The sequence below is a fragment of the Streptomyces sp. CNQ329 genome (assembly GCF_000482585.1).
The window spans coordinates 1-57,671 of sequence record NZ_AXVU01000019.1; the positions used below are offsets into that span (position 1 = coordinate 1).

At 74.4% G+C, this 57,671-nt stretch carries 46 protein-coding genes (1 of these 46 running past the window's edge); 35 read left to right on the plus strand and 11 right to left on the minus strand.

Going from position 1 to position 57,671, the window contains the following annotated elements:
- The first annotated feature begins 250 nt into the window (after positions 1–250).
- Positions 251–2,146 carry a Na+/H+ antiporter NhaA gene (gene nhaA, locus I003_RS0114775; RefSeq protein WP_027772230.1) on the plus strand — a complete coding sequence of 632 codons (1,896 nt, stop codon included), beginning with the start codon at positions 251–253 and terminating at the stop codon, positions 2,144–2,146.
- Between the two features lie 118 nt (positions 2,147–2,264).
- On the opposite strand, the gene I003_RS0114780 is transcribed toward nhaA, so the two are convergent.
- From I003_RS0114780 to I003_RS0114795, 4 genes are all read right to left on the minus strand, one after another.
- Positions 2,265–4,505: a glycogen debranching N-terminal domain-containing protein gene (locus tag I003_RS0114780; RefSeq protein ID WP_027772231.1), complete on the minus strand. Its 2,241-nt coding sequence runs from the start codon at positions 4,503–4,505 to the stop codon at positions 2,265–2,267.
- Entirely contained in the window at positions 4,502–5,938 is a 1,437-nt protein-coding gene (locus I003_RS32265) for an MGH1-like glycoside hydrolase domain-containing protein (protein ID WP_051368255.1), read from the minus strand. Before I003_RS32265 ends, I003_RS0114780 begins: the two co-directional genes overlap by 4 nt.
- Positions 5,935–6,735, minus strand: coding sequence for a sugar phosphate isomerase/epimerase family protein (locus tag I003_RS0114790; RefSeq protein ID WP_027772232.1), 801 nt, complete (start codon positions 6,733–6,735; stop codon positions 5,935–5,937). The genes I003_RS32265 and I003_RS0114790 overlap by 4 nt, the downstream gene beginning before the upstream one ends.
- A gap of 76 nt (positions 6,736–6,811) precedes the next feature.
- Positions 6,812–7,858 carry a zinc-dependent alcohol dehydrogenase gene (locus I003_RS0114795; RefSeq protein WP_027772233.1) on the minus strand — a complete coding sequence of 349 codons (1,047 nt, stop codon included), beginning with the start codon at positions 7,856–7,858 and terminating at the stop codon, positions 6,812–6,814.
- Positions 7,859–8,014: 156 nt separating this feature from the next.
- Here I003_RS0114795 and I003_RS0114800 point away from each other — a divergent pair, with 156 nt between their 5' ends.
- The 8 genes from I003_RS0114800 to I003_RS0114835 all read left to right on the plus strand — a co-directional run bounded on the left by I003_RS0114800 (position 8,015) and on the right by I003_RS0114835 (position 17,218).
- A complete protein-coding gene (locus I003_RS0114800; RefSeq protein ID WP_027772234.1) occupies positions 8,015–9,418 on the plus strand; it encodes an extracellular solute-binding protein in 1,404 nt (467 codons plus the stop codon).
- A gap of 48 nt (positions 9,419–9,466) precedes the next feature.
- Positions 9,467–10,483: a carbohydrate ABC transporter permease gene (locus I003_RS0114805; protein WP_027772235.1), complete on the plus strand. Its 1,017-nt coding sequence runs from the start codon at positions 9,467–9,469 to the stop codon at positions 10,481–10,483.
- Positions 10,483–11,349, plus strand: coding sequence for a carbohydrate ABC transporter permease (locus I003_RS0114810; RefSeq protein WP_027772236.1), 867 nt, complete (start codon positions 10,483–10,485; stop codon positions 11,347–11,349). The genes I003_RS0114805 and I003_RS0114810 overlap by 1 nt, the downstream gene beginning before the upstream one ends.
- 13 nt (positions 11,350–11,362) lie before the next feature.
- Complete coding sequence (locus I003_RS0114815; protein ID WP_027772237.1) at positions 11,363–12,562, plus strand: ROK family transcriptional regulator; 1,200 nt, start codon at positions 11,363–11,365, stop codon at positions 12,560–12,562.
- A complete protein-coding gene (locus I003_RS0114820; protein WP_027772238.1) occupies positions 12,559–13,455 on the plus strand; it encodes a Gfo/Idh/MocA family oxidoreductase in 897 nt (298 codons plus the stop codon). Before I003_RS0114815 ends, I003_RS0114820 begins: the two co-directional genes overlap by 4 nt.
- A 104-nt stretch (positions 13,456–13,559) precedes the next feature.
- Complete coding sequence (locus tag I003_RS0114825; RefSeq protein ID WP_027772239.1) at positions 13,560–14,330, plus strand: FHA domain-containing protein; 771 nt, start codon at positions 13,560–13,562, stop codon at positions 14,328–14,330.
- A 112-nt stretch (positions 14,331–14,442) separates the two neighbouring features.
- Positions 14,443–16,317 (plus strand): serine/threonine-protein kinase, encoded by a 1,875-nt coding sequence (locus tag I003_RS0114830; protein ID WP_027772240.1) that lies wholly within the window; start codon positions 14,443–14,445, stop codon positions 16,315–16,317.
- Positions 16,318–16,450: 133 nt separating this feature from the next.
- A complete protein-coding gene (locus I003_RS0114835) occupies positions 16,451–17,218 on the plus strand; it encodes a hypothetical protein (protein ID WP_027772241.1) in 768 nt (255 codons plus the stop codon).
- A gap of 184 nt (positions 17,219–17,402) precedes the next feature.
- On the opposite strand, the gene I003_RS0114840 is transcribed toward I003_RS0114835, so the two are convergent.
- On the minus strand, positions 17,403–18,905 hold the full coding sequence (locus I003_RS0114840; protein ID WP_486584223.1) for an arylsulfotransferase family protein: 1,503 nt from the start codon (positions 18,903–18,905) through the stop codon (positions 17,403–17,405).
- Positions 18,906–19,295: 390 nt separating this feature from the next.
- On the opposite strand from I003_RS0114840, the gene I003_RS0114845 reads away from it, so the two are divergent.
- On the plus strand, positions 19,296–23,105 hold the full coding sequence (locus I003_RS0114845; protein ID WP_051368256.1) for a S8 family serine peptidase: 3,810 nt from the start codon (positions 19,296–19,298) through the stop codon (positions 23,103–23,105).
- A 187-nt stretch (positions 23,106–23,292) separates the two neighbouring features.
- On the opposite strand, the gene I003_RS0114850 is transcribed toward I003_RS0114845, so the two are convergent.
- Positions 23,293–24,309: a helix-turn-helix domain-containing protein gene (locus tag I003_RS0114850; RefSeq protein ID WP_027772244.1), complete on the minus strand. Its 1,017-nt coding sequence runs from the start codon at positions 24,307–24,309 to the stop codon at positions 23,293–23,295.
- 363 nt (positions 24,310–24,672) lie between these two features.
- On the opposite strand from I003_RS0114850, the gene I003_RS0114855 reads away from it, so the two are divergent.
- From I003_RS0114855 to I003_RS0114865, 3 genes are all read left to right on the plus strand, one after another.
- Positions 24,673–27,879: a S8 family peptidase gene (locus I003_RS0114855; protein WP_486584224.1), complete on the plus strand. Its 3,207-nt coding sequence runs from the start codon at positions 24,673–24,675 to the stop codon at positions 27,877–27,879.
- A 529-nt stretch (positions 27,880–28,408) separates the two neighbouring features.
- Positions 28,409–29,170 carry an SDR family oxidoreductase gene (locus tag I003_RS0114860; RefSeq protein ID WP_027772246.1) on the plus strand — a complete coding sequence of 254 codons (762 nt, stop codon included), beginning with the start codon at positions 28,409–28,411 and terminating at the stop codon, positions 29,168–29,170.
- Positions 29,167–29,478, plus strand: a complete 312-nt coding sequence (locus I003_RS0114865) for an L-rhamnose mutarotase (RefSeq protein ID WP_027772247.1) — start codon at positions 29,167–29,169, stop codon at positions 29,476–29,478. Before I003_RS0114860 ends, I003_RS0114865 begins: the two co-directional genes overlap by 4 nt.
- Before the next feature lie 83 nt (positions 29,479–29,561).
- On the opposite strand, the gene I003_RS0114870 is transcribed toward I003_RS0114865, so the two are convergent.
- Complete coding sequence (locus I003_RS0114870; protein ID WP_027772248.1) at positions 29,562–29,810, minus strand: hypothetical protein; 249 nt, start codon at positions 29,808–29,810, stop codon at positions 29,562–29,564.
- Positions 29,811–30,134: 324 nt separating this feature from the next.
- Here I003_RS0114870 and I003_RS0114875 point away from each other — a divergent pair, with 324 nt between their 5' ends.
- The 11 genes from I003_RS0114875 (at position 30,135) to I003_RS0114925 (ending at position 41,365) form a co-directional block, all read left to right on the plus strand.
- Positions 30,135–30,956 (plus strand): Scr1 family TA system antitoxin-like transcriptional regulator, encoded by an 822-nt coding sequence (locus I003_RS0114875; protein WP_037720914.1) that lies wholly within the window; start codon positions 30,135–30,137, stop codon positions 30,954–30,956.
- A 2-nt stretch (positions 30,957–30,958) separates the two neighbouring features.
- Positions 30,959–31,207, plus strand: a complete 249-nt coding sequence (locus I003_RS0114880) for a DUF397 domain-containing protein (RefSeq protein ID WP_027772250.1) — start codon at positions 30,959–30,961, stop codon at positions 31,205–31,207.
- A 176-nt stretch (positions 31,208–31,383) separates the two neighbouring features.
- Entirely contained in the window at positions 31,384–32,193 is an 810-nt protein-coding gene (locus I003_RS0114885) for an SAM-dependent methyltransferase (protein WP_027772251.1), read from the plus strand.
- Positions 32,194–32,353: 160 nt separating this feature from the next.
- Positions 32,354–32,866 carry a GNAT family N-acetyltransferase gene (locus I003_RS0114890; protein WP_027772252.1) on the plus strand — a complete coding sequence of 171 codons (513 nt, stop codon included), beginning with the start codon at positions 32,354–32,356 and terminating at the stop codon, positions 32,864–32,866.
- A gap of 392 nt (positions 32,867–33,258) precedes the next feature.
- On the plus strand, positions 33,259–34,260 hold the full coding sequence (locus I003_RS0114895; RefSeq protein ID WP_027772253.1) for a hypothetical protein: 1,002 nt from the start codon (positions 33,259–33,261) through the stop codon (positions 34,258–34,260).
- A 63-nt stretch (positions 34,261–34,323) separates the two neighbouring features.
- The gene (locus I003_RS0114900; RefSeq protein ID WP_027772254.1) at positions 34,324–35,847 is read left to right on the plus strand and encodes an amino acid permease; all 1,524 of its coding nucleotides are present in this window, start codon (positions 34,324–34,326) and stop codon (positions 35,845–35,847) included.
- 83 nt (positions 35,848–35,930) lie between these two features.
- On the plus strand, positions 35,931–38,504 hold the full coding sequence (locus tag I003_RS0114905; RefSeq protein ID WP_486584225.1) for a nitrate- and nitrite sensing domain-containing protein: 2,574 nt from the start codon (positions 35,931–35,933) through the stop codon (positions 38,502–38,504).
- A complete protein-coding gene (locus I003_RS0114910) occupies positions 38,501–38,941 on the plus strand; it encodes a roadblock/LC7 domain-containing protein (protein WP_027772256.1) in 441 nt (146 codons plus the stop codon). The genes I003_RS0114905 and I003_RS0114910 overlap by 4 nt, the downstream gene beginning before the upstream one ends.
- Positions 38,941–39,297, plus strand: a complete 357-nt coding sequence (locus tag I003_RS0114915; RefSeq protein WP_027772257.1) for a DUF742 domain-containing protein — start codon at positions 38,941–38,943, stop codon at positions 39,295–39,297. The genes I003_RS0114910 and I003_RS0114915 overlap by 1 nt, the downstream gene beginning before the upstream one ends.
- A complete protein-coding gene (locus I003_RS0114920; RefSeq protein ID WP_027772258.1) occupies positions 39,284–39,886 on the plus strand; it encodes an ATP/GTP-binding protein in 603 nt (200 codons plus the stop codon). Before I003_RS0114915 ends, I003_RS0114920 begins: the two co-directional genes overlap by 14 nt.
- Before the next feature lie 21 nt (positions 39,887–39,907).
- Entirely contained in the window at positions 39,908–41,365 is a 1,458-nt protein-coding gene (locus I003_RS0114925) for an FGGY family carbohydrate kinase (RefSeq protein ID WP_027772259.1), read from the plus strand.
- A gap of 117 nt (positions 41,366–41,482) precedes the next feature.
- Here the strand turns inward: I003_RS0114925 and I003_RS0114930 are convergent, their stop codons facing one another.
- A complete protein-coding gene (locus I003_RS0114930) occupies positions 41,483–42,661 on the minus strand; it encodes an endonuclease/exonuclease/phosphatase family protein (RefSeq protein ID WP_486584226.1) in 1,179 nt (392 codons plus the stop codon).
- A 191-nt stretch (positions 42,662–42,852) separates the two neighbouring features.
- Here I003_RS0114930 and I003_RS0114935 point away from each other — a divergent pair, with 191 nt between their 5' ends.
- Entirely contained in the window at positions 42,853–43,701 is an 849-nt protein-coding gene (locus I003_RS0114935) for a glycerophosphodiester phosphodiesterase family protein (protein ID WP_027772261.1), read from the plus strand.
- 155 nt (positions 43,702–43,856) lie between these two features.
- Positions 43,857–44,807, plus strand: a complete 951-nt coding sequence (locus I003_RS0114940) for a beta-ketoacyl-ACP synthase III (RefSeq protein WP_027772262.1) — start codon at positions 43,857–43,859, stop codon at positions 44,805–44,807.
- 24 nt (positions 44,808–44,831) lie between these two features.
- Here I003_RS0114940 and I003_RS0114945 read toward each other — a convergent pair whose 3' ends face one another.
- The 3 genes from I003_RS0114945 to I003_RS34255 are packed head-to-tail and all read right to left on the minus strand — an operon-like array spanning position 44,832 to position 47,252.
- On the minus strand, positions 44,832–45,734 hold the full coding sequence (locus I003_RS0114945; protein ID WP_027772263.1) for an aldo/keto reductase: 903 nt from the start codon (positions 45,732–45,734) through the stop codon (positions 44,832–44,834).
- A 58-nt stretch (positions 45,735–45,792) separates the two neighbouring features.
- Complete coding sequence (locus I003_RS0114950) at positions 45,793–46,557, minus strand: bestrophin-like domain (protein WP_027772264.1); 765 nt, start codon at positions 46,555–46,557, stop codon at positions 45,793–45,795.
- Positions 46,558–46,589: 32 nt separating this feature from the next.
- Positions 46,590–47,252, minus strand: a complete 663-nt coding sequence (locus I003_RS34255) for a hypothetical protein (protein ID WP_051368257.1) — start codon at positions 47,250–47,252, stop codon at positions 46,590–46,592.
- Positions 47,253–47,466: 214 nt separating this feature from the next.
- On the opposite strand from I003_RS34255, the gene I003_RS0114960 reads away from it, so the two are divergent.
- From I003_RS0114960 to I003_RS32280, 9 genes are all read left to right on the plus strand, one after another.
- Complete coding sequence (locus I003_RS0114960) at positions 47,467–48,738, plus strand: sulfite oxidase (RefSeq protein WP_199784303.1); 1,272 nt, start codon at positions 47,467–47,469, stop codon at positions 48,736–48,738.
- A 76-nt stretch (positions 48,739–48,814) separates the two neighbouring features.
- Positions 48,815–50,032: a cysteine desulfurase-like protein gene (locus tag I003_RS0114965; protein ID WP_027772266.1), complete on the plus strand. Its 1,218-nt coding sequence runs from the start codon at positions 48,815–48,817 to the stop codon at positions 50,030–50,032.
- Positions 50,033–50,107: 75 nt separating this feature from the next.
- Positions 50,108–50,605, plus strand: a complete 498-nt coding sequence (locus tag I003_RS0114970; RefSeq protein WP_027772267.1) for a (2Fe-2S)-binding protein — start codon at positions 50,108–50,110, stop codon at positions 50,603–50,605.
- Positions 50,602–53,004, plus strand: coding sequence for a xanthine dehydrogenase family protein molybdopterin-binding subunit (locus I003_RS32275; RefSeq protein ID WP_037720902.1), 2,403 nt, complete (start codon positions 50,602–50,604; stop codon positions 53,002–53,004). The genes I003_RS0114970 and I003_RS32275 overlap by 4 nt, the downstream gene beginning before the upstream one ends.
- Positions 53,001–53,867 (plus strand): FAD binding domain-containing protein, encoded by an 867-nt coding sequence (locus tag I003_RS0114980; RefSeq protein ID WP_027772268.1) that lies wholly within the window; start codon positions 53,001–53,003, stop codon positions 53,865–53,867. Before I003_RS32275 ends, I003_RS0114980 begins: the two co-directional genes overlap by 4 nt.
- A 45-nt stretch (positions 53,868–53,912) precedes the next feature.
- The gene (locus I003_RS0114985; RefSeq protein WP_027772269.1) at positions 53,913–54,899 is read left to right on the plus strand and encodes an AAA family ATPase; all 987 of its coding nucleotides are present in this window, start codon (positions 53,913–53,915) and stop codon (positions 54,897–54,899) included.
- A gap of 5 nt (positions 54,900–54,904) precedes the next feature.
- Positions 54,905–56,170 carry a VWA domain-containing protein gene (locus I003_RS0114990; RefSeq protein WP_078564034.1) on the plus strand — a complete coding sequence of 422 codons (1,266 nt, stop codon included), beginning with the start codon at positions 54,905–54,907 and terminating at the stop codon, positions 56,168–56,170.
- A 28-nt stretch (positions 56,171–56,198) separates the two neighbouring features.
- Complete coding sequence (locus tag I003_RS0114995; protein WP_027772271.1) at positions 56,199–56,876, plus strand: SRPBCC family protein; 678 nt, start codon at positions 56,199–56,201, stop codon at positions 56,874–56,876.
- Positions 56,877–57,046: 170 nt separating this feature from the next.
- Positions 57,047–57,671, plus strand: the 5' portion of a protein-coding gene (locus tag I003_RS32280) for an ROK family transcriptional regulator (protein ID WP_486584227.1). The gene runs 617 nt beyond the window's last position; the window shows 625 of its 1,242 coding nt (coding positions 1–625); the start codon lies at positions 57,047–57,049; its stop codon lies off the right edge, out of view.

The following is a 57,671-nucleotide window of genomic DNA, read 5'->3' on the forward strand; positions in this document are numbered from 1 at the left end:
GCCGCGCCGCCGAATGGACCCCCCGCATGGACGCCGAAACCCGCGAACGCGAATACAAAGACTGGCTCAAAGCAGTCCAGCGCACCATGGGCTGGATCGAGAACGGGGCCGCTGACCTGCGGTGACCCCGGCGCCGTGCCGCAGCGCCGCGCAACCCGGGCAGGGCATGCGCGGCGCGTAACATCGGTCCACGGCGGCGCCCCACGTCCTCGCGTCGACCACGGTTCGCGAGACGAGAGAGACACCGAGCATGCCGCAGCCGGACGCCGCCCCGCCCGCCGACCGGACGACGGAGGGCCGTCCGGCCGCCTCGGCCCGGTGGACGTTCATCCGCACCGAGAGCGGCAGCGCCACCTTCCTCGTCGCCGCCGCTGTCGCCGCCCTCGTCTGGGCGAACGCCGCCCCCGGCAGCTATGCCGACTTCTGGCACACCCACCTGTCCGTCGAGCTGGGCGACTGGGGCCTTGCCATGGACCTGCGCGAGTGGGTCAACACCGGCCTGATGACGGTGTTCTTCCTGGTCGTCGGGCTGGAGGCGCGGCGCGAGTTCGACCTGGGGGAGCTGCGGGAGCGGCACCGGCTGACGCTGCCGTTCGTCGCCGGCATCGCCGGGATGCTCGTACCGGTGCTCATCTATCTGAGCCTCAACGCCGGCGAATCCTCCGTCTCCGGCTGGGGAGTGGCGATGTCCACCGACACCGCCTTCGCGCTCGGCATCCTGGCCCTGCTCGGCAAACGGTTCCCCCGGCGGCTGTACACCTTCGTCCTCACCATCACCGTGGTCGACGACTTCGTCGCCCTGGCGGTCATCGCCCTCGTCTACAGCGACTCCGTGCGGTGGCCCGCCCTGCTCGCCGGCATCGTGTTCTTCGCGGCGATGCTGGTCCTGCGCAGCACGGGCAGCCGCCGCGGTCCCCTCTACGCCCTGCTCGCCGTGGCCATGTGGATCGCCTTCGTGAAGTCCGGTATCGACCCGGTCGTCGTCGGGCTGGCCATCGGGCTCGCCACGTTCGCCTACCCCGCGCCGCGCAGCGAACTGGAGCGGGCCAGCGGGCTGTTCCGCTCGTTCCGCGAGCAGCCCACCTCGGAACTGGAGCGGGAAGCACGGCGGGGCATCGCCTCGGCCATCTCCCCGAACGAGCGGTTGCAGCGGATCTACCACCCGTGGAGCAGCTATCTGATCGTACCTTTGTTCGCCCTGGCCAACACCGGCATGCACCTCGACGGCGAACTGCTGTCCGTCGCGTTCACCTCGCCCGTGACGCTGGGCATCCTGACGGGATACGTGCTGGGCAAGCCGGTGGGCATCATCGGGGCCACCGCGCTGACGGCGTGGCTGAGCCGCGGCCGGACGCGCCCGCCGGTCGGCTGGGCGGCGGTCGCCGGCGGGGGCACCATCGCCGGCGTGGGCTTCACCGTCGCGCTGCTGATCGCCACAAAGGCGTTCGAGGACGAGCAGCTCGCGCAGGCGAAGATCGGGATCCTCGCCGCCGTCCTCTGCTCGGGCGCCGTGACCGCACTCGTCGCCTTCGCCACCGCCCGGCTGCCGAAGCCGCGGCGGATCCGCGCCCTCCTGGGCACCGCGCCCGTCGTCGTGGACCTCGCCGTCCCCGTGGACGAGGAGCGAGACCACCTCCGCGGTCCGCTTGAGGCGCCCGTCACCGTCGTCGAGTACGGCGACTTCGAGTGCCCGTTCTGCGGCAGGGCCGAGCCCGTCGTACGCGACCTCCTCGCCGACTTCGGCGACGTCCGCTACGTCTGGCGCCACCTGCCGCTCACCGACGTGCACCCCCGGGCCCAGCTCGCCGCCGAGGCCGCGGAGGCCGCGGCCGAGCAGGGCGCGTTCTGGCTCATGCACGACCGGCTGCTCGCCGCCCAGGACCGGCTGTCGCCGCGGGACCTGCTGGAGCACGCGGAGGACCTGGGACTCGACGTCGAGTGGTTCCGCCAGTCGCTTCAGGCCGGCAACGGCAAGGGCCGGGTCACCGCGGACACCGAGTCCGCGGACCTCAGCGGGGTCGCGGGCACGCCGACGTTCTTCGTCAACGGGCGCCGCCACCAGGGCGCGTACGACATCGACAGCCTGTCGGCCGCCGTGCGGGCCGCACGGGCGCGGGCGATGCTGCTGGAGGACGAGGAGGAGTGACCGCCGTACCCGGACGCGGCGCCGGCAGGCCGGTGTCCGGCGGTGCGCCGGGCTTCGCCGGGGGCGTGCGGGGTCCGTCGCGGGCGGGCGCGGAAGCGGGGACCGGGGGCGGCGGGCGTCAGGTTCCGCCGCCCCCGGAGACTGCGGTGAGCAGCGCCAGCGGCGTGGCTGCCGCCCACGCCTGCGGGGAGCAGGCGTGGGGATACGGTACGGGTGCCGGGTGGTCACCGCGTGCGTAACCGGCCAGCACCTCCGGCAGCCGCCAGCCGTGCGCCTCCGCGGTGTCCAGGAGCCCTCCGGTCAGCGTGCGGACCTCGGCGCCGAGGCCGTAGCGGGCCAGACCGAGGGCGATGACGGCGTTGTCGTGCGGCCAACAGCTCCCGCGATGGTACGACAGCGGGTGGTAGGGCCGTTGTCCGGCCGCCAGCGTGCGCACCGCCCAGCCGGAGAAGAAGTCGTCCGCGAGCAGCCGCCGCCCGGTGCGCTCCGCGCGTTCGCGGTCCAGGATCCCGGACCACAGCAGATGGCCGGCGTCCGAGGCGAGCGCGTCGACCTGCCGTCCCCGGCCGTCCAGCGCCAGCGCCGGGAAGTCCTTCCCGGACAGCCAGAAGTCGCGGTGGAAGCGGTCGCGCAGTCCGGCGGCGAGGCCGTCGAGGCGGTCGGCGTACCGGGCGTCGCCCCAGACGCGGCGGGCGAGCCGCGCGGTGCGGACGAGGGCGTCGTACGCATAGCCCTGCGCCTCGGCGACGGCGAGGGGGCCCTCGGCCCGGGCGCCGTCCGCGAAGCAGACCGCGTCCGCGGAGTCCTTCCAGTTCTGGTTGACCAGCCCGCCGGGGTCGGGGGTGTAGACCAGCCAGCCGTGCTCCGCCAGCCCGCCGTCGCCCAGCAGCCACCCCACGGCGGCCCGCGCCTGCGGCTCCAGCCGCACGGCGAGCCCGGTGTCGGCGGTGGCCTCGGCGTACGCCTGGAGCAGCACGAGGAAGAGGGGGGTGACGTCGACGGATCCGTAGTACCGCCCGTACGGCACCTGCCGGAAGGCCGCCAGTTCGCCGTGGCGTACTTCGTGCGCGATGCGGCCGGGCTGCTCGGCGGAGAAGGCGTCGTGCCGGGTGCCCTGGGTCGCCGCGAGCGCGAGGAGGGTGTCGCGGGCGAGGGCGGGGCGGTAGGGGAGCGCGAAGAGCGAGGTGAGCACGGAGTCCCGCCCGAACAGCGTGAGGAACCACGGGATCCCGGCTCCCGGCACGGTGAGCGGTTCGGCGTCCGGCCCGGCGGCGGGCACCCGCAGCAGCGCGAGATCGGCGAGCCCGTGAGCGCACGCGCGCTCCAGCGCGGAGCGCTCGGCGGGGGAGAGGGGGACGGCGGTGCGGACCGGGGGGTGGGGCGTGGGGCCGGCCGGGTCACCGCCGGGCGGCCCGGACGTGGCGGAGGCGGCGCGGTGGACAGGGCGGTCGGTTTCCGGTGCGCCCGGGCCGGGAGTACCCGTGCCCGGCGGGCCCGCGTCCGGCGTGGACCCGGCCGGCGGGTGCGTGAAAGCCGCGATATCGGCGCGGAGTTCGGCGGCGGCCTGCGCGGGGGTCGCGGCGGTCGCGACGTCCTGCGCGCCCTGCGGGCGCGCCTCGACCCGGAGCGTCAGCTCCGCGGCGCCGTGCGGGGGCAGCGTCAGCGTCCACGCCAGCCGCCGCGCCGTACCGGCGCCGGGAGCCGGGTCGCACCCGTCCGCGCGCGACCCACCCGGGTCTCCGCCCGCGCCCGCCCTGCCCGCACCCGCGCCACCGCCGTCGGCCCCGCCTCCGTCCCGCTCCGCCCGGTCCCCCTCCGGCGCCGTCGTGACCTCATGCGGGGCCGGGTGGCACCTGACCGCCGTACGGGACAGCCACCCCGCGCCGCGGCGGTAGCTGAACTCCACGCCGTCCGCCCGCTCCCGGATTTCCCGGACCGCCTCAGGCGGACGCGGATACGTGCGCCCGTCCGACCGCAGCTCGAACTGGTCGGCGAAGTCCGCGTCCGCCAGGATCTCCAGACGGGCAGAAACCGGCTCCGGGCGGTTGCTGACCAGGCGGAGGCGTTCCACCAGCAGGCCCGGGGCGACGGCCTGTTCGCGGAAGACCGCGTACGGGGCCGGGGCGTCGCGGACGCCCGGCGGGGTGAGGACGCCGGTGGCCGGGAGGGCGCCGTCGCGGGCGGGGGCGAGGACCACGGGTTCCGCGCCGTCGACCGTCAGGTGCCAGCGGCTCAGGTGCCGGGTGTCGCGGCGGAACAGCCCGTCGGGGGACGTGCCGCCCCGGCCCGTGATGCCGCCGCCGGGGGTGAGCGCCGCGAACGTGCCGTCGCGCGCGAGGAGGACGCGCCCGTCGCTCATCGCGCCCCCGCCCCCGGCCCGGCCGACAGGTCGAGCGCCAGCGCGGCCGTCCAGCTGAAGCCCCGCGCCCCCCGGCCCGCACCCGTCAGCGGGTCCACGTACTCCGCGAAGCCCGACCCGCCGGCCCCGTCGAGCACCGCCCGCCGCAGCGCGTCCGCGGTCCCGGCCGCCCCGTGCCGCCGCAGGCCGCGCTCCAGCAGCCAGGCGGTGTTGAACCACGCCGGGCCGCGCCAGTACCGGGTGCGGTCGAAGGCCCGCCCCTTCAGGTCGTACGACGCGACCAGCGGGACTTCCCCGAGGCGGAAGTGCTCGCCCGCCAGGGTGTCCCGCAGCGCCCGTACCACCGCCGGCGGCAGGCCGGAGGCGAGCAGCGGGGTCAGCCCGGCGACGCCGTACTCCTCGATCGGCCGGTCCGTGTGCAGGTCACGGCCGCGGAAGATGCCCGCCCCGGCGTCCCACAACCGGGCCACCAGCGCCTCCGTCAGCCGCGCCGCCCGCTCCCGGTGCGCTCCCGGGTCCGCTCCCAGCTCCGCCGCGATCTCCGCCATCGCCTCCTCGGAGGCGATGAGCAGCGCGTTCACGCACGGGTCCTCGACGGCGAAGGCGTGCCTCACCCCCGCGTCCGCGTAGCCGGTGTCGCGGTAGTCGGCGGCGAGCCGCACGTAGCGCCCGTAGTCGAGGTCCGTCGGCCGGTCCGCCGGGTCGCCGTGGTCGAGGTCCGCCCGCCGGAACGACGCCGCCGGGGCCGGCTCGATCCGGGCCAGCGGACCGTCCCAGCAGGGGCTGTTGTCCATTCCGGACTCCCAGGGGTGGACGATCGCGGCCAGCCCCGCGCCGCCGAGGTCGCGGTCCTCGGTGAGGTAGCGGTGCCAGGCCAGCAGCCGCGGGTGGACGCGCGCCAGGAAGCCGCGGCGCGCGGATGCCGCCGGGTCCGCCCGGTGCACCAGCAGCGCGGCGAGCGCGTGCACCGGCGGCTGCACGATGCCGGAGGTCTGGATGTGGGCCGGGGCGCCGGCCCGTGCCTCCGCGCCCGCGGCTCCGCCCGCGACGCCGGCGGGGGAGCCCGCCGAGCGCCAGAAGTCCGGGCCCGGGAAGTAAGCGGCGTGCGGCACGGCCGGGTTGAAGACGATGTGCGGGATACGGCCGTCGCCCCACTGTGCACCGAGGAGCATCTCCAGCTCCCGCTGCGCCCGCCGCGGCGACAGGTGCCGCAGCCCGATGGCGACGAACGCCGAGTCCCAGCTCCACTGGTGCGGGTACAGCGTGCGCGACGGCACGGTGGAGGTTCCTGTCCAGTTGCCCAGCAGTACCGCCGCCGCGGTCCGCCACAGCTCGTCCGCGGGTACGGGCCCCGGCCCCGCGGCATCCGTCCCCTCGCCGGGCGCCGTCGTCAGGGCCGTTGCGCTCCGCCCCTTCGCGGGCACCGCGGTCATGCGCCGGCCCTGCGCAAGAACCCCGGCACGGCGGCGACGGCAGCCGCCGGGTCGCCGGTCAGCCGGCACTCGGCGGCGAGCCAGCCGGTGTAGCCGGCGGCGCGGAGCGCGCCGAGCCAGACGGGCCAGTCGAGATGGCCGGCGCCGGGCTGGAAGCGGTTGGAGTCGGAGACCTGCGCGTGGCCGATCCAGGGCGCGTTGTCGAGGATGGCGGCGGCGGGGTCGGCCTCCTCGATGTTCATGTGGTAGCTGTCGATGCCGATCCGCACGCCGTCCAGACCGGTGGCACGGATCAGTTCCGTGGCCTGTTCCAGCCGGTTGACCATGTGGTCCTCGTAACGGTTGAGCGGTTCGAGGAAGAGCGTGACGCCCTCGCGGCGCGCGTGCTCGCCCAGTTCGGCCAGTCCGTCGAGCAGCACGGCGCGATCGCCGGCCTCGTCGCGCGGCGGGGTGAAGGGCGGCAGCCGGCGGGAGAACATGCCGTACGAGGCGGGGGTCTGCGCGCCGACACCGCCGATCTCGGCGATCACGGAGAGCTGGGACTTCATCTGCGCCACCGCATCGCGCCGCTGCCCGGCGTCGAAGGCGCCGAAGAAGTGCAGCATCTCGACGCAGACGGTGGGCATGACGACGCCGTCGGCCAGCGCACGCTTCAGCTCGGGCAGTCGCGCCGCGAAGCGCAACTCGCCCTGGCCGCGCAGTTCGATGCCGTCGTATCCGGCGGCCTGCGCGAACTCCCACTTGCGCTGGAGGGTGTCGCCGGGCAGCAGGTGTTCCTGGGCCGCGAGGGAGAACATGGTGGGGCGGTCGGCCTTTCTGCGCGGGGGTGTGCGCGCGTGCTCGGAGCGGAACGGGCGGTCGTGCACGGCGTCTTCAGAACTCCAGCACGACCTGGAGGGCGGCTTCGGGCCGCTCGTCGAGCAGGGCGTACGCCTCTGCCGCCTCCGCCGCCGGCACCACATGGCTGACCAGCGGCAGCACCTCGACACGGCTTTCGGCGACGAGCCGCAGGAAGGTCTGCTGCAGCCGCTGCTGATCCCACCGCCCGGACAGCTCCGGCGGGACACCGCCGATCTGGGAGCAGACCAGCCGGACCCGGTTGTGGTGGAACTCGTCGCCGAGCCGCAGCCCGGCCGCGTCGCCCTGGTAGAAGCCGGCGGCCACCACGCGGCCGTCGACGACGACGGAGCGCACCGCCTCGTGCAGCGCGGCGTACGCGCCGCTGATCTCGATGGCGACATCGGCTCCGCGGCCGTCGGTCGCCGCCCGGATCCCCTCGGCGACGGCGTCGGCGCGGGCGTCGAACGTACGGGACGCGCCGTGCTCCAGGGCCCGCGCCAGCCGGGCGTCGAGGGCGTCCACCGCGGTCACGGTGGCGCCGTTGAGGGCGGCGAGCCGGGTGGCGAGCAGGCCGATGACGCCCTGCCCGAAGACGGCGACGTCCTCGCCGACGTGGATGCCGGCGGCGAGGACCGCGTTGTAGGCAATCGCTCCGACCCTGGCGAACGACCCGGCGAGCGGGTCGAGTCCGGCGGGCAGGGTGTGCCCGGCCATCCGTTCGGCGGGGACGACGCCCTCGCTGCGGTGGCCCCATATGCCCCAGACCAGGTCACCGGCGGCGGGCAGACCGGGGGTGCCGGCCAGTTCGGGGGATACCTCGGTGACCTCGCCGACCTCGGAGTAGCCCCAGCCGGCGACGGGATACGAAAGCCCGGCCGCGTCCTCGCGGAACAGCCGGGAGCCGGGGTCCCAGGACCGGGTCAGATACGGGTTCGTGCCCCGGTAGGCGGTGAGTTCGGTACCGGCGGAGATTCCGGAGTACCGGGTACGGACCCGCAGGTGGCCGGGGGGCAGCGGGGCGCTCTCGTGCTCGGCGACCTCGACCCGGCGGGGGGCGGTGAACTGGACGACGCGTTCCACGGTGGGTGCTCCGGTGGGGCTGATCGGGGGCGCGGCTGTTAACGACTTGAGTCGAAGATATCTCAGACTTATGTCTTGTCAACAGATAAAAGTAGTGGTGTGATGCAGTCCGCCAACGCTTAAGTCGATCCAGGGAAACGGTCAAAGGATCAGAACATGCGCACGTGGACCCGGCGGTCGAGGATCTCGGCCCTGCTCGCTGGCACCCTCGTCATGGGCGTGCTCGCCGGCTGCGCCACCGACGCCTCCGGTCCGGGCAGGCCCGACCGGAAGATCACCGTGTGGTCGGAGGAGAGCCTGACCGACCGCATCGCCCACACCCGCAAGGTCATCGACCGCTTCGAGGCCGAAAGCGGCGTCGAGGTCGAGCTGGTCGGCGTGGACGAAAACCAGCTCCCGCAGCTCATCATGTCGGCCGCCGCCGCCGGCGACCTGCCCGACGTGATCGGCGCCGTACCGCTGGGCCAGTCCTGGCAGATGTACAGCAACGAGCTGCTGAACACCCGCATCCCGGCCGAGGTCGTCGAGCGGCTCGGCGAGGGCACCTTCGACGCCAACGGGCTGCGCCTGACCGCCGACGGCGGCACCCGGCTCGGGGTGCCCTCCGACGCCTGGGTGCAGATCGTCGCGTACCGCCGGGACCTGTTCCGCGAGGCCGGTCTCGACGTTCCCGACGACTACGCGAGCCTGCTGCGAGCCGCCGAGACCCTGGACGTCAGGGGCCGAGACGGGATATCCGTCGCCACCGACCCGGCCGACGTCTTCACCCAGCAGAGCTTCGAGGACCTCGCCCTGGCCAACGGCTGCGACCTCGTCGACGACGGCGGCGACATCGGGCTGGACTCCGGGCCGTGCCGGACCGCCTTCGAGACCTACGACTCCCTCGCCCGCCGGTACGGCCCGCCCGGGCTGCAGACCGTCGACACCACCCGGGCCACCTACTTCGCCGGCCGGTCCGGCATGATCATCTGGTCCTCGTTCCTGCTCGACGAGCTGGCCGGGCTGCGCGATGACGCCCTGCCGAGCTGCGCCGCGTGCACGGACGACCCCGGTTTCCTCGCGGAGAACAGCGGCATCGTCACCGCGCTGCAGGGCCCCGGCGGCGCGAAGCCCGCCCAGTTCGGCGAGATCACCTCGTGGCTGGCCACCAGGACCGCCGAGACCGAGGCGTCGACCGAGTTCATCGAGTACATGATGAGCGCCGGCTACGAGGACTGGTTCGGGATGGCGCCCGAGGGCAAGATCCCGGTCCGTACCGGCACCCCCGACCGGCCCGGGCGCTTCGTCGACGCCTGGCGCGCCAGCGACATGGGCGTCGACACCCGGAAGTCGATGGAGGAGGTCTTCTCCCCCGAACTGCTCGACCAGCTCGTCGCCGGCGTCGGCGACATGAAGCGGTGGGGCATCGACCAGGGTGAGGGCGCGCTCGTCGGCGCCACCAACGGCGAACTGCCCGTCGCCAAGGCCGTCGGCGCCATGACCTCGGGACAGACGGGTCCCGAGGAGGCGGCGCGCGAGGCGTACGAGGAAGTCGACGCGCTGAAGACCTCCCTCGAGTAACCGGCCGGCCCCTCTTCCCCCGAGGAAACCTCACCGAGGAAACCGCACATGACCACGATCGACAGCCGCCCCGCGGCGAACCCCGCGGGCCCGCCCCCGCCCGCCGGCGGCCGGCCGCGCGCCCGCCGCCCCATGACCGCGAGCCGCCGCGAGAACCGTGCCGGCCTGGCCTTCGTCAGCCCCACGTTCCTGGTGGTGCTGGTCGTCGTGATCGTCCCGATCCTCTGGACGGTCCTGCTGGCCTTCCAGGACGCCAAGCTCGTCGACATCCAGGGCATGGGGCTGTTCGGCAACTGGACGCTGGAGAACTTCTCCGGCGTCTTCGCCTCGGCCGGCTTCTGGTCCAGCCTCGGCACCACCCTCGTCTACACCGTCGGCGCCACCGCGGGATCCGTGCTGCTCGGCCTCGTCGCCGCCCTCGCGCTTCGCCGCCCGTTCCGCGGCCGCGGCCTGCTGCGCGGCTCGATGCTCCTGCCCTACGTCGCGCCCGTCGTCGCCGTCGCGTTCGTCTGGGAGGTGGCGCTGAGCCCGCAGTACGGCGTGGTCAACGAGTGGGGCCGGGACGCCTTCGGCTGGGACGACCCGATCGCGTTCCTGTCCACCCGGCAGTACGACGTGAACCTGCTGGGCTGGCACGTCGACATACCCCTGGCCCTGCTGACCGTCATCGCCTTCGAGACATGGCGCTACTTCCCCTTCGCCTTCCTCTTCCTCCTCGCCCGGCTGCAGGCCGTGCCGCACACCCTGGAGGAGGCCGCGACCGTGGACGGCGCCACGGTCTCGCAACGCTTCCGGCACGTCCTGCTGCCCCAGCTCATGCCCGTGATCGCGCTGCTGTGCGTGCTGCGCTTCATCATGACGTTCAACAAGTTCGACGACGTCTACCTGCTCACCGGCGGCGGCGCCGGCACCGACGTCGCCGCCGTGCGCGTCTACGACTTCCTCACCTCGCGCTTCGACGTGGGCGCAGCCGCGGCCCAGGCGCTCGTCCTGGCGGCCGTGCTGACGGTGCTGCTCGGCATCTACTTCACGTTCTTCGCCAAGCGGGTCCAGGAGGAGGCGTGATGACGCGCGCGCAGTTCGAGGACCGCCTCTTCGGCACGCTCCGCTGGGTGGTGATCGCGTTTCTGGCGCTGATCACGCTGGTCCCCTTCTACTACATGGTCGTGCTGTCGCTGAAGCCCATCGACTCCCTGCTGGCCGACCCCGGATCGATGTGGGTATCGGCGAAGGAGCTGACGACCGCGACGTACCGGGACGTCCTCAAGCCCACCGAGGACGGCGGACAGGGCTTCCTGAAGCTGATGCGCAACTCGGCGCTGGTCTCGCTGGGCACCGTGGCCCTCACCCTGGCCGCGGCCCTGCCCGGTTCGTACGCCGTCAGCCGGCTGAGGTTCTTCGGCAGCCGCCAGGTCAGCGCGGTGTTCCTCGCCGTCTACCTGTTCCCCGCCACGCTGCTCGCCGTCCCGCTGTTCGTGATGTTCGCGCGGATGGGCCTGTCCGGCAGCCTCGTGGGCCTGGCGATCGTCTACGTGGCGCAGACCGTGCCCGTCTCCCTCTACATGCTGAAGAACTACCTCGTCACCATCCCGGCGTCCCTCGAGGAGGCCGCGGCGCTCGACGGCTGCAGCAGGCTGCAGACGCTGCGCAAGGTGGTGCTGCCGCTGGCCGCGCCCTCGCTGATGGCCACCGGGCTCTACGTCTTCATGATCGCCTGGAACGAGTTCCTCTTCGCCCTGCTCTTCCTCGCCGCCGCCCCGGAGAGCTGGACCGTCTCCCTGGGCCTGGCGCAGCTCTCCAACGGTATCGAGGTCTCCAAGACCGTGCTCATGGCCGGTTCCGTGGTCCTCACCATCCCCGTGGTGCTGCTCTTCTTCGCCGCGGAACGGCTGCTCACCGAGGGCCTGACCAGCGGCGCCGACAAGGGCTGAGCGGAGAGGACGCATGCGCAACCGGGCCAGCGCGGGGCAGTTGCTCCAGCTCATCCGCAGCGGCGAGGCCACCACCCGGGCGGCACTGCAGGAGGCCACCGGCCTGTCCCGCTCCACCGTCGCGGGCCGGCTCGACGCGCTCCAGGCCGCCGGGTGGCTGCGCGGCGCCGCCGGCGTCTCCACCGGCGGCCGGCCCTCCGTGCAACTGGAGTTCGACACGACGCACGCCGTCGTGCTCGCCGCCGACCTGCAGACCCGGCACGGCCGCGCCGCCGTCCTCGACCTCGCCGGCCGGCCGCTCGCCGAGCGCACCGGCGAACTGCGCGTCGGCGACGGTCCGGAGGCGGTCCTCGACGAGCTGGGGCGCTGGTTCGGCCCGCTGCTCGCCGGGGCCGGGCGGGGCGCGGACGAGGTGTGCGGCATCGGCATCTCGGTGCCGGGCCCGGTGGATGTCGGCGCCGGGCTCGTCGTACAGCCGCCGATCATGCCCGGCTGGGACGGCTACCCGATCCAGGACCACATGCGCCGCTCCTTCGCCAAGCACACCGCGGGGCCGGCGGACGTGCCGGTGCTCGTGGACAACGACGCCAACCTCCTCGCCTACGCGGAGCAGCGCGCCGGGTTCGCCGACTGCGCCGCCTTCGCGCTCGTCAAGGTCTCCACCGGCATCGGTGCCGGCGTCGTCGTGGACGGCAGCATCTACCGCGGCATCGACGGCGGCGCGGGCGACATCGGGCACGTACGGCTGCACGACGGGCAGGACGCCCTGTGCGCCTGCGGCTCGTACGGCTGCCTCGCCGCCGTCGCCAGCGGCCGGGCGCTGGCGGGCCGGCTCACCGCACTGGGCGTGCCCGCGACCTCCGGCTCCGACGTGCGCGACCTGCTGGCCGCCGGGCAGCCGGACGCGGTGCGGCTCGCGCGCGGAGCCGGGATGCGGCTGGGGGAGGTGCTGGCCACGGTCGTCACGCTGCTGAACCCGGGGGTGCTGATGATCGTCGGTGACCTCGCCGGCCCGCCCTTCCTCACCGGCGTACGGGAGTTGCTGTACCAGCGCGCGATGCCGCGCACCACCGCGCACCTCCAGGTCGTCACCTCCCGCCTCGGCGACGGCGCGGGGCTCGCGGGCGCGGGGGCGCTGGTGGTGGAGCACCTGTACGCACCCGACCGCGCGGACGAGCGGCTGGCGGCGCGTGGCGGAAGCGGGACGCGGTGACCGGCCGCGGGGAGACCGCCGCCGGCCCGGCTCCGGTACGGGTCGGGCTCGTCGGCGCCGGCCCCTGGGCCCGCGCCATGCACGCCCGGGTGCTCGCCGCCGGGCCCGAGACCGAGCTGACCGCCGTCTGGGCCCGCCGCCCCGAAGCCGCCGCCCGGGTGGCCGCGCCGTACGGCGCCGCGGTCGCCGGCTCGTTCGCCGAACTCCTCGGCGGCTGCGAGGCCGTCGCCTTCGCCGTACCCCCCGCCGTCCAGGCCGAACTGGCGGTCCGCGCCGCCGCCGCGGGCAAGGCGCTGCTGCTGGAGAAGCCGCTCGGCCCCGATCTCGGCGCCGCCCGCGCCGTCGCCGACGCGGTCGCCGGACACGGCGTGGTCTCGCAGCTCGTCCTCACCAAGCGGTACCACCCCGTCACCCGTGACTTCCTGCGCCGCGCCGCCGCCGCGGACGTCGCCGGCGCCCGCTCCTGCTACCTGCACGGCGCCTTCCTCGGCGGCGAGTTCGCCACCGCATGGCGGCTGGAGCACGGCGCCCTGCTCGACCTCGGCCCGCACCTGCTCGACCTCCTCGACGCCGCCGTGGGCCCGGTCGCCGCCGTCCGCGGCACCGGCGACCCGCGCCGCTGGATAGAGCTGACCTGCGAGCACGAGAACGGCGCCGTCAGCCAGGCGTCGCTCTCCGGCAGCGTGCGGCTGCCCGCGGCCCGCACCCGTATCGAGCTCTTCGGTCCCGGTGACGAGATCGTGTACGACACCGCCGGGATCGACCACGAGGAGTGCTGGCCCGTACTGCGCCGCGAGTTCGCCGCCGCCGTCCGCGCCGGCCGCTCCGGCGGCCTCGACGCCCGCCGCGGCCTGCGTCTCCAGGAACTGCTGCACCAGGCCGTGCCCGGCTGAACTCCCGGCGGTCCGGCGCCGGTCACGGGCGTTCGGGGACCGGTCCCCGACGGACGCGGGACACTGGTGGGGCACAGACCGTCACGAGTATCCGGAGGCCGGCGATGCCCCTGCGAGAGAGCCTGGCGCGCGGCGCCGCGCCGTCGCCGCCCGGCACCCTGCACGCCCGCAGCGTCGCCGGCGGCATCCGGGTGCCGCCCGGCGCCGAGCGGATCGTCAGCTTCGGGCGCGACAAGGACGAGGTCGACCTGTGCGTCGGCGAGGACGACCTGCGCGTCAGCCGCCGGCACGGCGAGCTGTCGTACCAGCGCAGCACCTGGTGGCTGCGGAACACCGGGCAGCAGCTCGTCCGGCTGCCGCGCGGCCGGCTGATGCACCTGACCACCGAGCCGATTCCCCTCGCCCCCGGCTACACCCCGTTGTTCGTCAAGGGCTCGGGGCACCGCGAACACCTCGTCGAGCTGTACGTCACGGACGCCGGCGAGGCCGGGCGGGTGCCGCGGCACCGCGCCGAGACACTGCCGCCCAGGCGCTGGACGCTCAGCAAGCAGGAGCGGCTGGTGCTCGTCGTGCTCGGACAGCAGTACCTGCAGTACGAGTCGGATCCCCGCCCGCTGTCGTACCGCCAGGCGGCCGAACTGCTGGCCTTCCTGCCGGGCGGCGAGGGCATCACCAAGCGCGTCATCGAGCACCGGGTCGAGGACGTCCGCAAGCGGCTGGCGCGCGGCGGATTCCCGTACCAGGTGACCCGGGGCGACGACGGCGGCGGCCCGAGCGACAGCGTCCTGAAGCACAACCTGCTGCGCGGACTGGTGGAGTCCACGACCCTCGTGCCCCCCGATCTCGAACTCCTGGACGACTATTTCTCGAGCTGAGAGCCGATTCCACGGCTTCGGCGGCGCTGAGGCGGGGAAGTCGTGAAGACGCCGTGCCAGCGCCGCGCGCAGCAGATAAGTTTCGCCCTGCAGACGGGCGAAAGGAGTCGCGGTGCGCGTGGGTCAGCTGGTCGGCGACCGCTACCGGCTTGAGGAGCTGATCGGTGACGAGGGCCGCGGCGAGGTGTGGTTCGCGACCGATGAGCAACTGGGCCGCCAAGTCGTGCTCAAACGCGGCGGCGCCATCGGCGAGCGCCCCCGGCTGCTCGGCGTGGCCCGCGCCCAGGCGAAGGCCACCCACCCGCATGTGGTCACGCTCTACGGCGTGGAGTTCATCGAGACCGGCCAGGACGCCGGCTGCTGGCTGGTGATGGAACGCGTCACGGGCGGCAGCCTGGACAAGCAGCCGAAGATGGCGCCCGAGAAGGCGGCGCTGATCGGTGCGCAGATCGCCTCGGCGCTGGGGGCGCTGCACGCCAACGGCGTCGTGCACTGCGACGTCAAGCCCGCCAACGTCGTCATCACCGAGGACGGCACGCCCAAGCTCACGGACTTCGACTCCGCCCAGCGCACCGGCAGCAACGAGACCATCTCGCCCGACCGCCCGCTCAGTTACACCCCCGACTACGCTGCGCCCGAGGTCGTCAACGGCTCGCCCGTGCCGCGCTCGGACGTGTACTCCCTCGGGGTGATGCTCTACAAGGCGGTCACCGGCGTCCCCCACGACGAGGTCGGCGGCGAGGAGGACGACGAGCGGAGCGGACAGGACGCGGCCACCCTGCGCGAGTGGAAGATCAGCCAGGGTGTGCTGAGCCGCGAGCGCGACACCGGGGCGCTGGCCGTGCCGCTCGAAGCGATGCTCCGCCGCCGGGCCGACCGGCGGCCCGACGCCGCCGAGGCCCGCCGGCTGCTGGAGGAGGCGGCCGGGCAGCGCAGATGGGCACGGCGGTTCGCCTTTCTTTCCGGGCCGCGCCGCCGTCCGCGGGCGATCGCCGCGGCGGGTACGGCGCTGGTGGCGGCGGTGGCGCTGGCCGGCGCCCTGATCTGGTGGGCCACCGACACCCCGGGCCGTGCCCCGGGCGACATGAAGCCGCACGCCGGGGTCATCGGCGACCAGCGTACCATGGACCCGTGCTCGCTCACCGACCCCGGCGAGTTCGCCCGGTTCGGCCGGAGCGTGGAGTGGGACCGCGACTACGGCAACTTCGACCGCTGCGACGTCCTGGTCTACCCGCAGGGCGAGGACGGCGAACACATCGACGTGCAGGTCGAGTTCGACTCCGGCCCGGCGCCGGAGTCGCCGGCCCCGGTGCGTACCTTCGGCGGCATCGGCATCATCGAGGAGCCGCCGGAGGGCGAGGAATGCGCGCGGGCCCTCGTCCTGCCGGACGAGGCGGACAGCGACGTGAGCATCTGGATCTACGTCGACGGCGAGGGCGTCCAGGGCTACGGCGGTATCGGCACCCTGTGCGACATGGCGGACATCGCGGCCAGGACCGCCAGCGAGACCCTCGGCAGGGCGCGCGCGGAGAACCGCACCGTCCCCCGGCGCGACCCGCCGGCTGCGGACGTGTCGCTGCTGTGGCTCGACGCCTGCCGGCTGCTCGATGCCCGCGCGCTGGAGGTCGTCCCCGGCATCGACGCCGGCGATCCCGACGTGGGCTTCGGCAACTGGGACTGCGACTGGTACAGCACCACGCGCGACATCGAGGTCCAGTTGCGCTACGACCGCGACCAGCCGCTCGACGGCGAGGACGGCACGGTGACGAAGCTGGCGGGCCGCGACGCGGTCGTCTCCCCGGAGTACGACGGCGAGGACACCTGCACGGTACGCGTCGAATACCGCGAGTACCCCGACGAGAACGGCCAGAAGGCGGTCGAGCTGCTCTACCTCACCCTCGACGGCGACGACGAGTCGCCGGAGGACCTGTGCCGGATGGCCACCCGGCTCGCCGAGACGGCCGCCGGGGAGCTGCCGAAGCTCTGAGGGTACGGCCCGCGCAGGCCCGTGACCGGCGGCGGGGAGGGGTCCCCGGAGGCAGGGAGCACGGTGGGGCGGTCGGCAGCAGCCGGCCGCAGCCGAGGGGACCTGCGATGGAACGAATCCGAGGACACCGGTGATGCGCGCGCGCGACAGCCTGGCCCGTGGCGTGACGCCCGCGCAGCCGGGCACGCTGCACGTACGCTCGGCCGACGACGGCATCGAGGTGGCCCCGCTGCCCGGGCTGACCGTCCGGTTCGGGCGCGGGCCGGGGGACGAGGGCGACGGCGGGGACGTCGAACTGCACGTGGGCCGGCGCGATCACGGCGTGAGCCGGCGGCACGGCGAGCTGACGTACCTGGAGGGCGGCTGGACCCTGCGCAACACCGGGCAGCAGGCGCTGCGGCTGCCGCGCGGCCGGCTGCTGCCTGCGGGCTCGGGCCGTCTGCCGCTGCCCGGCGGGTACACGCCGGTGTTCGTCAAGGGCTCCGGCTTTCGCGAGCACTTGGTGGAGCTGTACGTGGTCCGCCCGGAACCGCCTCCGACGGGCGGTCTCCCGGGCCTCGCGCTGCCGGCGTCGTGGGTGCTGTCGGAGGACGAGCGGCTGGTGCTCGTGGTGCTGGGCCAGCGGTACCTGCGCCACGAGCCGGACCCCCGCCCGCTGCCGTACCGGCAGGCGGCGGAGGTGCTGGCGTTCCTGCGGCCGGGGGAGCGGTGGGACACGGCGGAGGTCGCGCGCCGGGTGGAGGACATACGCCGCCGGGTGGCATGCGACGCGGCGTCCGTGTCACCGGACGCGCAGGCGCCGGAGGGCGGCACACCGGACCACCGGCTGCTGACCGATCTGGTGGCGGCGACAGCGCTGGTCCCGCCGGACCTGGGTCTGCTGGACGGCGTGGAGGGCTGAGGGCCGGTGAGGGGGCGGCGGGGCCGGACAGCCCCGCCGCGGGGGCCGGTTCACGCGCGTCCGTCGCCCGTCGTCGACGAGGAGATCGCCGCCCGCGCCAGCTCGCCCCGAACGGGACGCCCGGGTGGTGCGTGACGCCGTCGGCCGGGCCGCCGTACGGTCCGCTGACGGCCGGCGGGCGGCGTCAGCCCGTGCCGTCCGGATCCAGCATCCGGCTCGCCAGCACCTCACCGTCCGCGTCCACGGCGCTGATCCGTACCACCTCCGCGCCGTCCGCCTCCGCGACCTCGGCCGTCGTGACGAAGCCGCTCTTGCCGACGGTGCCGGCCTCCGTCAGCGTCCGGCGTGACGCACCGGTCTCGATCCGCCAGGAGTCGACCTCCGTGGCGCCGTTCCAGCTCATCGCGAGCGTGTCCGGCCCGCGCCACTGAACGCGGGGCCTGGTCGCGGGCGTGCCCGTCCAGTCGGTGCGTATCGCCCGGTAACTGTAGGTGCCCTGGGGGAACGTCCCGGTGAACACCGGCTCCCCGCCGGCGAACTCCACCATCCGCCCCGCGCTGCCGTAGCCGAGCAGGACGTCGCCGTTGTCCGTCTGCTGCGCCGATCCGGCGAAGAGGGTGAAGACCGGCTCGGGGGGCTGCACGTCCTCGGCGAGGCGGGCGGTCATCGCCTGCTCGTCCATCTCGTAGACGGCGCCGCGGGAGCGCTGCGGGCTGCTCTTGTTGCCGTTGTCGAAGAGCATCAGCCGCCCGTCCGGCAGCCGCCGGGCGTCGTGCTGGTAGCTGGGCCGCTGCGCGGGGTCGGGGAAGGCGAAGTCGCTCGCCGCGCCGCCGAGGCGCCAGCGGACGTCGCCGGTCTCCCGGTCGATCTTGTAGACCGTGCTGGTGTGCCGGGCGCTCATGAGCAGGTCGCCGTCCGTGTCGTACGCCAGGGAGTTGGCGTGCACCGGGTCCACCATCGCCCCGGTGAGCGGTTCCTGGCTCTCCGTCAGCGGGATGTGGTCCAGCGCGCTCCACTCGAAGAGCACCTCTCCGGTGGCCGCGTCCTGCTCCTGGATGACGGCGTCGATGACCTGGGCGTCCGCCTTCCCGCCGTACGCGGTGAGGTCGCGGGTGACGAAGGAGAAGCCGAGCAGCAGCACGCGGGAGCCGTCCGGGCTGGTCTCGAACTCGTGGCTGTCGGTGAAGTAGCCGTCCATCCGGTACGAGGCGATCTCCTGGTAGGAGGAGTTCAGCAGGAGGTACTCGCCGCCGAGGTCGGTGTTGTCGAAGACGCTCAGCGCCGGCTCGCCGCGGAAGGTGAGGGGCTCCAGGTTCATGTACGGGCCCTCCTTCCACCACACCAGCTCGCCGGTGTTGTCGTAGATCGCCGCGCCCGCGAGGTCGCCGCCGACCGGCGCTGGGGTGGTGAGGAGCACGCCGTCGTCCTCGCGGCCCGTGGTGGTCGTGGTGAGCGCGGGCGGCGCCGCGGCCTCCGGCCGCGCGGGCGAGCCGCCGAGCGGCGGGACGGCGCCGTCCGGGGCGGCGGGGGCGGGGGGTGGTGACGGGTTCGGGGCGGCGGGCGCGGCGGCGCCGCCGGCGAGGGTGACGGGGACGCAGAGCGCCGTCGCGGCGCCGAGGACCCAGGCCCGTAACAGCCGGGGTCGGGGACGGTGGTGCGGCGGTGTCCGGTGCTTGCCCTGAGGCACGGGAATCTCCTTGACCGTGGGGGGTGTTCGGCCGTCCCTTCCGCGCGGGGGCCGGGCCCGGCCGGTACGGCGGGCACCAGGCTGCTGGAGCCGGCGGCGGGAGACAAGCCCCCCGCCGCCCCGGACACCGACCGGCCCTGGTATTCGACCTGCGCGGAGATGGTGTGCGTGACGGCCTCGCGGCTGCCGGCAGCCGCGGCGGGAGCCCGGTCGGCGGCCGTGCCCTGCTGTGGCGCGGCTGCCGCCCCGAGGGCGGTGACGGGGATGCTGACGACCGCCGCGGAGGGCCCGGGGGACGGCCCGTGCCGGTCTGTCGTACAGGCGACATGTCGCAAGCCCGGCAGGGCGGAGATCGTGACAGCCGGCCCGTAAGGACCGAAAGCTGTCCCCGTGCCTCTACGACGAATAAAGCTGCCGGCGCTCGCCACCGCGGGCGCGCTCCTGGTCACGCTGGCGCCCTCCGCGACCCCCGCAGCCGCCTCACCCGGCGGCGCGACGGTCCCGGACCGGGCGTCCGGCTCCTCGCTCAGCGTCGTCACGCTCGTCACCGGCGATCGCGTACGGCTTGAGCGCTTCCCCGACGGCCGGCAGGCCGCCACCGTGACGCCACGCGAAGGCGCCGGCTCAGGCGGCGGCTTCGAGCAGCTCGACATCGACGGCGACCTGCACGTCATCCCCTCCGACGCGGTGCCCTTCGTCGGCTCGGGCGCCCTGGACCGCGACCTGTTCAACGTCACGGAACTGATCGAGCAGGGCTACGCCGACGGGCAGAGCAAGCGGATCCCGCTGATCGTGTCGTACGCGAAGGGCGCGCGCACCGCCGACGCCGCGGAGCTGCCGGGCGTCCGGACGGGCGCCGCGCTGCCGAGCCTCAACGCCCGCGCCGTCGAGGCCGGCAAGGACAAGGCAGGCCGCTTCTGGGAGGCGGTCGACGACGACCGCGGCACCGCCCGGACGGCGGCCGAGCCGAAGCTCGCCGGCGGCATCGCGCGGATCTGGCTCGACGGCAAGGTCAGCGCGTCGCTCGACCGCAGCGTGGCGCAGATCGGCGCGCCCGGGGTGTGGCAGGGCGGCCACGACGGCGAGGGCGTCACCGTCGCGGTGCTCGACACCGGCGTCGACGCCGAACACCCGGACCTGGCGGGCAAGGTCGACGAGGCCCGCAACTTCTCCGACAGCCCCACCACCGGCGACGCCTTCGGCCACGGCACGCACGTCGCGGCCACCGTCGCCGGCACCGGAGCCGGCTCCGGCGGCACCCGCAAGGGCGTCGCCCCCGGTGCCCGGCTGCTGGTCGGCAAGGTGCTCGGCGACGACGGCTTCGGTTCCGAGTCGCAGGTGCTCGCCGGCATGGAGTGGGCCGCGAACGCCGGGGCCGACGTGGTCAACATGAGCCTGGGCACCGACGCGCCCACCGACGGCACCGACGCGCTGAGCCTCGGTCTGAACCGGCTGACCGCGGAGACCGGCACGCTCTTCGTCGCCTCGGCCGGCAACAGCGGCCCCGGCTCGGCCACCGTCGGCTCACCCGGCGCCGCCGACGCGGCCCTCACCGTCGGCGCCGTCGACCGCGACGAGTCGCTGGCGGGCTTCTCCAGCCGCGGCCCGCGCGTCGGCGACCTCGCCGTCAAGCCCGACATCACCGCCCCCGGCGTGGACATCGTCGCCGCCCGCGCGGCCGGCACCGCCATGGGCACGCCCGTGGACGATCTCTACACCGCCGCCTCCGGCACCTCCATGGCGGCGCCGCACGTCGCCGGCGCCGCCGCGCTGATCGCCCAGCGCCACCCCGACTACACCGCGCAGCAGCTCAAGGACGCTCTGGTCAGCACCGCGCAGCGGCACGACGACCTGACGGTCTACCAACAGGGTGGCGGGCGCGTGGACGCCGCCCGCGCCGACGCCCAGCAGGTGTACGCCACCGGCACCCTCGGCTTCGGCAGCGTCGACGAGGGCGGCGCGCCGATCCGGCGCGAGATCACGTACACCAACGCCTCCGACGCGCCTGTGACGCTGCAACTCGCCGCCTCACTGCGGGCCGCGAGCGGCGCGCCGGTCCCGGCCGACGCCGTCGGGCTGCCGGACGGCGACACGGTCGAGATCGCCGCGGGCGCCACCGCGACCGTCCCCGTCACCCTCGACCCGGCGGGGCTGAACCCCGGCCGTTACGGCGGGTACGTCACCGCGACCACCGGCGAGACCGCCGCCCACACCACCATCGGCGCCGTCCGTGAGGCGCCCACGCGCACCGTCACGCTGCGCGGCATCGACCGCTCCGGCCAGCCCGCCTTCGTCAACCCCGTCACGCTCTTCGGCGAGGACGACCGCTACGACGTCATCACGTACCTCCCTGAGGGCCGGTCGCTGACCGTGGAGGTGCCGGAGGGCGACTACTTCCTGCACGGGGTGATCTCCGACAAGATCCCCGGCGGCAGCGTCGACAGCCTCATCGTCGACCCGCAGCTCACGGTGGACGGCGACATGGAGGTCGTCCTCGACGCCCGCGAGGCCAACGAGGTGAGGATCGAGACCCCGAAGCCGGCGGTGCAGGAGGCCGTCATGAGCTTCTACAGCCACCGCGAGTTCGGCACCCGCAGCATCTCCCACGGGCACATGGAGTTCAGCGTCGACGGCCGTAAGCTCTACGTGACGCCGACCGCCAAGGCCCGCGAGGGCGTCTTCGAGGTCTCCTCCCGCTGGCAGCTGGAGGCCCCGATGCTGACGGGCACCCTCCGCGGCCCCGGAGCGCAGGGGCGCAAGGACATCGAGGACGTACGGCTCATGGGCCGCTCGCCGGCCCTGGACGGCAGCCGGCGGCTGCCGCTGGTCGACGCCGGTGCCGGCACGGAGGCCGACTTCGCGGCCCTCGGCGGGGACGACGGCCTCGCCGACGCCGCCGTACTGGTCGACGGCGACTCCCCGCAGGACGAGGACGCGGTCCGCCGCGCCGCCGCCGCGGGGGCGCGCTACGTCATCGTCGTCTGCCCGGAGGGTTCCGCGGGCTGGAGCGTGTGGCGGCCCGGCGGTGACCGGCTGCCCGCGGTGGGCGCGATGGTCCGCTACGACGTGGGCAAGGAGCTGCGTGCGGCGCTGGCCGCGGGCCGGGCGACCGTCGAGCTGCGCGGCACGCCGTCGAGCCCGTACCTGTACGACGTGATGCAGGTGGCGAAGCAGCGGGTGCCCGAGCGCGTGGTGCACCGGGTGACCGGCTCGAACACCGCCACCGTCCGGACCGATTACCGCGACCTGGGCGGCAATCCCTGGACGAAGGAGCAGCGCTTCGGCTGGCGGCCGTGGATGGGAACGGCGATCAACCAGTACCAGCGGCACGTGCCCACCCCGCACGAGCGAACCGAGTACGTGAGCGCCGGTGACACCCTCTGGCGCCACAACGTCCACCACCGCTACACCTACGACACGTTCAACCCGCTGGCCGGCGGCATGATCCAGGAGGCGCGCAGCTATCGTGCGGGCCAGCGGATCGACGAGTCCTGGTACGCGCCCGTGGTACGTCCCGCGATCCCCCGGGGCGTGGAAGGGCTGACCTCCTACCGCGAGGGCGACCAGCTCACCATCCGGATCCCGGAGTTCGCCGACTCCCAGGACGGCCACTACAGCCGGCTGGACGGCGGCGACTGGGACGGCACCCCGGCGGACGAGGCGTCGGCCACGCTGTACCGGGACGGCGAGAAGCTGGCCGAAGGCCGTACGGCGTGGGGCGCGTTCCCCGCGGGCGGCGGCGGAAAGGGCACGTACCGCCTCGACCTCGCGGTCGACCGGACCACCCCCGAGTGGCGCACGGGCGTGAGCACGCGCACCAGTTGGTCGTTCGCGGCCGGCAGCCCGGCGGCGGGCGAGCAGGAACTGCTGCCGCTGGTGCAGGTGGACTACGACGTGCCGACCGACGCGCGCGGCGCGGCGCCCGGCGGGCGGCTCGTGCCGATCGGCATCACGGCGCGGCACCAGGACGGCCTCGACGGGCGGCGCATCAAGGGAATGGAGGTCTCCGCGTCGTTCGACGACGGCGCCACCTGGCAGGACGCGGCGGTGACGCCCTGGTGGGAAGGCGGCGGCCGGGTCTGGTTGCGGCACCCCTCGGTGGGTGACGAGGGCGGCTTCGTCTCACTGCGCGTGAAGGCGTGGGACGACGCCGGCAACAGCGTCGAGCAGACGGTGAAGCGGGCCTACGCGCTGAAGTGACACCCTCCGTCACCGGTGCGGCCGGAGGGAACCGGCCGCACCGGTGCGGGCGCCGCGCCCTGCCCGTACGCACCCGCGCGGGCGCCCGTGCCGTACGGGCACGCCTGCCGCACGGGCGCACGCCGGCATGCGCCCTCTCCACGGATGCGGGCCCGCGCTCAGCCGCACGCACCCTCCCGGACCGCCGTCACGGCAGCCAGTGGCGCCGGGCCGCCTGCCACACCAACTGCGCCCGGGTGTCCGCACCCACCCGGCTCATCATGTCCCGCAGCCGCCGCTGGACCGTGCGCTGGCTGATACCGAGCTGGGTGGCGATCGCCTTGTCCGCCAGTCCCGCCACCACCAGCGAGAGCAGATAGCGCTCGTCCTCCGCCAGCGCCGGCCCCGCCGCTCCGGCGCCGTCGCCGAGCCCGGACAGCTCGCCCGCCCCGGTGACCTGCAGCGGCGAGGCCGCGGCCCACTGGCTTTCGAAGAGCGCGATCAGCGCGTCGAGCAGCGCACTGCTGCGCACCACCGCCACCGTCGGCTCACCGAACCTGCTGTCGGCGTTCGGTACCAGAGGGCACAGGGCCAGCGCCCCGTCGGCGATCATCAGCCGCACCGGCAGCGTGCTCGCCGCGCGCGCCTCCTCACCGGCGCGGACGCCGAGGGCCACGTTGCCCAGCATCCCGGGCTCCTCCAGCAGCGCCCGCTCGTAGATCACGCGGTAGCGCACGCCCTTGGCGAGCATCTCGAACTCCTCGTCGTTGTCCTCCGACGGCATCGCGACGTGCCCCGCCTTGCACAGCGCCAGCACCTCCTTCCGTGCGCCGTACGCGAGGTCGCGTATCTGCTGCCGGATCGCCGCCACGCCCGTGACGACCTCGACGAGCTGCCGCGCGTCGCGGCGCCGGCCGCCGGCCCGGAACTCCTCGGCCAGCTCCGTCACCCCCTGCCTGGCCCGCTCCAGCGCCTCCTGCCCGCGCAGCAGCCGCGGCCCGAGGGCCACGTCCGGCGCCACGGGCACGAAGCGTCCGGAGCCGCCCGGGCGTTGCTCCGGTCCGCTGACAAGTCCCTTCTCCCGCAGCGAGGTCAGCAGCGACTCCGCGTGCCGCCGGTCGAGACCCAGTTCCCCGGCCACGGACTCCGCGTCCGCGCCGTGCAGCCCGACCAGCAGCCGGTACACCCGTTCTTCCGTCGGTTCGACGCCTGCCGGCTCCAGCACCGTCTCTCACGCTCCTTCCGCACGGGCCTCCGCCGTCGTACGCCCTGTCTGGCCAATGGCCGACATGGCGATAAGTCGCCAACGGAAACCGCTTCCTTGGCGCCGGACGGGCGGGCTACAACCCGAGTCATGCATCGTTCGTCCCGGCGTCACCTGTCCGTCCGCGCCGCCGTGCTCGGCTGCCTCGCCACGTTGCTGGCCTCCGTGCCCTCTCTAGCGACAGCGCTCCCGGAATCGTCAGTGTCACACCCGGCGGCGTCCGCCCCCGCCGCCCCGGCGGCCACGGGGACCTCGGCGAGCGCCTCGGCCGGCCCGGACGGGGGCACCGCGGGGCAGGCCGGCCCCGGCACCGAGGTCACGCTCATGACCGGCGATACCGTCACCCTCGGCCCCGTCGCCGACGGCCGTCCCACCGTCTCGGTGGCGCCCGCGGGGCGCGGCGTGGCAAGCACGTCGTTCACGACCCTGTACGAGGACGGCGACGTCTACGTCGTGCCCGACGCGGTCGCCGGCCTGGTTCCCGAGGTCCTGGACACCGAGTTGTTCAACGTCACCGCGCTCGCCGCGATGGACTACGACGACGCGGCCACCGACACCCTCCCGCTGATCGTCCGCGGCCCCCGCCCGCTGGCCGCGCTGGACGAGGCGACCGGCGCCCGCAGGCTGCCCAGCATCGACGCCACCGCCGTCGACGTACCCAAGGGCGCGGCCGCCGGCTTCGCCGAGCGGCTCGCCGCCCCCGCCGGGCCCCGCGCCGCGGCCGGCGTGACGAAGGTGTGGCTCGACCGCGAGGTCCGGGCCGCCGAACTGGACTGGAACCTCGGCATGATCGGCGCCCCCGAGGCATGGGAGAGCGGCCTGAGCGGCGCCGGCGTCGACGTCGCCGTGCTCGACTCCGGCATCGATGCCGACCACCCCGACCTGCGCGGACAGGTCTCCGCAGCCGCGGACTTCACCGGCAGCGGCACCACCGGCGACCCGAACGGCCACGGCACGCACGTCGCGTCCCTCGTCGCCGGCACCGGTGCGGCGGCGGACGGCGTCCGGCGCGGCGTCGCCCACGGCGCCCGGCTGCTCAACGCCCGGGTGCTCGACGGGGAGGGCCGGGGGCAGGCGTCCTGGGTCATCGCGGGCATGGAGTGGGCCGCCGGGCACGGTGCCGAGATCGCGAATCTCAGCCTCGGTGCACAGCCGGCGGCGGGCGGCGACCCGGTCGCGCTCGCGCTGGACGCGCTCACCGCGAAGACCGGCACCCTGTTCGTCGCGGCGGCCGGCAACTCCGGCCCGTTCGGTGCCACCATCCAGTCGCCGGGCGTCGCGGACAGCGCGCTGACCGTGGGCGCCGCGGTCCCCACCGGAAAGCCGGCGCACTTCTCCAGCGTCGGGCCGACCCTCGGTTCGTACCGCGCCAAGCCCGACCTCATGGCGCCCGGTTCCGGTATCACCGCGGCCCGCTCGGGCGGCGGCACGGCCGACCCGTACACGACGATGAACGGCACGTCGCAGGCGACGCCGCACGTCGCCGGCGCCGCCGCGCTGCTGCTGGAGAAGCACCCCGGCTGGAACTGGGAGCGGGTGAAGACCGCGCTGATGACCACCGCGGACGGCGACCCCGTCAGAACGGTGTCGCAGGTCGCCGGCTCCGGCATGCTCGACGTGCCCGGCGCCCTCTCCGACACCCTCGTCTTCGACCGCGGCAATGTCGACTTCGGCTACCTCCGCCACCCGGGCGGCAGCGCGCCGCGGTCCGTCGAGTTCTCCGTCACCAACGAGGGCACCGGGCCCGAGCACCTGAACCTCTCCGACAACGCCCGCGACGTCTACGGTGATCAGGCGCCCGACGGCCTCCTGACCCTCAGCCCCGCCCAGGTCACCGTGGCCCCCGGTGAGCAGCAGACGATCACGGCCACGCTCGACCCCGGTACGGTGCAGCCGCGCGTCTACGCGGGCGGTGTCGTCGTCGAACGTGAGGGCCGTGACACCGTCACCCTGCCGTTCAACGCCTACATCGAGGCGCCCCGGCACGACATCCGGCTGACCGTACTCGACCGCGACGGCGAGCCCTGGGCCGGCGGCACCGTGTGGCTCGCCAACATGGACGACTACCGCCCGGTGAGCGGTGGCGGCTCCCAGACCGTGCACCTGGACGAGAACGGCCGGGGCACCGCCCGGCTGCTGCCCGGGTCGCTCAGCGTGATGGCGAAGGTGGAGACCCCGGCGCGCGACGGCTCCCCGGCCACGGTCGCGTTCGCCGGCTCGCCCGAGGTCATGCTCGACCGTGACATGGAGTACACCATCGACGCCCGCAGGGCGAAGCAACTGCGGCCCGCGCGGGTCGCGGGCGCCGACACCCGGGTCGGGCACGTCTCCGTCCACTACCAGCGAAGGGACGCCAAGAAGGGCATCGGCATCGGCGACGGCATCTACGCCGGCGGTGCGGAGGTCGAGAACGGCCGGGTCTTCCTGCAGCCGACCGGGCCGGTGGAGAGCGGCACCGTGGCGTTCGAGACCCGCTGGCGGCTGGACGCGGCGGGCCCGGAGCGCGCCCGGCAGGCCGATGCGTACGCACTGGTGCTCGGCGGCGAGACGGTCGCCGACCCGCCGGCCTACGAGGTCTCCCGCGCCGAGGTCCGCGACCTCGCCCGGCTGACGTCCGACTACCGCTCGCTGCTCGGCCGCCCCGACCGGTACACCGAGACCCGCACCGTCTCTTCCTCCCGGATCTCCGCCGGCTACTCCATGAGTGAGCCGCTGGACGTGCCGCAGCGCAGGACCGAACTGGTCACCGCCGGCCCGGAGGTGAGCTGGCGGCACTGCGTGGCGGCACCGTCCGCGGCGGACACCTCGCTGTGCGAGGCGACGACGACGTACGAGTCCGGAGAGCGGCGCTCACCCGTGTGGTTCCGCGGAGCGGCACCGACGGTGGTCTCCGGCGTCCACTACGGCGGCAGCATCTCGCTGCCCTTCCGCCACCTGAGCGACGGCACCCACCACGGTGAGGTGAAGGACAGCGACGCGCTGGGCACCGGGAGCCGGCGGCTGTACCGCGACGGGGTCGAAGTGCCGCCGCGCGGGCCCGCGAGCACGTACTACGACGTCCCGCCGGAGCCGGCGACGTTCCGCCTGGAGCACACCTCGCGCCCGGACACCGCGCGGCTGCCGATCGGCACCCGGACGGACACCAGGTGGACCTTCCCCTCCCACGGGCCCGGGCCCGGCGGGCAGGCCGTGAAGCCGCGGCTGCTCACCGTCGACTACCGGCCGCCGACCCGCGACGACGGCACGCTGCGCGCGGGCGTACCGCTGGTACTGGGGGCGCGGCTGGTGTCCTCCGAGAGCCCGACCGACTGGCGTGAGGAGAACGGCACGCTGCGGCTGTGGGTGTCCACCGACGGAGGCGGCCGGTGGCACCGCATGCTGGCCGTGCCCCTGCCGGACGGCTCCGTGCGGGGCACGGCGCCCGGGGTGCGGCTGCGCGCGGGTGACTCCGTCTCCGTACGTGTCGAGGGCTCGGCCGCCGAGGGCCGGTCCGTCGACCAGACCATCGTCGACGCCTACCCGGTGCGCTGAGACGCACCGGGGGCGGCGACGGTGACGGGGGCCGCTGCGTGACCGGCGGGCGCAGCGGCCCCCCGCTCCGCCGGGGCGATGCGCGGGGCCCCGGCCAGGTCGCGGTGGAGCACGTGCGCGGCCGGCGGGGCGCAGGATCAGCGACGGCAGCGCCGCCCCGACGGCGCCGGACGGGCCTACGATGGCGGTGTGTCCGCGGCGCGGGACGCCGATGCCGCGCCCCGCGGGCACGCGGCCCGGCCCGTCCCGCGGCCGGGCGCCCCTGTTGGTCGTCCGCCGCGCCGGGGGGCGCGGCGGCCTCCTTCGCCGTCACCTCTCGCCGCCCTGCCCGCAGGCCTTCGGCCCCGGCGTTTCCCGGACCAGAGATCCGACCAATGAAGCCGGCGGGCATCGGAACTTCGGCTGCGGGGTGTCGCAGGCATCGACTGATCTGGTAAATATGCAGATCGTGCTACGTGCCTAGGTGTGCCGCGCCCAACGGGCCCGTGCCCGCCTGGAGAATCGTCGGATGACAGGAGGCCGCTTCAGCATGAAGGACTTCGACGGGCTCAAGGCCGTGGTGACCGGCGGGGCTTCGGGGATCGGACTGGCCACCGCGCGGCTGCTGGCCGAGCGCGGCGCGCAGGTCGCCGTCCTGGACCTCCACCCCGACGACATACCGCAACCCCTGCGCGGGTACCGCGCGGACGTCTCCGACGACGCTTCCGTCGTCACCGCCGTCCGCGACGCGGCCGGCGCCCTGCGCGGCATCGACGTCCTGGTCAACAACGCCGGCATCGGTGCCGTCGGTACCGTCGAGGACAACGACGACGCCGAATGGCACCGCGTCCTGGACGTCAACCTGCTCGGTGTCGTCCGCACCACCCGCGTCGCCCTGCGCCACCTGCGCCGCTCGGCCCACCCCGCGATCGTCAACACCTGCTCCGTCGCGGCCACCGCCGGTCTCCCGCAGCGGGCCCTGTACTCCGCCACCAAGGGCGCCGTGCAGTCCCTGACGCTGGCGATGGCCGCGGACCACGTGCGCGAGGGTATCCGCGTCAACTGCGTGAACCCCGGGACGGCGGACACCCCCTGGGTCGGCCGGCTGCTGGACCAGGCCCCCGACCCTGCCGCCGAACGGGCCGCACTCCACGCCCGCCAGCCCATGGGCCGGCTCGTCACCGCCGACGAGGTCGCCGCGGCCGTCGCCTACCTCGCCAGTCCGGCCGCCGCCTCGGTCACCGGCACGGCGCTGGCCGTCGACGGCGGCATGCAGGGCCTGCGCCTGCGCGCACCGGAGCCCGGCCGATGAGGATCGCCCTGCGCACCCAGGTCCGCGCCGACCGCATCGAGGAGTACGAAGCCGCCCACCGCGAGGTCCCCGCAGAGCTGACCGCGGCCATCCGCGGGGCGGGTGCGACCTCCTGGACCATCTGGCGCAGCGGCACCGATCTCTTCCACCTCATCGAGTGCGACGACTACGGCCGCCTCCTCGCCGAACTTCAACAGCTTCCGGTGAACGTCGCCTGGCAGTCCCGCATGGCCGAACTTCTGGAAGTCGTCCACGACTACAGCGACGAAGGCGCCGGGGCGGGCCTTCCCGTCGTCTGGGAACTCTGAGCTCTCCGGGCGGCACCGGACACAGGGCCCGGCCGCGCCGGAAGGTGCGGCCGGGATCGTCGTGTGTCCGTGCTGCGGCCCCCTCAGGCGGTCGCTTCCTCGATGGCGTCCGGGGTCGTCGTCCACTCGACCCCGCCGCCCACCGGGACCAGCCAGGCCATCCGGGGGCCTGCGACCGGTCGTAGCAGGGGGGCCGACCACACCGTGCGGGTCTCGGGCTCGGGGCAGATGGCGCGGAGCACGCCTGTGCGGCCGGAGGTCCGGTCCAGCACGAGCTTGCCCAGCAACGGATGGCGTTCGTGCCCCAGGCCGAGGCCCAGTGTGCTGCTCACGATGCGCTCCTCGGAGATATGTACGCGGTCGAGGATGTGCCCCCTCCCGGCGGTGGTCGGCCGACGGGTCCCGGAGTCGCCAACTGCCGTGCGGCCGGACCGCGGTGGGGGCATGAGCGCGGTCGGCATGCCGGCAGGTCTCTCACTATGGCGGCCGACAACAGCAGTCCGCAAGCATCGCCCTGATAATTTCAGAATGTGTGCGACCCACCCCTGTCACCCTCATGCCCGCCGTGACACACTCCCGGGGGAACGAGCCGTGCCGGGAGGTCAGGAGTGAGCGAAACACGCTCGGGTGGCGGGAGCGCCCCGACCGTGCTGCGCATGGTCCTGGGCAAACGGCTGCGGCACCTGCGGGAGAAGGCGGGGGTCGGCTTCGACCGGGCGGCGGAGGCCATCGACGTCACGCCGCTGACGGTGCGGCGGATGGAGAAGGCCGAAGTCGGCCTGCGCATCCCGTACGTGCGGGAGCTGCTGCGTCTCTACGGCGTCTCCGGCGCCGAGACCGACGACTTCCTCAGGATGGCCAAGGAGGCCAACCAGCCCGGGTGGTGGTACAAGTACCGCGACGTGCTTCCCGACTGGTTCCGGGCGTACGTGAGTTTGGAGACCGACTCCACCGTCATCCGCATCTACGAGCCGCACTACGTCCCCGGCCTGCTGCAGACCGCGGACTACGCCCGCACGCTCTTCCGCATCGGCTTTCCCAACGAGCCGGACGAGGACATCGAGCGGCGTGTGACGCTGCGAACGACCCGCGCGGACCTGCTGACCTCGCCCACGGCGCCCGCGATGTGGGCCGTGCTGGAGGAGTCGGTGCTGCGCCGGCCCGTCGGCGGGAGCGAGGTGATGCGGGCTCAGATAGACCGGCTGATCGACGCCATCGAACTGCCGAACGTGAAGCTGCAGATCATGCCGTTCTCGGCCGGGCCGCATCCGGGCGCGTTCGGGCCGTTCCACTACTTCCGCTTCGGCTTCACCGAACTGCCCGACATCGTCTACACGGAGAACCTCACCGGCGCGGTCTACGTGGAACAGCCCGAGGACGTCGTCGGGTATCTGGAAACACTCGACCGGATGGCCGTCCAGGCCGATCCGGTGGACCGGACCAGGTCACGCCTGGTGGAGATGCGTAAGGAGTACTGACCATGCCAGCCGATCCCCCCACCTTCCGCAGCGGCGTCCGCGCAACCGAACTCGGTACCGAGGGTTGGGAGAAGCCCTGGAGCGGCACCAACGGCGGGAGCTGCGTCGAGGCCAAGCGGCTGCCCGACGGCCGCATCGCGCTGCGCCAGTCCACCGACCCGACCGGCCCGGCCCTCATCTACACCCGTGAAGAGATGGCCGCCTTCCTCGAAGGCGCCAAGGACGGCCGGGCCGACTACCTCGTCGACTGACGGACCGGCCGGCACCTGACCGGCCGCGGACGCGCGGATCGCGGCGGACGACGGGCGGACGCCTTGCGTCCGCCCCGATCCGCTCCCGCGGACCCGGCTGAACACCCCTCGCAGCACCGTGAAGTGACAGTACGTTAGGCGGCGGCAGAAGCGCGCCGCAGGGCAGGAGATACCCGATGGCAGAAGGCCGGTCCACCCCCGCCGAGGGGGCCCTCGCCAAGATCGACACCACCGTGCCGCACTCGGCCCGGATCTGGAACTACTGGATGGGCGGTAAAGACAACTACGCGATCGACCGGCAGGCCGGTGACGAGTACCGGGAGATCGCCCCGAACATCGAGACGATGGCCCGGGCGTCACGCGACTACCTCATCCGCACCGTGACCCATGTGGCGGGCGAGGCCGGCATCCGCCAGTTCCTCGACATCGGCACCGGCCTGCCGACCTATGACAACACCCACCAGGTCGCCCAGCGGCTGGCACCGGAGTCGCGCATCGTCTACGTCGACAACGACCCGTTAGTGCTGCGGCACGCCGAGGCTCTGCTGACCAGCACCCGCGAGGGTGTGACCACCTATGTCGACGCCGATCTGCACAAGCCCGAGACGATCCTGGAACAGGCGCAGAAGACTCTCGACTTCTCCCGGCCCGTGTCCCTGATGCTGATGGGGATCCTCGGCCACATCCAGGACTACGACGAGGCCATCTCCATCGTGCGCCGCCTGCATGCGGCTCTGCCCTCCGGCAGCTACTTCGTCCACTACGACAGCACGGCGACCGACAAGGCGCTCCAGGAGGCCCAGCAGGGCTACGACGACACCGGCGCCATCCCGTACGTCCTGCGCACACCGGATGAGATCAGCGCGTACTACGAGGGTCTGGAGCTGATCGAGCCGGGGATAGTGTCCTGCCCGCTGTGGCGGCCGGAGGCCGGCACCGATCCGGAGCCCACGGACGTCTACGGCGGCGTCGCCCGCAAGTCCTGACCACGGTCCGGTGTCCGGGCCGGCCCTTTCCCGCTGTGCCGGGCGTCGTGCCGGGCCCGTTCGCGTCGCGTGCCGCCGCGCTACGGGCGCCGTACGCCGCTCCGGCGATCTTCCGCGGCCTGCCGAGGCGGATGCCGTGTCCCGCGGTTAGCGTGGGGGCATGACGACGCACGACGAGGGGCCGACGCTGCGGCCCGCCCGCCCCGGGGACGCGGCGGCGGTGGCGCGGATCTGGGAGAGCGCGTGGCGGGACGCTCATCTGGGGCACGTCTCGGACGATCTGGTGGCGATGCGCACCCCGGAGTCGTTCGCCGCCCGGGCGGCGGCGCGGTTGCCGGAGACGGCGGTTGCGGAAGTCGGCGGTCAGATCGCGGGGTTCGTGACCGCCGTGGGCGACGAGGTGGAGCAGCTCTTCGTCGCGGCGGAGCACCGCGGCACGGGCGTCGCGGCGCTGCTGCTCGCGGAGGGGGAGCGGCGGGTGGCGGAGCGCGGCCACGGCCGGGTGTGGCTGGCGGTCGTCACGGGCAATGCACGTGCGCGCCGGTTCTACGCGCGCCAGGGGTGGGAGGACGAGGGGCCGTTCGACTACCGGGCGGAGGGCCGGGAAGGCCCGGTGACGGTGCCGTGCCACCGGTACGCGAAACAGGTGGCCGGCGGCGAGCCCGGGGTGTGACGGGACGGTTCACGGTCCGCGCAGGGCCACCGCGAGGACCGCGCCGGGGCGGGGGAGCGGAGGGCGCCGACGTCCCCGCCGCGCCCGACATGCGCCATGTGTCACGCGGCGGACGGCGGTTGGTGGTCCAGACCTTGAGTTGCTAGTCGGCAACATTCCGGGGTGGATTACCCAGAGGGCCCTCGTGTCGCTACGATCCACTCGACCCCATCAGGAACGCCCGTTGGAAAGCCGCGCACCAGTTTCATGCACCACCCCGTGCGCGTGCCCGAGGTTTCGATGAACATCGCATGGCAGTCGCCGAGGTGCACCCACTTAGTCCTCACGCGCCGCCCCCCGTCGCCTTCTCCCGGCCGTGGCGCACGTCGCCGCGCGCCGCGCGGGGGGTGGTGATGGCCCGCGGTTCCGGGCGCGGCGGGGGTTTCCGGCCCGTCTACCATCTCGCCGGGCTTGACGAGGACCTGCGGGCCGTGGTCGACGACCTGCGTGTCGGCCGGTGGATGTCCATGCGCGCACTGCTGGCCCGTACCGGTGCCGACTGGGCGGTGCGGACCGCCCGGTCACAGGTGCTCGGCGTGGTGGCCGCCAAGTCCGCGGTGGTGCAGATCTGGCTGGACGAGGAGCCGGAGAGCGCCGACGCGCGGATGATGCTGGCCCGGGTCGCCGTGGGGCGGGCCGTCCAGGCGCACCGGCAACGGCACCCCAGCGCCGGCCAGTTGGAGGAGGACGCGCGGCAGGCGTGCCGGGAGGCGGCGCTGCTGCACCCCGGCGACCCGGTGCCGTGGGTGTGCCTGCTGGCGCTGGCGCAGGTCGACGTGCGGCAGCAGCGTCCCGAGCACCGGGTGGCCCCGCCGGAGAACCTGCTGCCGTACGGGCCGTGGGGGCTGCTGGAGGAGGTCGTCAAGCGGAATCAGCACAACCGCGAGGCGTACCACCGCGTGCTGCAGATCTGTGCGGCCACCGGCGGCTCGCAGGCGCACGCGATGGACTTCGCCCGCTGGGTGGGCTCCTGGGCCCCGCTGGCCTCCCCGCTCCTCGTGCTCCCGCTCTACGCGCACGCCGAGCACTACCACTTCGAGCGCCGCCGCGGACGCGGCGACGCGCTCGTGCACCGCCAGTGGTCCCGCGAGGACATCATGCGCGACACGCTGCGCGCCCTCGACGGCTGGTTCGACCTCACGAACGCCGACGTGCGCTCCGTGCTGGACCTCAACCACCTGGCCCACGCGCTCAGCGCCGCCCGCCGGTTCTCCGAGGCGGCCCGCGTCTTCACCGGCCTGGGCCCGTACGCCACCCTCCTGCCCTGGGCCTACGTGACCGACGACCCCGACCGGCAGGACCTGGCCGAGGCCGAGTTCTTACGTGCCCGCTCGACGGCCCTCGGCAGCGGGTGACCCCGGCGCCCGCGTCCGGTTTGCCTGTCATGCCCCTGACATTCCCCAATCGGAGGTCACTCCATGTCACCAGCGCCGGTCAGCACCGCCGGCACGTCCCGGCGCAAGGACGATGACGCCCATCTCCGTGATCTCGGCTACGAGCCGGAACTCGCGCGGCGCATGGGTCCGTTCGGCAACTTCGCCATCTCCTTCTCGGTCATCTCGATCCTCTCCGGCTGTATGACCCTGTACGGCTTCGGGCTCAGCACCGGCGGCCCGGCCGTCATGATGTGGGGCTGGGTGGCGGTCGGCCTCTTCGTGCTCTGCGTCGGCATGGGCCTGGCCGAGGTGACCAGCGCGTACCCGACCTCCGGTGCGCTCTACTACATGGCCCACCAGCTCGGCGGCCCCCGCTGGGGCTGGTACACCGGCTGGCTCAACCTCCTCGGCCTGCTCGGCGCCATCGCCGGCATCGACTACGGCTGCGCCCTGTTCGTCGGCGCGTTCCTCAACCTCCAGTGGGGCTTCGAGCCCACCGCCGAGAAGACGCTGCTGATCTTCGCGCTCATCCTCGTGCTGCACATGACGCTGAACCTGCTGCGCGTGCGCGTCGTGAGCATCCTCAACTCCATCAGCGTGTGGTGGCACCTGGCCGGCGTCGCCATCATCGTCGGCGTCCTGGTCATCGTCCCCGACCACCACCAGTCCGCCGGCTTCGTCTTCGGCGAGTTCACCAACGACACCGGCTGGAACAACCCGTTCTACGTCACCGCCATCGGACTGCTGCTCGCCCAGTACACCTTCTCCGGCTACGACGCCTCCGCCCACCTCTCCGAGGAGACCACCCAGGCGCAGGTCAGCTCCGCCAAGGGCATCGTCCGGGCGATCTGGGTCTCCTGGGTCGCCGGCTTCGTGCTGCTGGCCGGGCTGACCTTCGCCATCCAGGACTACGTCGGCACCCAGGAGTCCGCGACCGGCGTGCCACCCGCGCAGATCTTCATCGACGCCATCGGCGAGGGCGGGGCCAAGGCCCTGCTGCTCATCGTCATCTGCGCCCAGCTCTTCTGCGGCAACGCCGAGACGGCCGCCACCTCGCGCATGGTCTTCGCCTTCTCCCGCGACGGTGCGCTGCCCGGCTCCACGATGTGGCGCCGCGTCTCACCGCGCACCGGCGTGCCCACCCGGGCGGTCATGCTGTCGGTCGCCGTCGCCTTCTGCCTGGCGCTGCCGTCGCTGTACTCGGCGACCGCGTACGGCGCGGTCACGGCCATCAACGTCATCGGCATCACCCCGGCCTACGCCATCCCCATCTATCTGCGGCTGCGGGCGAAGAACCGCTTCGTGCCCGGGCCGTGGAACCTGGGCAAGTGGAGTTCGCTGATCGGCTGGGTCGCGGTCTGCTGGGTGGCCGTGATCACGGTGATCTTCTGCCTGCCGCAGGCGTCGCCGGTCACCGTGGACACGTTCAACTACGCCTCGGTGGCCCTGGCCGCCGTCCTGCTGCTCGCCACCGTCTCGTGGTGGGCGGCCGGCCGGCGCTCGTACAAGGCACCCGTCTACACCGCCGACCCCGAGATGGCAGAGCTCGGCAAGGACCTGGTGTGACGCGCGCCGGACCGCCGCCGCAGCACCGGCGGCGGTCCGGCGCGCCGCCCCGACTCCAAACGACCAGCGCTCCGTGAGGTCCGATGTCCGCAACCACTCCCACCGCCCAAGCCCGGCGCCCCATGCGCCTGCGTACGCTCCTTCGCATCCTGGCCGCGGTCGTCGCGGCGGCGCTGGCGGTCCTCGCCGCGACCGGCGCCGTCCGGGAGCTGAACCGGGCCGGAGCCGTGCAGGACTACGCCGACACCCTCGACCGGCTTCAGCAGCCGTCGTTCGCGCTCCTCGCCGAACTGCAGGCCGAGCGCCGGATGACCGCGCTGCACTGGGCCCACGGCCCGGTCAACGCCGCCCAGCTCGGCAACCAGCAGGCCCTGACCGACGAGGCCGCCTTCGCGCTCCGCGAGGTGGCCGAGGAGGCCCCCGACGAGGCGGCCCGTGCGCCGCTGGCAGCAGCCCTGCGCGGCGTCGCGACGCTCGGCGCGGTGCGCGAACGGGCCGCCGAGCGCACCGAGGGCCGGGACAAGGCGCTGCAGGCGTACACCCTCGCCATCGAGCAGATCATCACCGTGCACACCCGGCTGCGCGCCCATGACGGCAACCTCGCGGAGGGCTCCCGCCCGCTGGCCGGTCTGCTGCACGCCGGCGAGGCGATGGCGATCCAGGACACCCTGCTCGCCGGGGCGCGGGACGGCCGGCTGCCCGCCGCGGACCACTCCCGCTTCGCCAAGTCCGTCGGCATGCAGTGGTTCGCGTACGAGATGATGGCCGGACCGCTGCTGCCCCCGGGCGAGAAGGCCCGCTTCGAGGCCATCACCACCTCCGCCGAGTGGGCCGAGAAGTCCCGTATCGAGGAGGCGGTGCTGGGCGTGAGCCGCGTCTCCGGCAGCCCCGTGGAGCTGCCCGCCGCGGCCGACGGGTGGCAGGAGACCTACGAGCGCCTCGGCCCGAGCCTCGCCGGACTGGCCGGCGCCCGGATCCAGGCGCTGGCCGACGACGCCGAGGACCGGGCCGGCGATCTGCGGCTGACGGCCTACGCCACCCTGGCAGGCGGTGTCCTGCTGGCCGCGATCATCCTCGGCGTCGTGCTGTGGATCAGCCGCACCATCGTGCGCCGGGCCGAGGAGGTGCGCTCCAGCGCGCTGGCCGTCGCCCGCCGGCAGCTTCCGCAGATGATCGTGCGGTTGCAGCGCGGCGAGGACGTCGACCTGTCGGTACTGCCGGGTCAGGTCGCCGCCACCGACGAGTTCGGCGAGATCTCCAACGTCGTCGCCCGGCTCGCGGAGGAGGTCGTCGAGGCGGCGCGGCTGGTGCACGAGGAACGGTTCGGCTTCGAGAAGTTCGCCGAGGGCGTCACGATGCGGTCCGTCACGCTCATCCTCGCCCTGCTGCGCACACTGGACGAGCTGCAGCACCGCTACGCGGACACCGACCCGGCGCTGCTGTCCGAGCTGTACGAGCTGGACCACCTCACCGTCCGGGTGCGCCGCCAGTTGGAGAACCTGCTGGTGCTCTCCGGCGGGTCGGTCGTGGGCCCGCACACCGAGCCCGTGCACATCGCCAACCTGATCGTCGACGCGGCCGGCGAGTCCCGCGGTTTCGCCCAGGTCACCAAGGAGTTCCAGGCCGAGGCGTGGGTGCTGCCCGAGGTGGCGGGGGAGCTGACGCACCTGATCGCCGAGCTGATCGAGAACGCCACCACCTACTCGCCCAGCGGCTACGAGGTCTTCGTCCGCGCCACCCACACCGCCACCGGCGTCGCCATCGAGGTGGAGGACAAAGGACGGGCCCCGGAGAACTGGTACTTCGAGGCGCTCAACGGACGGCTGCTGGACGTGCCGCCGTACGCGGTACTGGCCAAGTCCTCCGACCAGCTCGGTCTCTTCGTGGTCGGGCAACTGGCCAAGCGCCACGGGGTACGGGTCACCCTGCAACAGGGCCGCTTCGGCGGCGTGCTGGCGGTGGTGCTGGTGCCCTCCGCGCTGCTGACCGGCGCGCCCGAGCAGTTGGAGGACCGCACCCCGGTACGCAGGCCGCTGCCCTCGCGCTCCGGGCCGCGGCCCGCGAAGCGGCGCGAGACGACGGCGGCCGGGCTGGTACGCCGCGAGCCGTCGCGTGCCGGCGGGCAGGCGGGTCCCCTGAGCCCCGTCGACCCGGCGCGCGGGGTGGCACCGGCCCGCTCCGCGGACAACGAGGCACCGCCTCCGCAACGGCACAGCCTGCCCACCCGCCGCCCGGCCCGCCCCTCGGCGCCGGCGGAACCCGCGCCCCGCGCCGAGTCCGAGATCCCCGCGGAGCAGCAGGACTCCGAGCACGTACGCGCCGCGGAACCCCTGCCCGTACGCACCGGGAAGCCCCGCCCCGAACCGGCCCCGCAACCGGCGGAACCGGTGTACGAAACGACCGAGGAGTTGCACCTGCCCGTCCCCGGCACCCCCGAGACCGCGGCCGAACCGCCCCGCGAGGCCGACCCGGCACCCCCGCCCGGCCGCCCCGCCGGGCTGCCCCAGCGCGTACCCGGCACCAGCATGGCCGGCCAACTGCGCGACGGCAGGCGCCGGCCCGCCACCGCCATGGACCGACGTCCGCTCGACAGCATCGAGTCGGCGTTCACCCAGCTTCAGGAAGCCCTGACCGACCCGGAGGACAGCGACCGATGAGCAGCCTCAGGCACGTGAAGAACGTCATCCCCGCGAGCCCGGAGGACGCGGCGGTCTTCGACAACCTCCGCAACAACCTGCAACTCGTGCCGGACCTCACCGGCTTCGTGCTGCTCGCCGACGACGGTCTGGCCCTCTGCGGCTACGGCCTGGACTGGAGCCGCGACGACGTCCAGACCATCGCCGCCGCCTGCTCCGGCCTCGCCAGCCTCGCCGACGGGCTGTCGATGCCCGTCGACGGCGGGTCCGTGCTGCACCTGAACATCACCATGCAGAACAGCCACCTCATCCTCACCGCCTGCGGCAACGGCAGCACCCTCGTCGTCTACACCTCAGGACCGGAGTCCATCGGGCTCGCCATGCGCGAGACCGTCCGTGTCGCCCGCGCCTTCAAGCACCAGCTCGGCGTCGGGGCCCGCAGGACCCGCATCCGGTAATGAGCGAGCCACGGGGAACGCGCAGAACGCGGACGTTCGCGCTCACCGGATCACGCACCGACAGGGCACCCGGCGAGCAGTTCACCATGCACTCCACGGTCCGCGCCGCCGTGCTGGCCGACGACGCGCGCAGCATTCCGGCGGAGTGGCAGACGATCCTGCGGCTCTGCGCCGGGCCCGGCATCGCCGTGGCCGAGCTGGCGGCCCGTCTCGAGATGCGGCTCACACCCACCGCCGTCCTCCTCGCCCAGTTGCTGGAGCAGGGGCTCATCGAGCACAGACCGCCGATGAGCGATCCGGACGCCATGAACATCGACTTCCTCCGACGAATCAGGAGCGGCCTTGAGCGAGCCTGACACCGGGGCCCCGGACGCCGTCTGGGGTGCCTACCTCCCCCCTGTGAAGATCCTCGTGGCCGGCGGGTTCGGGGTCGGCAAGACCACGGCGGTCGGTTCCGTCAGCGAGATCACGCCGCTGCGCACGGAGGAGCGGCTGAGCGTCGCCGGCGTGGGGGTGGACGACCTCTCCGGCATCGAGCAGAAGTCCGCCACCACCGTGGCCATGGACTTCGGCCGGATCACGCTGGACGTGGCGGTGCTGATGCTCTTCGGCACGCCCGGCCAGGAGCGGTTCTGGTTCATGTGGGACGACCTTCTGCGCGGCGCGCTCGGCGCCGTCGTGCTCGTCGACACCCGGCGGCTGGACCGCTCGTTCGCCGCCGTCGACTTCTTCGAGAGCCGTGATCTGCCGTTCGTCGTGGCGGCCAACTGCTTTCACGGCGAACAGGACTACGATCCGGAGGAGATCCGCGACGCGCTCTGCCTCAAGGAGCCCAGCACCCCGATCGTCCTGTTCGACGCCCGCCGGCGCGAGTCGGTACGCGGTGTCCTGCTCGCCCTGATGGACCATCTGATCGCGTCCGCGGAACCCGCCCACGCCCAGTGAACGTAGGAGGCCCGCCCCGCCATGACGACTGTGCTCGCCATCGACCAGGGCACCTCCGGCACCAAGGCCCTCGTCGTCGACGCGGAGGCTCCTGACGGCGACGGCAGCGGCATCCTCGCCGTCGCCGAGGTGCCGGTGACGCCCGACTACCTGCCGGGCGGCGGGGTGGAGCAGGATCCGGAGCAGTTGCTGGCCTCGGTGCTGGCCGCCGGGCGGCAGGCCGTCGAGGCGGCGGGCCGCCCGGTGCACGCGGTGGCGCTCGCCAACCAGGGGGAGACGGTCCTCGCCTGGGACCGCGCCTCGGGCAAGCCGCTGTCGCGGGCGGTGAGCTGGCAGGACTCGCGCGCGCAGCGGCAGTGCGACGCGCGCGCGGACGCCGCCGAGTGGGTCGCCCGGCGCACCGGGCTGGTGCTCAACCCGTACTTCTCCGCGCCGAAGATGACCTGGCTGCGCGAGAACGGCGCCCGCGAGGGGGTCGTCACCACCACCGACACCTGGCTGCTGCACCACCTCACCGGCGCGTACGTCACCGACGTGGCCACCGCGAGCCGCTCGCTGCTCATGGACCTCGACGCCGCCGACTGGGACCCCGAGCTGGTCGCCCTCTTCGGCCTCGACCCCGCGGAGCTGCCGCGGCTCGTGGCTTGCGACGAGGTGGCCGGCACCACCGCCGCCTTCGGCGCCGAGGTGCCGGTCGCCGGCCTCGTCGTCGACCAGCAGGCGGCGCTCTTCGGCGAGGGCTGCCTGACCGCGGGCACCGCCAAGTGCACGTACGGGACCGGGGCGTTCCTGCTCGCCAACACAGGTGAGGCCGCGGTGCGCTCCGGCTCCGGGCTGACCACGTCGGTCGCCTGGCGGGCCCGCGGCGCCACCCCGTACTGCGTGGACGGGCAGGTGTACACCGCCGCCTCCGCGGTGCGCTGGCTGACCGAGCTGGGCCTGGTCGGCTCCGCCGCGGAGCTGGACGAGGTGGCGGCGGAGGATGCCGCGGGGGTGGTGTGCGTGCCGTCGTTCGCGGGGCTCGCCGCGCCCTGGTGGCGCTCGGAGGCGACCGCTTCGTTCGCCGGGCTGACGCTGGCCAGCCGTCGCGAGCACCTGGTGCTCGCCGTGCTGCAGGGCGTCGCCGCGCAGGTCGCGGAGGTGACGGGACTGGTCGCCGCCGACCTCGGCGGCCCGCTCACCCGGCTGCGGGTGGACGGCGGGCTGACCCGCAGCCGCACGCTGATGCAGGCGCAGGCAGACCTCTCGCAGGTGCCCGTCGAGGTCTACCCCTCGCCGCACGCCACCGCGCTCGGCGCCGCGGCGCTGGCCCGGATGGCGCTGGAGCCGGAGCTGCCCGCCGCGGACGCGGTGCCGCGGTGGACGCCGGGCAGGACGTACGAGCCGCGCTGGCCGCGGGCGCGCGCGGAGGAGTTCCTCGACCGCTGGCGTACCGCCGCGGGTGCGGCGCTGCCGCGGCAGGACACGCCGGCCCCCTGACCGGCGGCGGACGCGGCGACCGGGCCCGCCGCACGGCCGGCGGACGGCGGTGCCCGGAGGGCGCCGACCGGTCCGGGTCCCGGCGCACGGGCCCCGGAGGCCGCGGCCTCGCGCCCGTTACCGCCCGGCGCCGAACCGGAGCCCGGTGACGACGCCCGCGTGGTCCGACGGCCAGTACCCCGTCGGGGTCGAACGGTCCGCCTCCCGGCCCCCGATCACCTCCGCCGCGACCGCCCGCACGCCGTCCGGCCGGAACAGCACGTGGTCGATGCGGTGTGACAGCTCGTTCTCCGCCAGCAGCGACCCGCTCTGCCCCGCCGTCCAGCCGCCGTCCGGGTCGCCGCCGGCCGCGGTCCAGGCGTCGGCGTAGCCGGCCCGGGAGAGGATCCCGTAGGCGCCGGCGGTGTCCGTGGGGCGGGAGTTGAAGTCGCCGGCCAGGACGACGGGGTGGGGCGAGCCGGCGCACGCGCCGGCCAGCTCGCGGGCCTGGGCTGCGCGTACCCGGGGGGTGCCGAACGCCTCCAGGTGGGTGCTGACGAAGCGGAAGGTCCCGCCGGGGACCGTGACGTCCGCGGACGACCAGCCGCGCGGCACCTCGAAGGAGAGTCCGGGGATACGGGAGGGCAGGACGGCCTTCGCCTCGTACGCCGCGGAGACCGGGCGCGAGGTACGCAGCCGGGAGGCGGGCAGCCCGTCCCGTACGACGATCACGTCCCGGTCGGTGAACCGCGCCTCCTCGGTCGCCGAGACGGGCATCCGGCCGGTGAAGTTGTCGTTCGCGGCGACGGCCCGGTAGGGGGCGCCGCGGGCGGCGAGTTCGTCGAGAAGCAGTCGCAGGAAGTCGTAGCGCACCGTCAGGGCGCCGCCGGCGGGCCCCTTCTCCCACCGGGCCACCTCCTGGAGCGCCACGACCTCCGGCCCGCGCTCCGCCAGCAGCTCCGCGATCGCCGCCGCCCGCTCGCGGAAGTCGGTCGCCTCCATCGCCGCGTACACCTCGCCCGCGTGCTCGACCAGCTCCGCCCGGCTGCCCGCGGAGAACAGGGGCGTCAAGTCGGCGCCGAGGTAGACGTTGTACGTGGCCACGCCCACGGCGCGCGCCCCGCGCCCGGCTCCGTCCTCGCGCGCCTGCCCGCCCTCCCGCGCCCGCTCCGTGCCCGGCACCTCGTGCTCCCGCCGTCCGTCGTCCGGCTCCGGCCCCTGCCTGCCCGGCGCGCCGCACCCGGCTGCCAGCGACGTGGCCAGCACGGTCAGCGCCACGAGACCGCCCAGCTTCCCGCCGCGCCGTACGCTTCGCATCGCTCCGCCTCTCCGCGCGCGCCGCCGTCCGCCGGGCCCGTACGCGCACACCGCATCCCAGCATCCGGGGCACCCCGGGGCAAGCATCGTCATGTCCCGACCACGGCCCCTTTACGTGATCGTCCGCGTTGTTTAACGTCACGTCCTCAGCCTCGGCAGCACCACCAACACCACGAGAGCGAAGGTCAATTGTGAAGCTCGTGAGATCCCTGCTGCGAGCGGCGCCCGTCCTCGCCGCCCTGACGGCCGGCGTCCTCGCCGGAGCGTCCGTCGCCCAGGCCGCGCCCGCCGGGCCCGACGTCATCGCCCACCGCGGATCCTCCGGCGTGGCGCCCGAGAACACCGCCGCCGCGACCCGGCTGGCGGTCCGCCAGGACGCCGACTTCGTCGAGATCGACGTGCAGCGCACGAAGGACGGCAAGCTCGTCAACTTCCACGACTGCACCATGGAGCGCACCACGGACATCGAGGAGGTCTACCCCGGCAGGCCGGGCTACCGCGTCTCCGACTTCACCTGGGACGAGCTGCGCGGCCTGGACGCCGGCTCCTGGTTCTCCGACAAGTACGCCGGCGAGCCGATCATCACCGTCGACCGGGTCATCGACCTCATCGAGGGCAGGTCGGGCCTGCTCGCCGAGATCAGCCCGTGCGGCCATTACGACGCGAGCCTGCCCGCCGACCTCGCCGAGCTGCTGCTGGAACGTCCGCGCTACGTCGAGCGCGCGCTCGCGAACGGGCAACTGGGCGTCCAGTCCTTCGAAACGGACGACGCGCAGGGCTTCAAGAACCTCATGCCCGAGGTGCCCGTCGGATTCCTCGACGCCGACCGTCCCACCGAGGCCGAACTGATCGCGCTGAGCGAGTGGGCGGACCAGGTCAACCCGCAGTACACCGTCACCGACCAGGCCCTGGTCGACCGCGTCCACCAACTCGGCATGGAGATCAACGTCTGGACCGTCGACGAGCCCGGCGCGATGCGCATGATGGCCGGCCTCGGCGTCGACGGCATCATCACCGACTACCCGCAGTCCCTCACGTAGCGACGGCAGGGACCACGAGGCGGCGGCGCGGCAATGGCATACCCCGCCAAAGACCCGCGCCGCCGCTTTGATGGATTTCCCCTGCCTAACCCGGGGCGCAACCGGCAGACTCGAAAGGGCGGCACACGACCAGTCACCTATGCGGAGGCGGCCCCATGACCGGATCGCGGATCCTCGCCCTCGGCCACTACCAGCCGGGGAAGGTGCTGACGAACGACGACCTGGCCGCGTTCGTCGACACGAGCGACGAGTGGATCCGCAGCAGGGTCGGCATCCGTACCCGGCACGTCGCCGGCGACGACGAGACCGTGGACATGATGGCGGCCCACGCCGCCGCCAAGGCGCTGGCCGGCGCGGGCACCAAGACCGAGGACGTCGACCTCGTCATGGTCGCCACCTGCACCGCGGAGAACCGGGTGCCGAACATGGCCTCCCGCGTCGCCGAGCGTCTCGGTATCCCCTCGCCCGCCGCCATCGACGTCAACGTCGCCTGCTCCGGCTTCTCCCACGCCCTCGCCCAGGCCGACCACACCCTCCGCGCCGGCGCCGCGAGCCGCGCCCTGGTCATCGCCGCGGAGAAACTGACGGGCGTCACCGACTGGAACGACCGCTCGACCGCCGTGCTCACCGGCGACGGTGCCGGTGCCGCCGTGGTCGCCCCCGCGTCCGGTCCCGCCGATGCGGGCGCCATCGGCCCCGTCCTGTGGGGCTCCGCGCCCGAGATGGGGCCGGCGGTACGTATCGAGGGCTCGCCCGCGGTCTTCGCGCAGGAGGGCCAGGCCGTCTACCGCTGGGCCGTCAAGGAACTGCCGCCCCTCGCCCGGAGCGTCTGCGAGCGCGGCGGCGTGGACCCCGGCGAGATCGCGGCGATCGTGCTGCACCAGGCGAACCTGCGGATCATCGAGCCGCTCGCCCGCAGCCTCGGGGCGCCCCGGGCCGTCGTCGCCACCGACGTCACCGAGTCGGGCAACACCTCGGCGGCGAGCGTGCCACTGGCGTTCTCCAAGCTGGTGGCGCGCGGTGACATCCCCTCCGGCGCGCCGGTGCTGCTCTTCGGCTTCGGCGGCAACCTGTCGTACGCCGGCCAGGTCGTGCGCTGCCCGTAGCGCCGGTCCCGGCCCGGCGCCCGGTCAGCCACCGAGCGCCGACAACCGGGCGAACTGGTCGTCCGACAGCGTCAGATCCCGCGCCGCCATGTTCTCCGCCAGGTGGCCGAGCGACGTCGTACCCGGGATGGGCAGCACGTTCGGCGCCCGCCGCAGCAGCCAGGCCAGCGCGGTCTGCGCCGTGGTCGCGCCCAGCTCGGCCGCCACCTCGGCGACCGGCACGCCGGGGGCGGCCAGCGCGCCGACGGCCATCGGGAAGTACGGCACGAAGGCGATGCCCTCGGCGGCGGTGTAGTCGACGACGGCCTCGTGCCGGCGCATCGCGAGGTTGTAGAGATTCTGCACGCTGGCGATCGCGGCGATCCCGCGCGCCTCGCGTACCTGGGCGACGTCGACCTCGGAGAGGCCGATGTGCCGCACCTTGCCCTCGTCCTGCAGCTCCCTGAGCACGCCGACCTGGTCGGCGAGCGGCACGCCGGGGTCGACGCGGTGCAACTGGAACAGGTCGATGCAGTCGGTACGCAGCCGTCGCAGGCTCAGCTCCGCCTGCTGCCGCAGGTACTCCGGCCGGCCCAGCGGCACCCACTTCCCCGGGCCGGGCCGGGCGAGACCGGCCTTCGTGGCGACGACGACCCCGTCCGCGTACGGGTACAGCGCCTCGGCGACGATCTCCTCGACGGCACCGAGTGCGTAGGAGTCGGCGGTGTCGACGAGCCCGGCGCCCAGCTCCACCGCGCGGCGCAGCACGGCGACGGCCCCGGCCCGGTCCCGCGGCGGCTCCCAGATGACCGCTTCCGACGGGGGAATGCCGGGGTGGTCGGTGAGCCGCATCGTGCCGTAGCCGATGCGGCCGACCGGCATGTCACCGCCGAGGTCGAACGTGGCGGCGCCGGCGTCCGGCGCCGGGTCGGTCGGTGAGTGCGTCATGCGGCGACGCTACAACTCGGACCGCCGCCGGTCCCTCACCGACGCGGGGGAGGGCGGGTCAGCCCGCGGCTTTCGGGAAGAGCGTGGTGAACGGCTCCAGCATGCCCGCGGAGTCGCGGACGTAGGGCTGGTCGAACTCCCAGACCAGGAAGAGCAGGAACGCCAGCAGCCCGCTGTGCAGCCCCGCGAGGACCAACTCCCGTGCCGAGCGCTGGATCTGCAGTGCGAAGACCATCCCGATGGCCACCAGGCCGCCGGCGATCAGCCCGAACCACACCAGCGACGGCATCGTCGGGCCCGAGTTCAAAGCCCGTTCGTTGCGGGCCTCCTCGGCCGCCGCGATCTGGTCGCCCAGCGCGTAGGCGGCGCGGTTCTCGGCGTCGGTCTCCGGCACGTACGCGACGATCCCGCGGCGCACCTCGTCCAGCAGCTCGTCGCCGCGCTCGCTCAGCCCTTCCCCGTCCTGCATCGCCGGCCACTCCTCGTGCACCGCGTATCCGACGTACGCCGCGATGTCCGCCCGGATCTCCTCGCGCACCGGGGCCGGGTACTCGGCGAGCCGTTCGCCGGCCTCGTGCAGGGCGAACGCCTCCCGCTGCACCGAGTCCTCCGCGCTGCCCTTGGCCTCCCAGACGCCGGCGATCGCCAGACCCAGCACGATCGCGTACACCACGCCGATCATCATCGTCATGTACTCGATGACGTCCGGCGTCTCGTCGGGGTCGAACTCCTCGTCCGGGCGGCGGTGGCGGAGGAAGACGACGAGCACCACGACCGCGATGGCCGTGGCCATCGCGAGGGTGAGCATGAGCCATTCGGACACGGGCTGCCTCCGGCGGTCGGGCTGCGGGGCGGTCAGGAGCGGTTGCGGGCCGCGCCGGAGCCGCCGAGCGCGGCGGCGGCGAGGATCGCGGGGGCGACGAACAGCAGCGTTCTGGTGACGGGCGACGTGCCCTCCTCGGCCTCCCGCGGCGGCGGCGCGTGGTAGAGGGGCCGCAGCGAGGGCGACGGAGTGGGGGAGGGGGTGGGGCTCGGCGTGCGGCTGGGCGAGGGCACGGGCGTGGTAGCCGGCGGTTCGGGCTCCGGGGCAGGCGGCTGCGGGGGCGCGGCCGGCTCGGGCAGGGCGCGGGGCGGGGGCGCAGGGGACGGAGGGGCAGGCGTGGGCGTCGGTGTCGGGGTCGGAGCCGGCGTGGGACTCGGCGTGGGACTCGGCGGGGCGGGCGAGTCGGGCGGCGGGGTCGGCGAGGGCTTCGGCGGCTCCTTGCCGCACCCCTGCCGCACCGCCTCCTCGACGCCCTGCTCGCGTGCGATCCGGCCCCACTCCTCCAGCGGCAGGTCGCCGATGCGCACGCACCCGTCGCCGGGCACGGCGAGCCCCTGTGTGGCGCCGGCCGGCGGTGCGCCCGCGGCGGCCGGAGCGGCGGAGGCCGCGGCCGGGCCGACGGCGGCGAGGGCCGCGAGCAGGACGGCGGCGCGTACGGCGGGCCGTACGGCGCGCGGTGTGTTCTCCCGGGTCACCGCCGGAAGCTGCTCCGCGCCGCGCCGGACTACGCGCCCCGTGTGCGCAATCCACCCGCAGGCGCGTACCGGCGCACGCCCCCGTCGTACGAACGCTCGTCTCTCGCGCTCTTTTTCGCGCCATGTGCGGCCGGCACGCCCTCCGGGTGATTTCATGCACTCTTCACCATCGGGCCATGGTGTTCTGCCGACGGGCGCCAGGATCATCGACGTCATGCCGACATCGCCGCCGTCCGACGAGACCTCGTACGACCGCCGCCGCCTGCGCCAGTGGCTCGACGGCGACGCCCGCACCCCGGGCATCGCCCGGCGCGACATGCTGCGGCTCTTCGCCGCCGCCGGCGGGGCCGGCGCCCTGGGCGCGTTCGGCGCGTCGTCCGCCGGTGCGGCGTCTGCCGCCCCCCGGGCCGCAGGCATCGTCAAGCCGCTCCCGCCGGACCTGTTCACGGTCCGCGGCACCAACGCCGAGACCAACTGGCCCGCCCTGAAGGGCACCGGCTACCACACGCCCGCCGACCGCTTCTTCGTCCGCAACCACACCGCCACGCCCGTGCTCGACGCCGCCGACTGGAGCCTGCGCGTCTGGGGCGACGGACTGCGCGGGGGCCAGGCGGAGTTCGGGCTCGACGACCTGAAGGCACTGCCCTCCGCGGTCCGGTCCGCGTTCGTGGAGTGCGCCGGGAACGGCCGCAGCTTCTTCACCAGCCAGCAGGGCGGCACCGTTTCCGGCACGGCGTGGACCCTCGGCGCCATCGGCGTCGCCCGCTGGCGCGGCGCCCGTCTCGGCGACGTGCTGCGGCGGGCCGGGCTCACCGGCCGGGCGGTCGACGTGATGCCGCGCGGGCTGGACGACGAGTACGTCACGGACGGGGTGAACCTCGGCCACGTGCGCCGCCCGCTGCCGGCGGCCAAGGCGCTGGACGACGTGATCCTCGCGTACGAGATGAACGGTGAGCCGCTGCCCGCCGACCACGGGCACCCGGTCCGCGTGCTCGTACCGTCGTGGGTCGGCATCTCCTCGATCAAATGGGTCGGGGACGTGCAGGTCTCCGCCGAGCCCCTGTACTCCCCGTGGAACACCGACTTCTACCGCCTCTTCGGCCCCGCCTACCCGCCCGGGGGCAGCGAGCCGCTGACCCGGCAGACCCTCAAGAGCGCCTTCGAGCTGCCCTGGAACGCCACCCTCGCCGCCGGCGAGAGGCACCGGCTGACCGGCCGCTCCTGGTCCGGCGCCGGCGGGGTGCGCGCGGTCGAGGTGAGCACCGACGGCGGCGCCACCTGGCGCCGCGCCGAACTCGCGGACGAACCCCGCGCAAACGGCTGGGTGCGCTGGTCGGCCACCTGGCGGCCGGAGCGGCCGGGCCCCGCGGACCTGCGCGCCCGCGCCACCGACGTCACCGGCCGGACCCAGCCGGTCCGGACCGTCCACAACGACCAGGGCTACCTCTTCGACGCGGTCGTCCGCCACCCGGTCACCGTCGTCTGAGCCGGGGGCGGTCTCCCGCGGGCGGGGGGTGAGCGCGCACACTGGTGATCCCCCGGCACCGGACAGGAGGCCGCCTGTGACGTACGACCTGGCCGCGATACGCGCCCGCATCCCGGCGCTGAAGGACGGGACCGCCTACTTCGACGGCCCCGGCGGCACCCAGACGCCGGCCCCCGTCATCGAGGCGATGGCGGCGGCGCTGGGCGCCCCGCTGTCCAACCAGGGCCATGTCACCGCCGCGGAGCGCAACGCCGAGGCGATCGTGGACGGTGCCCGCGCCGCGCTCGCCGACCTGCTCGGCGTGCCGGCCGGCGGCATCGTCTTCGGGCGCAGCGCCACGCAGCTCACGTACGACGTCGCCCGCACCCTGGCCCGCACGTGGGCGCCCGGCGACGAGGTCGTCGTCACCCGCCTCGACCACGACGCCAACATCCGTCCCTGGGTGCAGGCCGCCGAGCGCGCCGGGGCGGAGGTGCGCTGGTGCGACTTCGACCCGGACACCGGCGAGCTGACCCCCGGACACCTGGCCGCCGTGCTCTCCGAACGGACGCGGCTGGTCGCGGTCACCGCCGCCGCCAACCTCATCGGCACCCGGCCGCCGGTGCCGGAGCTGGCCCGGATGGCGCACGACGCCGGGGCGCTGGTCCACGTCGACGGGGTGCACTATGCCGCGCACGGCGCCGTCGACGCCGAGGCGCTCGGCGCGGACTTCGTCGTCTGCTCCCCCTACAAGTTCCTCGGCCCGCACCTGGGCGTGCTCGGCGCCCGGCCCGAACTGCTGCGCAGCCTCGCGCCGGACAAGCTGCTGCCCGCCGCCGACACCGTCCCGCAGCGCTTCGAGCAGGGCACGCTGCCCTACGAGCTGCTGGCGGGGGCCCGCGCCGCCGTCGACTTCCTCGCCGCCCTCGACCCCGAGCCCGCCGCCGGCGGCGACCGCCGGACGCGGCTGATCCGGGCGTACGCGGCGATCGAAGCCCACGAGGACGCGCTGCGACTGCGCGCGGAGGAGGGCCTGGCCGCACTGCCCGGCGTCACCCTGCGCTCCCGCGCCGCCCACCGCACCCCGACCCTGCTGCTCACCCTCGACGGCCGCGGCACCCGGGACGCGTACCGCTTCCTGGCCGGGCGCGGCGTCAACGCCCCCGCCGGATCCTTCTACGCCCTGGAGGCATCCCGCCGCCTCGGCCTCGGCGACGGCGGCGGGCTGCGGGCGGGTCTGGCGCCGTACAGTTCGGCCGAGGACGTCGACCGGCTGGTCGCGGGCCTCGGAGAATTCCTCCATACGACGGCCTAGTTCCCCCGCCCCGGATGCGGTCCTACAGTGGCGCACATCACAACGCCAGGGACCCGTCCGATCCGGGGAGGGCACATGAGCCGCATCTCGGTCACAGTCGACGGCACGACCTACGAGGACGACGTGGAGCCGCGCCTGCTCCTCGTGCACTACCTGCGCGACCGCCTGGGCCTGACCGGCACACCCGTCGGCTGTGACACCGGCAACTGCGGTGCCTGCACGGTCGACGTGGCCGGGGCGAGCGTCAAATCCTGCTCGATGCTGGCCGTTCAGGCGGACGGGGCGGAGGTGACGACGATCCAGGGGCTGGCCGCCGACGGCCGGTGGCACCCGCTGCAGCGGGCCTTCCACGAGGAACACGGGCTGCAGTGCGGCTACTGCACGCCGGGGATGATCCTCGCCGCCCGCGACCTGCTGCGGGCGAACCCGCACCCGACCGCCGAGGAGGTCAGGCACGGCCTGGAGGGCAACCTCTGCCGCTGCACCGGCTACCAGAACATCGTGCGCGCCGTCCTCGCCGCGGCCGACGCCGGTGCCGGCTCCGGCGACGCCGGCGGGGAGGCCGCGATATGACCACCGCAGAGGACGCCGCGCCCGCCGTGGGCCGCTCCCACCCGCGCAAGGAGGACGCCCGGCTGGTCACCGGCCGCACGAGCTGGACCGACAACCTCACCCTGCCCGGCATGCTCCACATGGCGGTGCTGCGCAGCCCGATGGCGCACGCCCGCATCGACCGCCTCGACCTGACCGCGGTACGCGAACGCCCCGGCGTCGTCGCCGCGTTCGGGGCCGCGGATCTCGACGGCGAGCTGGGCTCCCTGCCCTGCGCCTGGCCGGTCACCGAGGACATCGTCCACCCCGACCACCCGCCGCTCGCCGCGGACGAGGTACGCCACGCCGGCGACCCCGTCGCCGTCGTCGTCGCCCGCGACCGCTACGCCGCCGCCGACGCGCTGGAGGCCGCCGAGGTCGACTACACCCCGCTGCCTCCCGTGCTCGACATGGAGGCCGCGCTCGCCGACGGCGCCCCGCTCGTCCACGCCGACAAGGGCACCAACCGCTGCTTCGACTGGCCCCTGGCGAGCGGCGACTACACCGCGGCCAGAGACCGCGCCGACGTCGTCGTCAGCCGCCGCTACGTCCAGCAGCGCCTCATCCCCAACGCCATGGAGCCCCGCGCCGTCGTCGCCGCCCCCGCGGCCACCGGCGCCGACGAGTACACCCTGTACTCCGCCACCCAGATCCCGCACGTCCTGCGCGTCATGCTCGCCGTGGTCACCGGCATCCCCGAGCAGAAGATCCGCGTCATCGCCCCCGACGTCGGCGGCGGCTTCGGCTCCAAGCTCCAGGTGTACGCCGAGGAGGCGCTCGCACTCGTCGTCGCCAAGCGGCTCGGCCGCCCGGTGAAGTGGACCGAGTCCCGGTCCGAGGGCTATCTCGCCACCCACCACGGCCGCGACCAGATCCAGGACGTCGAGGTCGCCGCGACCCGCGACGGCAGGCTGCTCGGCATGAAGGTCGACCTGCTCGCCGACATGGGCGCGTACCTCATGCTCATCACGCCCGGAATCCCCCTCCTCGGGGCCTTCATGTACCCGGGGATCTACAAGATGGACGCCTACGCCTTCCACTGCACCGGTGTCTTCACCACCAAGACCCCCACCGACGCCTACCGCGGCGCCGGCCGCCCCGAGGCCACGTACGCCGTCGAACGGGTCATGGACGAACTCGCCGCGGAACTCGGCCTCGACCCCGTCGAGCTGCGCCGGCGCAACTGGATCGGGCACGGCGAGTTCCCTCACACCTCGGTCGCCGGCCTGACCTACGACAGCGGCAACTACGAGGCCGCGACCGGCAAGGCCCTGGACCACTTCGGATACGACGCCCTGCGCGCCGAACAGCGCGAGCGGCACGCGCGCGGCGACACCGTACGGCTCGGCATCGGCGTCTCGACGTACACCGAGATGTGCGGCCTGGCACCGAGCCGGGTGCTGCGCGACCTGCGGTACGCGGCCGGCGGCTGGGAGGCGGCGAGCATCCGGATGCTGCCCACCGGCAAGGTCGAGGTGATCACCGGCACCAGCCCGCACGGCCAGGGGCACGCCACCACCTGGAGCCAGATCGCCGCCGACGTGCTCGGCGTGCCCGTCGAGGACGTCGACGTGCTCCACGGAGACACGCGCATCGCACCGCAGGGCATGGACACCTACGGCTCGCGTTCGCTGGTCGTCGGCGGCGTCGCCGTGCACGAGGCGGCGGTGAAGGTGGTGGACAAGGCGCGCCGGGTCGCCGCCCATCTGATGGAGGCGAGCGAGGAGGACCTGGAGTTCACGGCGGGCACGTTCGCCGTGCGCGGTTCGCCGGAGGCGGCGAAGACGATCCAGGAGGTCGCGTTCGCGACCTTCACCGGCCACGACCTGCCCGGCGGCATGGAGCCGACGATCAACGCGGGACACGTCGTGGATCCGGACAACTTCTCGTATCCGCACGGCACCCACCTGTGCGCGGTCGAGGTGGACACGGAGACCGGCGCGGTCCGCATCCGCTCCTACGTCGCCGTGGACGACGTCGGCAAGGTCGTCAACCCGCTGATCGTGGAGGGCCAGGTGCACGGCGGGCTGGCGCAGGGCATCGCCCAGGCGCTCTACGAGGAGGCCGTCTACGACGACGACGGCAACCTCGTCTCCGGCACCCTCGCCGACTACCACGTGCCCGCCGCCCCCGACCTGCCCGACTTCGTCACCGACCGCACCGAGACGCCCGCCACGTCCAACCCGCTGGGTGTCAAGGGCGTCGGCGAGGCCGGCACGATCGCCTCCACTCCGGCGGTCGTGGGCGCGGTCGTCGACGCGCTGCGCCCGCTGGGCGTCACCGACGTGCGGATGCCCTGCACGCCGGAGCGCGTGTGGCGGGCGATCCGGGAGGCGCAAGCGGAGAACGCGGAGAACGCGGAGAAGGGAGCCCCCGCATGATCCCCGCGGCATTCGACTACGTCCGCCCCGAGTCGGTCGGTGAGGCCGTCGGCGTGCTCGCCCGCGCCGAGGCGGACGGGCGTGAGGCCAAGGTGCTCGCCGGCGGGCAGAGCCTGCTGCCGCTGCTGCGCATGCGGCTCGCCTTCCCCGACCTGGTCGTGGACGCCGGGCGCATCCCCGGGCTGCGCGGCGTACGCGACGACGGCGACGCCCTGGTGATCGGAGCCATGACGACGCACCACGACGTCATCGCCGATCCGCTGGTACGCCGCCACGCCGGGCTGCTCGCCGCGGCCACGGCCACCGTCGCCGACCCGGCCGTCCGGCACCGCGGCACCCTCGGCGGCTCGCTGGCCCACGCCGATCCCGCCGCCGACCTGCCGGCGGTGGCGCTCGCGCTGGACGCCGAGCTGACCGTCGCCGGGCAGGAGGGCCGAAGGACCGTCCCGGCCCGGGAGTTCTTCGCCGACTACCTGACCACGGCGCTGGCGCCCGGTGAGCTGCTGGCGGCGATCCGGGTACCCAAGTACGACGGCTGGGGTTTCCGCTACGAGAAGTTCAGCCGGGCGGCGCAGGCGTGGGCGATCGTCGGCGTGGCCGCCGCGGTGCGGCGCACCGGCGGGCGGGTCGCCGAGGCACGGATCGGTCTGACCAGCATGGGCCCGACGCCGGTGCGGGCGGCGGCCGTCGAGACGGCCCTCACCGGGGCGGAGGCCACGCCGGAGTCGGTCGCGCGGGCGGCGTCCGCCGCGGCGGAGGGCACCCGTCCGGCGTCGGACCTGTCGGGATCGGCCGCGTACCGCGCCCACCTGGCCCGGGTGCTCACCCGCAGGGCGGTGCTGGCCGCGGCCGGGCCGGCGTGACCGGCGCGCGCAGCGGGGCGACCGGAGCCGAGGGAGGCGAGCACGGTGGCGCGTGAGGAGCCGGCGGGGGAGCCGGAGGGACGCGGGCCGTACGGCGGCGCCCGCGACGCGCGGGTGCCGGAGGCCGTGCGGCCCGCGTCGGGGGCCGGACGGCCCGCATCCCCCGGGGACCTGCGGGCCCGGCTGGAGTCGACGGGCTACCTCGCCGACGACGGCCTGGCCATCGCCTGCCACCTCGCCCTCACCCTGCACCGCCCGCTGTTCTGCGAAGGCGAGGCCGGCGCGGGCAAGACCGCGCTGGCCGACGCCCTCGCAGGCGTCCTCGGCGCGCCGCTCATCCGGCTCCAGTGCTACGAGGGCATCGACGCCTCCCAGGCGCTCTACGACTGGGACTTCCCGCGCCAGTTGCTGCACCTGCGGGCGGCGGAGGCGGCGGGCGTCACGGACGCCGGCCGCCTTCAGGACGAGCTGTACGGCGAGCGGTTCCTCGTCGCCCGCCCGCTGCTGCGTGCGCTGCGGACGAGCCCGAGCGTGCTGCTGATCGACGAGATCGACCGCGCGGACGACGAGTTCGAGGCCCTCCTGCTGGAGCTGCTGGCGGAGTACGCGGTGACGATCCCGGAGCTGGGTACGCTGCGGGCCGAAACCCCGCCGGTGGTCGTGCTCACCTCCAACCGCACCCGCGAGGTCCACGACGCGCTCAAACGGCGCTGCCTCTATCACTGGTTCGCGCATCCCGGCTACGCCCGCGAGCTGGCGATCGTCCGCAGCCGCCGGCCGTGGGTGGCGCGCCGCCTGGCGGCGCAGGTGACCGCTGCGGTACGGCAGTTGCGCGGGATGGACCTGGTCAAGCCGCCGGGGGTGGCCGAGACGATCGACTGGGCGGAGGCGCTGGCGGCGCTCGGCGCGACGGAGCTGGACGCGGACCTGGCGATGGCGACCCTGGGCTCGGTGCTGAAGTACCGCGAGGACACCGAGCGGGCGGCAGCCCTGGACCTGCCGGGACTGCTGGCCGCGGCGCGGGGGAGCTGAGCGCGGTGGCGGGGGAGCGGCCGCGGAACGAGGAAGGCCGGGACAGGGGCCGGGACGGGCCGCACGCGCGCGTGCCGGCCCCGGCCCGCGACGGCGCGGGTACGGGCCCTTCCGCCGGACCCCCCGCCGGCGACGCCGGGATCTGGGGCGACGGCGTCGCCGTGCTCGTCGGGTTCGCCCGGGTGCTGCGGGCCTCCGGGCTGCCGGCCGACGGCGAACGGGTGCAGACGTTCCTCAACGCGGTGGACGCCCTCGGCACCGGGCGGCGCGAGGTGTACTGGGCCGGCCGGCTCACGCTCTGCGGTCGCGCGGAGGACCTGGCGCCCTACGACCGCGCGTTCGCCGCGTACTTCGGCGACCGCGCGGCGCCGCCGCCCCGGCCCCGTACCGCACCGCCGCCCCGCGTGCGCCTCTCCGCCCCCGCCGCCGCGGAGACGTCCGGCGAGGACGGTGACCGCACCGGCCCCGCGGCCCCCGCCGCCGCCCGGGCCGGCTCTGCCGAGGTGCTGCGGCACTGCGACATCGCCGGGCTCACCGCGGCCGAGCGTGCCGAACTGCACCGGTTGCGCACGGCGTTCGCGCTCCGCGGCGAGCACCGCCGCACCGCCCGCCGGCGCCCGGCCCGCCGCGGCGCCGTCGACCCGCGGCGCACCGTACGGGAGTTGCTGCGCGCCGGCGGCGAAGCGGCCGTTCTGCGCCACCGCGCCCCCGCGCACAAGCCGCGCCGGGTCGTCCTGCTGCTCGATGTCAGCGGCTCGATGTCCCCGTACGCCGACGCCCTGCTGCGCTTCGCGCACGCCGCCCGGCACGGCCGCGCCTCCGGTGCCGCGCCCGCCACCGAGGTCTTCACTCTCGGCACCCGGCTGACCCGCGTCACCCGGCAGTTGTCCCACCGCGACCCGGACGCCGCCATGGCCGCGGTCGGCTCCGCCGTGCCGGACTGGAGCGGCGGAACCCGGCTCGGCGAGACCCTGCGGGCGTTCCTCGACCGGTGGGGCCGGCGCGGTCTGGCCCGCGGCGCGGTCGTCGTCGTGCTCTCCGACGGCTGGGAGCGCGGTGACGTCACCCTGCTCGGCACCCAGGCACGCCGGCTGCACCGGCTGGCGCACCGGGTGGTGTGGGCCAATCCGCGCAAGGCGCGCCCCGGCTACGCGCCGCTGGCGGGCGGCATGGCCGCGGTGCTGCCGCACGTCGACGCCTTCGTGGCCGGCCACAGCCTGGCCGCGCTCGAACGGCTGGCGGCGGTGGTGCGGGGAGCGGCCGGCGCATGACGACGAACCCGGCGACGAAGGGACCGCCATGGAGCTGCGGCACGAGTTCACCGTTCCCGTACCGGCCGACGAGGCGTGGCGGGTGCTGCTCGACATCGAGCGCATCGCGCCCTGCATGCCCGGGGCGGCGGTCGAGAGCGTCGACGGCGAGACGGTGCGCGGCACGGTGAAGGTGAAGGTCGGCCCGATCACGCTCACGTACCGGGGCACGGCCGCCTTCCGGGAGAAGGACGAGACGGGGCGTCGCATGGTGCTCCTTGCGAACGGCAAGGAGGCCCGCGGCACGGGCACGGCACGGGCCACGGTCACCGGGGAGTTGTCCGAGACGGGCGGCGGCACCCGGGTGTCGGTGGTGACGGACCTGGCGGTCACGGGCCGGCCCGCGCAGTTCGGCCGCGGAGTGCTGGCGGAGGTGGGCGACCGGCTGGTGGGGCGGTTCGCGGAGTGCCTGGCGGGAAAGCTCGCGGACGGCGGCGTGCAGGCCGCCACGCGCCCGGAGGCCGATCCGGAGCCGGACGGACAGGACTCGGGTGCCGGTGCCGGGGCCGCGGCCCCCGCCGTACGGACCGCCGCCCCGGCGACGGAGCCGCTGGACCTGGTCCGTACCGCGGGGGTGCCGGTCGCCAAGCGGGCCGCCGCCGGCGCCGCGGTCGCGGCGGCGCTCGCCGCCGCCGTCCTGGCGGTACGCCGCGCCCGCCGCCGCTGAACCCGCGTACCCCGGCCGTCCCGGCCGAGCCCCGCTCGGCGGATGCCTGCTGCGCGTGGTACTCCTGTTCCTGGGGGAGCGCGCCGTCGCCACGGCGGTGCGCTGTGACCGGCCGACAGGCCGGCGCACCGCTGCGGCGGCCCGCGCCGGCGAGAGGGGACAGGGCGACGATGGCGGGGAACCCGGCCAGCGCGGGCCGCCTGCTGCGCCTCATCCGCAGCGGTGAGGCGCCCACCCGCACCGAACTGCAGCGCGCCACCGGGCTGTCCCGGTCCACCGTCGGGCTCCGCCTCGACCAGCTCTTCCGGGCCGGCTGGATCCGGGAGGTGGCCGGCACCTCGACCGGCGGACGGCCTTCCGCGCGGCTGGAGTTCGACGACCGGCACGCGGTCGTCCTCGCCGCCGACCTGGAGACCCGGCACGGCCGCGCCGCGGTGCTCGACCTCGCGGGCAACCTGCTCGCCGAGCGGACCGGCCCGCTGGTCATCGGCGACGGCCCCGAGCCCGTGCTGGAGGAGGTGTGCCGCTGGTTCGGCCCGCTGCTGGAGGAGGCCGGCGAGACGGCGGCGCGGGTGTGCGGCATCGGTCTGTCCGTGCCCGGACCGGTGGACGTCGCCGCCGGCCGGGTCGTGGAGCCGCCGATCATGCCGGGCTGGGACGGCTATCCCATCCCCGTACATCTGCGGCGCACGTTCGCCGCCAGGCTGGGCGGCGCCACGGACGTCCCCGTGCTCGTCGACAACGACGCCAACCTCATGGCGTACGGGGAACAGCGCACCGGCTTCGCCGACTGCG

Excerpts from the sequence above, each read along its gene's own strand:
- nhaA (WP_027772230.1), top strand. The coding sequence starts at position 251 with ATGCCGCAGCCGGACGCCGCCCCGCCCGCCGACCGGACGACGGAGGGC.
- I003_RS0114780 (WP_027772231.1), bottom strand. The coding sequence starts at position 4,505 with ATGAGCGACGGGCGCGTCCTCCTCGCGCGCGACGGCACGTTCGCGGCG.
- I003_RS32265 (WP_051368255.1), bottom strand. The coding sequence starts at position 5,938 with ATGACCGCGGTGCCCGCGAAGGGGCGGAGCGCAACGGCCCTGACGACG.
- I003_RS0114790 (WP_027772232.1), bottom strand. The coding sequence starts at position 6,735 with ATGTTCTCCCTCGCGGCCCAGGAACACCTGCTGCCCGGCGACACCCTC.
- I003_RS0114800 (WP_027772234.1), top strand. The coding sequence starts at position 8,015 with ATGCGCACGTGGACCCGGCGGTCGAGGATCTCGGCCCTGCTCGCTGGC.
- I003_RS0114805 (WP_027772235.1), top strand. The coding sequence starts at position 9,467 with ATGACCACGATCGACAGCCGCCCCGCGGCGAACCCCGCGGGCCCGCCC.
- I003_RS0114810 (WP_027772236.1), top strand. The coding sequence starts at position 10,483 with ATGACGCGCGCGCAGTTCGAGGACCGCCTCTTCGGCACGCTCCGCTGG.
- I003_RS0114815 (WP_027772237.1), top strand. The coding sequence starts at position 11,363 with ATGCGCAACCGGGCCAGCGCGGGGCAGTTGCTCCAGCTCATCCGCAGC.
- I003_RS0114825 (WP_027772239.1), top strand. The coding sequence starts at position 13,560 with ATGCCCCTGCGAGAGAGCCTGGCGCGCGGCGCCGCGCCGTCGCCGCCC.
- I003_RS0114835 (WP_027772241.1), top strand. The coding sequence starts at position 16,451 with ATGCGCGCGCGCGACAGCCTGGCCCGTGGCGTGACGCCCGCGCAGCCG.
- I003_RS0114855 (WP_486584224.1), top strand. The coding sequence starts at position 24,673 with ATGACCGGCGATACCGTCACCCTCGGCCCCGTCGCCGACGGCCGTCCC.
- I003_RS0114860 (WP_027772246.1), top strand. The coding sequence starts at position 28,409 with ATGAAGGACTTCGACGGGCTCAAGGCCGTGGTGACCGGCGGGGCTTCG.
- I003_RS0114865 (WP_027772247.1), top strand. The coding sequence starts at position 29,167 with ATGAGGATCGCCCTGCGCACCCAGGTCCGCGCCGACCGCATCGAGGAG.
- I003_RS0114875 (WP_037720914.1), top strand. The coding sequence starts at position 30,135 with ATGGTCCTGGGCAAACGGCTGCGGCACCTGCGGGAGAAGGCGGGGGTC.
- I003_RS0114880 (WP_027772250.1), top strand. The coding sequence starts at position 30,959 with ATGCCAGCCGATCCCCCCACCTTCCGCAGCGGCGTCCGCGCAACCGAA.
- I003_RS0114885 (WP_027772251.1), top strand. The coding sequence starts at position 31,384 with ATGGCAGAAGGCCGGTCCACCCCCGCCGAGGGGGCCCTCGCCAAGATC.
- I003_RS0114890 (WP_027772252.1), top strand. The coding sequence starts at position 32,354 with ATGACGACGCACGACGAGGGGCCGACGCTGCGGCCCGCCCGCCCCGGG.
- I003_RS0114895 (WP_027772253.1), top strand. The coding sequence starts at position 33,259 with ATGGCCCGCGGTTCCGGGCGCGGCGGGGGTTTCCGGCCCGTCTACCAT.
- I003_RS0114900 (WP_027772254.1), top strand. The coding sequence starts at position 34,324 with ATGTCACCAGCGCCGGTCAGCACCGCCGGCACGTCCCGGCGCAAGGAC.
- I003_RS0114905 (WP_486584225.1), top strand. The coding sequence starts at position 35,931 with ATGTCCGCAACCACTCCCACCGCCCAAGCCCGGCGCCCCATGCGCCTG.
- I003_RS0114910 (WP_027772256.1), top strand. The coding sequence starts at position 38,501 with ATGAGCAGCCTCAGGCACGTGAAGAACGTCATCCCCGCGAGCCCGGAG.
- I003_RS0114915 (WP_027772257.1), top strand. The coding sequence starts at position 38,941 with ATGAGCGAGCCACGGGGAACGCGCAGAACGCGGACGTTCGCGCTCACC.
- I003_RS0114925 (WP_027772259.1), top strand. The coding sequence starts at position 39,908 with ATGACGACTGTGCTCGCCATCGACCAGGGCACCTCCGGCACCAAGGCC.
- I003_RS0114930 (WP_486584226.1), bottom strand. The coding sequence starts at position 42,661 with ATGCGAAGCGTACGGCGCGGCGGGAAGCTGGGCGGTCTCGTGGCGCTG.
- I003_RS0114940 (WP_027772262.1), top strand. The coding sequence starts at position 43,857 with ATGACCGGATCGCGGATCCTCGCCCTCGGCCACTACCAGCCGGGGAAG.
- I003_RS0114945 (WP_027772263.1), bottom strand. The coding sequence starts at position 45,734 with ATGACGCACTCACCGACCGACCCGGCGCCGGACGCCGGCGCCGCCACG.
- I003_RS0114960 (WP_199784303.1), top strand. The coding sequence starts at position 47,467 with ATGCCGACATCGCCGCCGTCCGACGAGACCTCGTACGACCGCCGCCGC.
- I003_RS0114970 (WP_027772267.1), top strand. The coding sequence starts at position 50,108 with ATGAGCCGCATCTCGGTCACAGTCGACGGCACGACCTACGAGGACGAC.
- I003_RS32275 (WP_037720902.1), top strand. The coding sequence starts at position 50,602 with ATGACCACCGCAGAGGACGCCGCGCCCGCCGTGGGCCGCTCCCACCCG.
- I003_RS0114980 (WP_027772268.1), top strand. The coding sequence starts at position 53,001 with ATGATCCCCGCGGCATTCGACTACGTCCGCCCCGAGTCGGTCGGTGAG.
- I003_RS0114995 (WP_027772271.1), top strand. The coding sequence starts at position 56,199 with ATGGAGCTGCGGCACGAGTTCACCGTTCCCGTACCGGCCGACGAGGCG.